The sequence below is a fragment of the Neobacillus sp. NPDC093182 genome (assembly GCF_044754045.1).
Map to the genome: position 1 here is coordinate 115,344 of NZ_JBIVOI010000003.1, position 57,671 is coordinate 173,014.

General features: G+C 41.1%; 41 protein-coding genes (2 of these 41 cut by a window edge). 3 read left to right on the forward strand and 38 right to left on the reverse strand.

The window, feature by feature from the left end; genetic code table 11:
* The 12 genes from ACIQAA_RS07975 to ACIQAA_RS08030 all read right to left on the reverse strand — a co-directional run.
* Positions 1-138, reverse strand: the 5' portion of a protein-coding gene (locus tag ACIQAA_RS07975; protein WP_402617399.1) for a hypothetical protein. 66 nt of this gene lie to the left of the window's left edge; 138 of the gene's 204 nt are visible here — the first part of the coding sequence; it begins with the start codon at positions 136-138; its stop codon lies beyond the left edge, outside the window.
* A 229-nt stretch (positions 139-367) separates the two neighbouring features.
* Positions 368-1,297, reverse strand: coding sequence for a glycosylasparaginase (locus tag ACIQAA_RS07980; RefSeq protein WP_402617402.1), 930 nt, complete (start codon positions 1,295-1,297; stop codon positions 368-370).
* 151 nt (positions 1,298-1,448) lie between these two features.
* Complete coding sequence (locus ACIQAA_RS07985; protein WP_402617405.1) at positions 1,449-2,336, reverse strand: sugar phosphate isomerase/epimerase family protein; 888 nt, start codon at positions 2,334-2,336, stop codon at positions 1,449-1,451.
* Positions 2,336-3,214 (reverse strand): sugar phosphate isomerase/epimerase family protein, encoded by an 879-nt coding sequence (locus ACIQAA_RS07990; protein WP_402617408.1) that lies wholly within the window; start codon positions 3,212-3,214, stop codon positions 2,336-2,338. Before ACIQAA_RS07990 ends, ACIQAA_RS07985 begins: the two co-directional genes overlap by 1 nt.
* Before the next feature lie 69 nt (positions 3,215-3,283).
* Complete coding sequence (locus ACIQAA_RS07995; protein ID WP_402617411.1) at positions 3,284-4,561, reverse strand: alpha-L-fucosidase; 1,278 nt, start codon at positions 4,559-4,561, stop codon at positions 3,284-3,286.
* The gene (locus tag ACIQAA_RS08000) at positions 4,558-7,644 is read right to left on the reverse strand and encodes a beta-galactosidase (protein ID WP_402617414.1); all 3,087 of its coding nucleotides are present in this window, start codon (positions 7,642-7,644) and stop codon (positions 4,558-4,560) included. The genes ACIQAA_RS07995 and ACIQAA_RS08000 overlap by 4 nt, the downstream gene beginning before the upstream one ends.
* A 91-nt stretch (positions 7,645-7,735) precedes the next feature.
* Entirely contained in the window at positions 7,736-8,635 is a 900-nt protein-coding gene (locus ACIQAA_RS08005) for a fumarylacetoacetate hydrolase family protein (protein ID WP_402617418.1), read from the reverse strand.
* A 27-nt stretch (positions 8,636-8,662) separates the two neighbouring features.
* Positions 8,663-9,436 carry an SDR family NAD(P)-dependent oxidoreductase gene (locus ACIQAA_RS08010; protein ID WP_402617421.1) on the reverse strand — a complete coding sequence of 258 codons (774 nt, stop codon included), beginning with the start codon at positions 9,434-9,436 and terminating at the stop codon, positions 8,663-8,665.
* A 45-nt stretch (positions 9,437-9,481) separates the two neighbouring features.
* Positions 9,482-10,642, reverse strand: a complete 1,161-nt coding sequence (locus ACIQAA_RS08015; protein WP_402617423.1) for a UxaA family hydrolase — start codon at positions 10,640-10,642, stop codon at positions 9,482-9,484.
* Positions 10,639-10,974: a UxaA family hydrolase gene (locus tag ACIQAA_RS08020; protein WP_402617426.1), complete on the reverse strand. Its 336-nt coding sequence runs from the start codon at positions 10,972-10,974 to the stop codon at positions 10,639-10,641. Before ACIQAA_RS08020 ends, ACIQAA_RS08015 begins: the two co-directional genes overlap by 4 nt.
* 26 nt (positions 10,975-11,000) lie before the next feature.
* The gene (locus ACIQAA_RS08025) at positions 11,001-11,801 is read right to left on the reverse strand and encodes an SDR family NAD(P)-dependent oxidoreductase (RefSeq protein ID WP_402617429.1); all 801 of its coding nucleotides are present in this window, start codon (positions 11,799-11,801) and stop codon (positions 11,001-11,003) included.
* A gap of 17 nt (positions 11,802-11,818) precedes the next feature.
* Positions 11,819-12,652: an amidohydrolase family protein gene (locus ACIQAA_RS08030; RefSeq protein ID WP_402617431.1), complete on the reverse strand. Its 834-nt coding sequence runs from the start codon at positions 12,650-12,652 to the stop codon at positions 11,819-11,821.
* Between the two features lie 224 nt (positions 12,653-12,876).
* Between ACIQAA_RS08030 and ACIQAA_RS08035 the strand changes: the two genes are divergently transcribed.
* Positions 12,877-13,887 (forward strand): LacI family DNA-binding transcriptional regulator, encoded by a 1,011-nt coding sequence (locus ACIQAA_RS08035; protein ID WP_045517110.1) that lies wholly within the window; start codon positions 12,877-12,879, stop codon positions 13,885-13,887.
* Between the two features lie 39 nt (positions 13,888-13,926).
* Here ACIQAA_RS08035 and ACIQAA_RS08040 read toward each other — a convergent pair whose 3' ends face one another.
* The 23 genes from ACIQAA_RS08040 to ACIQAA_RS08150 all read right to left on the reverse strand — a co-directional run bounded on the left by ACIQAA_RS08040 (position 13,927) and on the right by ACIQAA_RS08150 (position 53,874).
* Positions 13,927-15,300 (reverse strand): alpha-L-fucosidase, encoded by a 1,374-nt coding sequence (locus tag ACIQAA_RS08040; protein ID WP_402617434.1) that lies wholly within the window; start codon positions 15,298-15,300, stop codon positions 13,927-13,929.
* An 89-nt stretch (positions 15,301-15,389) separates the two neighbouring features.
* A complete protein-coding gene (locus ACIQAA_RS08045) occupies positions 15,390-17,024 on the reverse strand; it encodes an extracellular solute-binding protein (RefSeq protein WP_402617437.1) in 1,635 nt (544 codons plus the stop codon).
* Between the two features lie 146 nt (positions 17,025-17,170).
* Positions 17,171-18,064, reverse strand: coding sequence for a carbohydrate ABC transporter permease (locus ACIQAA_RS08050; protein ID WP_307305013.1), 894 nt, complete (start codon positions 18,062-18,064; stop codon positions 17,171-17,173).
* A 24-nt stretch (positions 18,065-18,088) separates the two neighbouring features.
* Positions 18,089-19,060, reverse strand: a complete 972-nt coding sequence (locus ACIQAA_RS08055; protein ID WP_402617440.1) for an ABC transporter permease — start codon at positions 19,058-19,060, stop codon at positions 18,089-18,091.
* 74 nt (positions 19,061-19,134) lie between these two features.
* Entirely contained in the window at positions 19,135-19,794 is a 660-nt protein-coding gene (locus tag ACIQAA_RS08060; RefSeq protein ID WP_402617442.1) for a YesL family protein, read from the reverse strand.
* Between the two features lie 256 nt (positions 19,795-20,050).
* Positions 20,051-20,974 (reverse strand): ROK family protein, encoded by a 924-nt coding sequence (locus ACIQAA_RS08065; RefSeq protein WP_402617444.1) that lies wholly within the window; start codon positions 20,972-20,974, stop codon positions 20,051-20,053.
* Positions 20,975-20,989: 15 nt separating this feature from the next.
* Positions 20,990-21,895 (reverse strand): ROK family protein, encoded by a 906-nt coding sequence (locus ACIQAA_RS08070; protein ID WP_402617447.1) that lies wholly within the window; start codon positions 21,893-21,895, stop codon positions 20,990-20,992.
* Between the two features lie 265 nt (positions 21,896-22,160).
* The gene (locus tag ACIQAA_RS08075; RefSeq protein WP_402617450.1) at positions 22,161-24,443 is read right to left on the reverse strand and encodes a glycoside hydrolase family 3 N-terminal domain-containing protein; all 2,283 of its coding nucleotides are present in this window, start codon (positions 24,441-24,443) and stop codon (positions 22,161-22,163) included.
* Between the two features lie 51 nt (positions 24,444-24,494).
* Entirely contained in the window at positions 24,495-27,614 is a 3,120-nt protein-coding gene (locus ACIQAA_RS08080; protein ID WP_402617881.1) for an alpha-mannosidase, read from the reverse strand.
* A gap of 115 nt (positions 27,615-27,729) precedes the next feature.
* Positions 27,730-30,726, reverse strand: a complete 2,997-nt coding sequence (locus ACIQAA_RS08085) for an endo-beta-N-acetylglucosaminidase (protein ID WP_402617453.1) — start codon at positions 30,724-30,726, stop codon at positions 27,730-27,732.
* 409 nt (positions 30,727-31,135) lie between these two features.
* Positions 31,136-32,548: a glycoside hydrolase family 1 protein gene (locus ACIQAA_RS08090; protein ID WP_402617456.1), complete on the reverse strand. Its 1,413-nt coding sequence runs from the start codon at positions 32,546-32,548 to the stop codon at positions 31,136-31,138.
* A gap of 47 nt (positions 32,549-32,595) precedes the next feature.
* A complete protein-coding gene (locus tag ACIQAA_RS08095) occupies positions 32,596-34,101 on the reverse strand; it encodes a response regulator transcription factor (RefSeq protein ID WP_402617459.1) in 1,506 nt (501 codons plus the stop codon).
* A complete protein-coding gene (locus ACIQAA_RS08100; RefSeq protein ID WP_402617462.1) occupies positions 34,094-35,887 on the reverse strand; it encodes a sensor histidine kinase in 1,794 nt (597 codons plus the stop codon). The genes ACIQAA_RS08095 and ACIQAA_RS08100 overlap by 8 nt, the downstream gene beginning before the upstream one ends.
* Before the next feature lie 149 nt (positions 35,888-36,036).
* Positions 36,037-37,494 carry an ABC transporter substrate-binding protein gene (locus ACIQAA_RS08105; protein WP_402617464.1) on the reverse strand — a complete coding sequence of 486 codons (1,458 nt, stop codon included), beginning with the start codon at positions 37,492-37,494 and terminating at the stop codon, positions 36,037-36,039.
* Between the two features lie 24 nt (positions 37,495-37,518).
* The gene (locus ACIQAA_RS08110) at positions 37,519-38,397 is read right to left on the reverse strand and encodes a carbohydrate ABC transporter permease (protein ID WP_402617884.1); all 879 of its coding nucleotides are present in this window, start codon (positions 38,395-38,397) and stop codon (positions 37,519-37,521) included.
* A 161-nt stretch (positions 38,398-38,558) separates the two neighbouring features.
* Positions 38,559-39,488 (reverse strand): ABC transporter permease, encoded by a 930-nt coding sequence (locus ACIQAA_RS08115; RefSeq protein ID WP_402617467.1) that lies wholly within the window; start codon positions 39,486-39,488, stop codon positions 38,559-38,561.
* 180 nt (positions 39,489-39,668) lie between these two features.
* On the reverse strand, positions 39,669-42,779 hold the full coding sequence (locus tag ACIQAA_RS08120) for an alpha-mannosidase (protein WP_402617470.1): 3,111 nt from the start codon (positions 42,777-42,779) through the stop codon (positions 39,669-39,671).
* Between the two features lie 36 nt (positions 42,780-42,815).
* Positions 42,816-44,696: a beta-N-acetylhexosaminidase gene (locus ACIQAA_RS08125; protein ID WP_402617472.1), complete on the reverse strand. Its 1,881-nt coding sequence runs from the start codon at positions 44,694-44,696 to the stop codon at positions 42,816-42,818.
* A gap of 50 nt (positions 44,697-44,746) precedes the next feature.
* Positions 44,747-45,367: a YesL family protein gene (locus tag ACIQAA_RS08130; protein ID WP_402617474.1), complete on the reverse strand. Its 621-nt coding sequence runs from the start codon at positions 45,365-45,367 to the stop codon at positions 44,747-44,749.
* 36 nt (positions 45,368-45,403) lie between these two features.
* On the reverse strand, positions 45,404-46,732 hold the full coding sequence (locus ACIQAA_RS08135) for a glycoside hydrolase family 125 protein (RefSeq protein ID WP_402617477.1): 1,329 nt from the start codon (positions 46,730-46,732) through the stop codon (positions 45,404-45,406).
* 10 nt (positions 46,733-46,742) lie between these two features.
* Positions 46,743-49,439 carry an alpha-mannosidase gene (locus ACIQAA_RS08140; protein WP_402617479.1) on the reverse strand — a complete coding sequence of 899 codons (2,697 nt, stop codon included), beginning with the start codon at positions 49,437-49,439 and terminating at the stop codon, positions 46,743-46,745.
* Between the two features lie 269 nt (positions 49,440-49,708).
* Entirely contained in the window at positions 49,709-52,717 is a 3,009-nt protein-coding gene (locus ACIQAA_RS08145) for an endo-beta-N-acetylglucosaminidase (RefSeq protein ID WP_402617481.1), read from the reverse strand.
* 653 nt (positions 52,718-53,370) lie between these two features.
* Positions 53,371-53,874 carry a DoxX family membrane protein gene (locus tag ACIQAA_RS08150; RefSeq protein WP_402617484.1) on the reverse strand — a complete coding sequence of 168 codons (504 nt, stop codon included), beginning with the start codon at positions 53,872-53,874 and terminating at the stop codon, positions 53,371-53,373.
* 236 nt (positions 53,875-54,110) lie between these two features.
* On the opposite strand from ACIQAA_RS08150, the gene ACIQAA_RS08155 reads away from it, so the two are divergent.
* Both ACIQAA_RS08155 and ACIQAA_RS08160 read left to right on the forward strand, forming a co-directional pair.
* Positions 54,111-55,040 (forward strand): ABC transporter ATP-binding protein, encoded by a 930-nt coding sequence (locus ACIQAA_RS08155; RefSeq protein WP_402617486.1) that lies wholly within the window; start codon positions 54,111-54,113, stop codon positions 55,038-55,040.
* Between the two features lies 1 nt (position 55,041).
* Positions 55,042-56,163 carry an ABC transporter permease gene (locus ACIQAA_RS08160; RefSeq protein ID WP_402617489.1) on the forward strand — a complete coding sequence of 374 codons (1,122 nt, stop codon included), beginning with the start codon at positions 55,042-55,044 and terminating at the stop codon, positions 56,161-56,163.
* 30 nt (positions 56,164-56,193) lie between these two features.
* Here ACIQAA_RS08160 and ACIQAA_RS08165 read toward each other — a convergent pair whose 3' ends face one another.
* The 3 genes from ACIQAA_RS08165 to ACIQAA_RS08175 all read right to left on the reverse strand — a co-directional run.
* Positions 56,194-56,454 (reverse strand): hypothetical protein, encoded by a 261-nt coding sequence (locus ACIQAA_RS08165; protein ID WP_402617492.1) that lies wholly within the window; start codon positions 56,452-56,454, stop codon positions 56,194-56,196.
* 135 nt (positions 56,455-56,589) lie between these two features.
* Positions 56,590-57,486, reverse strand: coding sequence for an ROK family protein (locus ACIQAA_RS08170; protein WP_402617495.1), 897 nt, complete (start codon positions 57,484-57,486; stop codon positions 56,590-56,592).
* Between the two features lie 28 nt (positions 57,487-57,514).
* A protein-coding gene (locus ACIQAA_RS08175) for a glycoside hydrolase family 1 protein (RefSeq protein WP_402617498.1) crosses the window boundary here: on the reverse strand, positions 57,515-57,671 show its 3' end. It continues 1,280 nt past the right edge of the window; the window shows 157 of its 1,437 coding nt (coding positions 1,281-1,437); the start codon falls outside the window, past its right edge — the gene reads right to left on this strand; its stop codon occupies positions 57,515-57,517.

The window sequence follows — 57,671 nt, forward strand, 5'->3', positions numbered from 1 at the left end:
CACAAAACTTCGTACAGGTCGTTTTAAATAAAATGTTAAGCCAGAGATGTGCTGGATAACTGTAACAAGCTCCCATCCTTCCTCACCTAGCTTTGAGATATTCTTATCTTCATTTGTAAATAAATACTCCCACTTCATCTAAATAGTGCACACTCCTCTCAATCGAAATTTTATGATATTATTAGGTTACCGATAACACAACATTAACACAACCGTTATTTACTGTCAATTCCAAATATTTTATTAAATCCACACCCTTGTTCTATCCCTCCAGGCTATCAAACTCTCAAACTAAAAAAAAAGAGTATGGAGATAGTCCAACATCTTCCATACTTCTACAATTTTAACAGAATCGTAACAGGAGCTTTTACTCCCACTTCTCAATCTGTTCCCTGGTTGCTTTTTCAAAATTCGTGGAATAGCCTTCACCTTTATTAGCGATATATACGGTCGGCTCCTCCTCTTCAGTCGCAACAACAAACGTAAATTCTACATTTGTTGCCACGCCCCATCGGCCTTCGTTATTCATGCAAATCATCGACATGGCGCCAGCCTTGCCTTTTCTTCTTACTAATTTCTCCTCGAAATCATAAAGTGCCTTATTTGCAGCCTCTTGAGGCAAAAGACCCTCACCCATTAACCGGACGATTTCGTAACTTAGACACCCTTTCATCAAATCCTCACCAAGCCCAGTGGCGGTAGCCCCGCCAATTTCACTATCAACATAAAAACCCGAACCGGACAATGGCGAATCGCCAACCCGGCCTTCCTTTTTCATAAACAGCCCTGAACTTGAGGTACCTGCAGCCATCGATTTCCCGTGATCCAAACTAACAGCTCCGACGGTATCATGACCATCATAAGGGCTTAAATCCTTCGTTTTAATCTCCTCTACCCGTTTTTTCCAAATAGTCCGGGATTCATCTGTCAGCATATTGATTCGTTCAAATCCATTTTTTTGCGCAAAAGCAGCAGCACCCTGCCCGACGAGGAAACGGTTAAACTGATTGTCACTAAGCTTGCGGGCAACAGAGATTGGATTCTTCACATCTTGAATTCCGGCAACCGCGCCAATATTGAACTGATCCCCGTCCATAAAGGCGGCATCCAGTTCGACAATTCCTTGCTCATTTGGCAGGCCGCCGTAGCCTACCGAGCGATAAAGAGGGTTGTCCTCAACGATTTTTATGGCGTGCTCCAATGCATCTCCCGCATTCGAATCTTCCGCTAATTCCTTGGCTGCCTTGCATATTCCTTCATAAGCCATACTCCAGGTTGCAATAATTCCCCATTTCATTCATTATCCCGCCCTTTAAACAATTTACTCGCTGTGTAAAGATTTGCTAATTCCCCATTTCAAAAAATTTTAATGGGTGCCTAAACACCTAAGCTAGCACTTCGACAGCATTGGTGCCTGGTATCAGCGAATTCTTTTAGTGCTTGATGCTTTATTTAAATGTGCGAATAAATTTGATTGCTTCCCTAATGTCATGAACAGGGTCGGTACCGACTTCTCTTTCGATGGTTAAGTATCCCTTATAACCAATTTCTTGAAGGGCTGCGAAGTAGCTCGGGAAGTTTACTTTCCCTTGTCCAAGTGGGAGTTCTCTAAAGAAATCGCCCTCTGACACCATTTTTGCAATTTTCTCATGATCGACGCCGCCACCAAAGCCAATGGCACCATATACATCTCGAGGGTCAACCGGCTTATATCTGACACCGTCCTTCACGTGGGTATGGACGATATAATCCTTCAGGAGTTTGACGCCCTCCACAGGATCATCCCCAGTGACCATCACCATGTTAGCCGGATCGAAGTTAACAGAAACGCCATTTGAACTTAATGAATCCAAAAATGTTTTCAATGTGGCCGCAGTCTCCGGGCCTGTTTCAATCGCAAAAAAGGCATTTAAGCTTTTTGCGTATACACCAAGTTCCTCGCAAGCTTTTTGCATATCCTCATACACACGAGTTAAAGGATCTTCAGGAACGATTCCAATATGCGTCGTGACAATGGTAGTTCCTAATTCCACGGCTAGGTCAAGAATCCTCTTAGACTTCTCCACTTTTTCACGGTTTGCTTTGCCATCCTGAAATCCATGGCCTCCGAGGTCACCGCATAGTGCGGAAATTTCTAATCCTAAAGAAGAAATATAATCTTTTAATTCCCGCCGGGCTGCAACGGTTAAATTTTCCGGACTCATCTCGCCTGAAACCGCATAAATTTGTACGCCGTCTGCACCAAGATCCTTAGCAGCCTTAAGACCTTCGTGAATTGGTAAGCGAAGACTATCAACAATAATCCCAACTTTATTGTTTAGTTTTTCAAAATCCACTATATATTCACCTCATCCCAGAATCTTTTTATATTGTCCATACCAATTTTTGTCCCAACCTGACAATCTTCCATTCCCTCGAATTCAATCGTAAGGTATCCATTGTAGCCGGAGCTTTTTACAAGTTTAACAATTTCGCGAATATTAATATCGCCATGGCCAACAATTGCTCCACGCAAATAGTTTCCGTTTACGGTTCTAAACCATTCGCCGCCACCCGGATTCTCATAATAAGGGCGGATATAAAAATCTTTAAAGTGAACAGTTGCGGCATATGGAATATTTTTCTTAACGCCGACAAGCGGCGACTCATCCGCACAGAGAAAATTCCCCACATCCACAGTGCTTTTAAAATTAGGGCGGTTCACCTTATTAATAACACGCTGAACGCGGTCACTCGATTGCACATTAAAACCGTGATTTTCAATGGTGGTGGTGATGCCGAATTGGGCAGCATAATCGGCGAGTAATTGACTGCCGCGCACCATTTCATTAAAATGTTCTTCAAAATAGTGAATTGTCATTTGCTCTGGCGGCAGCGTGAAAGCGGTAACGTCATGCCGCATGATTTTGATGCCCATTCGGTTGACGATATCAACATGTTTTTTCAAGCGCTCGACCTCTGCTTCGAAGGCTTCCTCATTTGGTTGAATGAAATTAGCTGGTAAAGAGTAGGCAGAAAGCTCAATTCCCACAGACTGGGCCTTCTCACGGATTTGGTCGGCTAACTCCGGCTGGTCGACAACGGTAAAACCATATGGCACAAGTTCAAGATGCTCACCGCCATTGTCGGCAACCCATTGGACGACATCTAGAATAGTCAGCTTCCCTGTTTTGATAACTTTTAAAAGACTATAAGAACTAATTCCTAGTTTCATTTTTCAACACTCCTTTTTTTCTCATATTTTTTAAGATTTCACACTTCGATTAGTAAACCAGCCCAATTGTTAATCAATTAGTTCCAATTCAATCACCGTGTCCATTTCATCCGGCAGCGCTGCTCCTGCTAAATAGATAAATGCGCCGCTCTCAATATCAGAATACTGCTCAGCCATCCACGGAACTTCTACCTTCAATTCGCTGCCGTCTGCAAGCAGACGTGCTTTTTTTATTTGGCCTTTTAAGCCTTGGAAGTAAATTGGCCCAATGCCGCGGTCAAACACATGCGCATATAAAAAGCGTCCTTTTTGCGTATAACGTCCCCACTCGGGCTTCGCCAAGGATGCCGCCGTACAACCATAGATGCTGTCACCGTTTTTCTCAAGCCACTCCCCGACTTCGTCCAAAATAGCCAAGGACTGCTCCGGAATGACTCCCTTCGCATTTGGACCCACATTGAGCAGCAAATTCCCCCCCTTGCTGACACATTCCACTAGCGTTCGAATGACCTGTTTCGGAGATTTATAGTTTAAATCCTTCGAATGATAGCCCCAATGATCATTTAAAGTAATACACGCCTCCCATGGAATCGGCTCCCCGTTTCCATTCATTATGCCTCCGACCGGAATAATCTGTTCAGGTGAGTAAAAATCACCGGCATAAACTTCCGGCTCTGCGAGCTTAATATTGCCGCCAAGGCGATTATCAATCAGGACATCAGGCTGGATGGAACGAATCATTTCAACCAGTTTCGTTGCTTCCCATTTCTCCCCGGTCATGTCGTCATAGGAAAAATCAAACCAGAGAATATCAATCTTTCCGTAATTTGTTAAGAGCTCCTTAACTTGCCCGTGAAAATAATTCACATAACGTGAAAAATCGGTCACTTCATCCTTATATTCCTCATTGTCCCGCATTGGATGTTGGCGATCCCCGTATTTAGGAAAATCCGGATGATACCAATCAATGATGGAATAGTAGAGTCCGACCTTTAATCCTTCCTCGCGAAAAGCCTCAACGTATTCCTTAATGAGGTCTCGCCCCGCCGGTGTATTGGTTGCTTTGTAGCCGGTCAGCTTACTATCAAACAAGCAGAAACCGTCATGGTGTTTCGCTGTAAGGACAACGTATTTCTGTCCTGCAGCCTTAGCTGCTTTCGCCCATTCCCGCGGGTTATAACTGGTTGGATTGAATTCCTCAAAAAACGGCTGATAGTCTTCAATACTTAAACGTTCGAAACTTCGTACCCATTCTCCTCTAGCAGGGATGGAATAAAGTCCCCAATGGATAAATAAGCCGAAGCGGTCCTCCATAAACCACTGCACACGCTCTTCTCTTGTCTTCATTTCTTCACTCCCTCTTTTAGGTCAATATTCACTTCATTCTCACGGTATATCCCCAGGATTTCTCCCGTCTTATCTGTGGCAAATAGCACACTGCGTTCTGATTCCAATCGAAATTCATATGTTTGCCCTGTCGCAGGGTCGGAAACCTTAATATTTGCATCAGCTCCAAATTCGGAAACAAAGATTAAGAGTTTACCATGGTCAAACTCTACTTTACGTCCATAGATACCCGGGAAGTCGCCTTCATGCCAAATTAAATGATTGGAAACTTCGGCACGGCCGAGTGCATACTTGTATAACTCATAAATAGATGCATTCTGTTCATTCAACTCAATCGGAAGCGGCGACCATATGATTCTTCCCTTTCCGTAATCGAATTCCTTCACTGAAACAATTCCTTTTTCTTCTGCAGCGATTTCCTTCACTAACTCAGCAATCCTTGTACCGCCGAAGGAAACAGGAACCGCAGCCCCGGCAATCTGTAGCATTTCCTCCCGCAAAACATTTACACACTTCGAAGAACCTGCAATCTCTTCCACCCGGTTTGTTTCATTCCAGTACTCATCGATGCTAAGTGGTCCAGTAAACAACAAGGTAACCTCGTTATGTTTTACAAAAGAGAGTAATTCCTCCAAGGCTCCCGAGCTAAAATTATGCGGACTTGGGACCATGACAAGCTTTGGCGGCTCAACTGCTAATCCGGAGAGATCGTACTCGCTAAATCCACGGAATGGCTGATTCAGCTCATAAGCTAGGACTCTAGTTAACTTAGCAGTCGAATCAAACGCAAATCTTCTATTTGAAAAATCATTCGAATACGGGAAAACGACGGCAATCTCCTCAAGTTTTCTCCCTTGGAACAAATGCCCAATTGCCTTCATGAAGCGGCCAAAGTCATAAGAAACATTGGTCTCCGGCTTCTCGGTACCGTCTGCCCGTAATGCTCCAATATTGGATTCATTAATGTTGTTCATGAAATAATTTGTATTCCAAATCCACTGAACCGCACCAGCATTACCTGCTGCAAACGCATAGGCATACTTGCGTTCGAGAATATTGCGGAGCTCTTCCTCGGAACGTTTCGCATGATTGTTGGGCTTTTCGACATACATGATTCCGGTCTCTTGAATCAAATTTGGTTTATCAAACGTTTTGGCAAATATCCCGTCCCAAAGCAGCTGATCCATCATCCACCACGAGTGATTTGTCGTATAATCAACCGCCTTGCCGTAAAATAACGGCGATGGACGCTGTCCTGCTAATGCTTCATCCTGCCCAACCGTTACCAGCTGGTCACCCGCCAGTTTTTTAATGGTCGATTTAAGCTCTTGCACCCACTGATTATGCTTTTCCATCGTATATAAAGTGTAATCTAGCCATTTCAAGCCTTTATTCCCAAATGGAGTATTTTGGCTCACTAGCGGAGGCCTTACACTTGAAAACGACGGCAATTCAGACGGTGTCATATTCCAGCGTTCCTGGACATGTGCGATATCAACATGCCGGTTTTGCAGCCACTCCTGGTACTCACGAACATCAAATGTGTCTTGGATTGTTCTCGGCCCGGCAAACGTTTGTTGAGGATGAAACAAGGACGGTTCATTGATCAGGTCCCAATGAATATTCTTCGTTGTCTTATGGCGCGAAACAACCGAGGAAATGAATCTCTTTTGTGCCGAGACGCTTCGGGGGTCAAGATACGGATTTTTCCCATCCCATTCCTCAGGTGTAAAAGAGAAAAAGTTAAACGTTAACTCGATATCATGCTGCTTCGCTGTTAAGATAAAGGCATCAATCGCCCTTAAAACGCTTTCACTCATATGCCCGTCGACAAACATCATCTGCCGCCAGGCGGTCCATATTCCTGTCCGAACATAATTAATGCCCGCAGCTGCCATCGAGGAAAAATCCTTATTCCATACACTTGGATTTGGCAGGAACAGAAAATACCGGGCTACATCGGAAGTCATATAGGTCATGCCGACAATCGGAAACGGCTGATTGTTTTTTAAAAAATAGTCTCTGCCGCACTTAAGCGGTTCGCCACTTTCAAGCAATTCCCGGTCCATAAACCAGAAACCCTGACGCAGGATTCTTTCTTCCCCCGTTTGGCTAAATAACCGGCACATCAGTTCATATAGTCCCGGCTGATAATCACTAGTATGTAAGGTGAAATGGTGAATGACGAGTTCATCTGTTACAGATACGTTCGAGCTTTGTACCTCTAGGATGGTTCCATTCTTTTTTAAAATAAGCTCTATGCCCCATTCCGAGTTTTCCTTTAATAAGGACTGTGCCTGCAAGGAAATCATTGGCACCTCATGGTCGTAATACGAAGCATAATTTGTCTTCAACCAAAACTCAGTTACCCCGGAAGAGGTAAAATCTGCGAGCTTATTTAAAAATAGGCTCCCTTTTTCGCTCCAAAAACCTTCTGTTAAAAGTTGATTAATAAACACCCATCTGCCACCGGTAAATGAACCTCCATAGTTTTCAATTAAAACTGCAGGGGCCGCCACTTCGCGCCCGCTTTTGGAAATCCCCCTTAATAACGGGAAAATCCTCGCATCCATCGGTCCACTTGAACCCATTTCCGCCACAATCGAGGACGTTTTGGTCGGATGCATAATAAAATTGGCTGTATCCTGGACGGAAAACAGCTCCTCATATCCTTCAAAAACAGGAATATCCAGATATGTAGTTAATTTTTCAATCGGCTTTTGATCCACCTTTAGTACCTCATGGATATTGAGCTCCATATGGTAGGCGGTTTGCTCGCGTTCAGGGGTCCAAGACCCATTTACCCGATTACAGGGCTTACGGAACGGTGCAGCTCCGACACAGACAAACCCCTTCCCTTTTTGTAAAAATGAGATAATCGCACCCCAGGCTTTTTTTGGAAAAAAGGAACCATGCAAATGAATGAAACATTCCACATCTAAATGATTCTGTAAAACATGCTCTAAATCTCCCGCTTTTACAACAGTGGCCTGCTCTTTAAGTTTTTGAATCATTTCGATAGGAGGCCTTTGTCCCTCAAACGGAAATGTTTCATCATAAAAAATGACTGTTTTAGTTACCAAGATTCGTTCTCCTTTCAGGAAAGCTTTCTCGTAATGATATCAAGTGTCCGATACTATCAGTCTCATTTTTCGAAAAAATGAACCTATTTAATTAAACCTGTTCTTTTACAAAGGAATTGGTTAAGGCTCCTAATTTTTCAATTTCTACGGTTACAACGTCACCCGCCTGAAGATAAACCTGCTCAGACTCAGGCCTTCCTAAAACAACACCTTCTGGGGTCCCTGTTAAAATAAGGTCGCCGGGAACCAATGTCATATGCTGGGAGATATAGCTGACAATTTCCGCAACGGAAAAAATCATATCCTCTGTATTTGAATTTTGCCGTACTTCGCCATTGACAATGGTCTTTAAATTTAATTTTTGCGGATCCCCTACCTCATCTGCCGTTACAAGATAGGGGCCGACAGGACTGAAATCATCACATGTTTTCCCTAACAGCCATTGAGGTGTTTTTAACTGAAGATCCCGTGCCGATAAATCATTTACCGTACAATAGCCAAACACATAATCGAGGGCTTCCGCTTTTGAAACATATTTTGCCTTTTTGCCAATCACAACCCCTAATTCTACTTCATAATCAAGTTTCTCGGTCACGATCGGAACCGCAATATCTTGCTTATGGCCCGTTAAGGTATTATTAAATTTATTAAAGAGAATCGGTACTTGTGGATACGGTGCATTCGTTTCATCTGCATGCTTGCGGTAATTTAAGCCGACACAGATGATTTTATTCGGCTGAACGACACAAGGCCCATATGTACAATTTTTCTCATCCACTAAATAAGGAGGATTGTCCGTTGTATCCAGCTGGTTAATAAAACCCCTAACTTTTTCAACTGCTTCCTCCCCATACTCAATAACCTCTGTAATGGTTGTGGGAATGTTTTCATCATTCCCGCCGTTCAAAGCCGCTTCAACATCAATAATACCCGCTTCGGTTTTGACCCCTAATGTTTTTCGTCCTTCTTTTTCAAGAGTTAAGAATTTCAATGTACTTCCCCCATTTCAATAATAAAATCAAGCATTTTTCCCAAATACGACCCCGCCGTCAATATAAAGAGGCGAACCCATCATAAATTTCGACTCATCGGATGCTAAGAACAAGGCTGCCTGTGCCACATCTTCCGGCCGGCCAAGATCACCGCTTAATTGTCTGGTTTTAATGGTCTTGATAGCTTCCTCCGGATCATCATAGGAGGTTTTTAAATAGTTTTCTACAAATGGTGTCAAAATCGTTCCTGGAAGCAAGGCATTTACACGGATATTGTACGGCGCATAATCAACCTGCATCGATTTTGTCAGGGAAAGTACAGCACCTTTCGTGGCCGCATAGGATGCCCTGTTTAAAAGCCCGATTTCGGCAATACAGGATGACATATTAATAATCGAACCGCTTCTTTGCTCCATCATGTGCGGAATCGTATACTTGCTTGGCAGATAAACCCCTTTAATGTTCACATTGATAACCTTATCCCACATCTCGGGTTCAATTTCATGCAAACGGCCTACCCCGCTGATCCCTGCATTATTAAAGAGAACGTCAATTCGTGAAAATTTCTCAATGATTTGTTCAATCATGCTGTGGACAGATTCCGGGTCTGTTACATCAGCCTGAATAAAAATCGCATCTCCACCTGATTGAACGATTTCCTGAACAGTCTCATTTCCCTTTTCCGAATTTAAATCATTAATAACAACCATTGCTCCTTCTTTGGCAAATTGAATGGCCGTGCACTTTCCGATTCCTGACCCTGCACCAGTAATTAACGCTACTTTATCCTTTAATCTCATTCACTTTATTCCTTTCATAAAAAAGAATCTGCAACCTGTATTTTCTTATAAACTTATTCCGATTCTATTGATGCTAAATTCTTGATGACCTAAAACTTCTGCCTTCGTTAGGTTGCCAGAAGCAACACTGACAATTTCATCAAAAATCTTCTTTCCTGCTTGTTCGAGCGTTTCTTTCCCTTGCAAGACCGCACTAGTATCAATATCAATATTGTCCTCCATGCGTTTCGCTGTTCGTTCGTTTCCAGTAATCTTGATAACAGGAATAATTGGATTTCCAGTTGGAGTTCCAACTCCTGTCGTAAAACATACGAGATGTACTCCTGCAGCAGCCATGCCAGAAACACATTCAATATCATTTCCGGGAGAGTCCATGAAATAAAAGCCTTTTCCTGTTATCGGTTCTGCATACTCGACAACACCTTTTAGTGATGAAGAGCCTGCTTTACTAATACAACCTAAGGATTTCTCTTCAATGGTCGACAATCCACCTTCAATATTGCCTGGACTTGGATTCCCGCCGCGCATGTCTACTCCCATACGGTCAATTTCCATTTCAAAATTTCTAATACAGTCGTAAAGTTTATTATGCACTTCGGCCGATACCGCTTTTTCCGCTAAAATATGTTCTGCACCGATGATTTCTGTAGTTTCTCCCATCACAATCGTGCCATTTTCTGCAACAAGTAAGTCAGACGCCTTTCCCAATGCCGGGTTACTGCATAAGCCCGATGTTGCATCCGACCCGCCGCATTTCACCCCGACAATCAATTCAGACAGGTCAATATCGACTCTTGGTACATCCTGGACTTGTTTAACCAATTCCTTGGCCGCTTCGATTCCTTTTTGGATCGTCTTAATCGTCCCGCCTTCATCTTGGATATCAAGCCAGATCACCGGTTTGCCTGTTTCCATGATTTCATCGCGGATTTGTTCGGCATTCATTACCTCGCAGCCAAGACTGATGATTAATACGGCACCGACATTGGGGTTTTTCCCCATGCCAACTAATACTTGATGTGTTCTTTCCTTGTCTTTTCCCACCTGGCTGCAGCCATGCTGGTGGGGAATCGCAACGGTACCAGCCACCTGCTGTTGAATTCGGTTCACTACTTGATTAGAACAAATAACAGTTGGCATTAGCAGCACATGATTTCGAATCCCTACACTAGAGTCTGGTCTTTTATACCCCTTTATGATGGTCATGAATTGTTCACCTCTTTTTGTATATGCGCATCCCCTCGGCCGCGAATGCCTTCGATATTATGAACATGCACATGTTCACCACGATCAATAAACTCCGTGGCAGCGCCAATTGATTCCCCGTACTTTAGGATTCGCTCCCCTTTTGGAATCGGGTATAATGCCACTTTATGTCCAAAGTGAATATCACTTTTTACCACTAATGTCTGTGGTTTCCCCTCAAATGTGTAGGAAATATTTTCGCCTGCTTTCACATCACGGAGCAGTGTTGCTACATTGTCTTTTCTATTCAAAACAATACTCGACATTTCAGAATTGAAGTCATAAGCCGCCATGATTTACCCCTCTTCCTATCATTCTATTAAACTACCACGCGATCCCATTCTGGCTTAGGTCCAGCAGCATACCCAATGGTGGCGCCGCCATCCACGACAATATTTTCACCGGTTACAAAGGAGGAATCGCTACTTGCCAGAAACAACGCAACATTGGCAATTTCATTTGAGGTTGCTGTTCTCCCTAATAAATGGGAACGATCCTGGGCCAGACTTGCCTGCTCCGGATTTTCCTGCTTTTGCAGCCAATCCGAAAGCAAAGGTGTTTTGACACCCGCAGGACTAATCGAATTAACTCTAATTCCAAGCGGCGCAAGGTCAATCGCCAGTGCTTTCGTTAAGGCAATAACAGCACCCTTGGTTGCGGAATAGGCCGGATTATATTGCTGACCGACAACCCCTGTCATGGAACCCATATTTACGATGCTGCCTTTGCTCGCCTTTAAATGTTCTAATCCATATTTAATGGTAAGAAACATACTTTTTACATTCACGTCAAAAAGCCTATTCCATTCATGCTCCTGAATTTCTTCAATCTTCTTCGGTAATATGGTCCCGGCATTGTTGAATAAAATATCAATTCCACCAAATCTTTGAATCACAGAAGTGATCAAATCTTTTACTTGGTCTTCATTAGAAAGATCACAGCATATCCCGATTGCTTCACAGCCCTGTTGCTGTAATTCTTGAACAGTCTCATTAAGTTTTTCCTTATTAATATCAACCACCGCAATTTTTGCTCCTTCAGATGCAAAAACCTCAGCAGCAGCTTTTCCAATTCCACTTCCGCTCCCGGTAATGATGGCTGTTTTATTATGTAATCGCATGTCACTCCTCCTCCAATTTATAAATTTAGTTTATAAAACCCACTGGCATTTTCTCCAAAAATTGCTGCCTTATCGCTTTCCGTTAAATGGTCCGGCAAGGTGGAAAGCAATAGTTCAACTACATCCTGATAGCTTGCTTTTAAGAGACATACAGGCCAATCACTCCCAAACATCACGGAATGGGGCCCGAAGACATTGATGACATGATGGACATAAGGCTCAATTTCCGCTGTCTGGACTTCTTGACCCGCTTCTGTCACCATTCCCGACAGCTTGCACATGACATTTTTGCAACTGGCAATTTCTGTGATTTGCTCCTTCCACGGCTTGATGATTTGCTCGGCTATCCTTGGCTTTCCCAAATGATTAATAACAGCCCGTAAGCTTGGAAAAATTTCTAATAGCTGAATGATGGTAGGAAGATGGTGCGGATAAATTAATAAATCGATGGGAAAGTCATCTTCAACAAGCAGTTCGATATTCTTTAAGACACTTTTTCTAAGGATCCATTTGTCATCCTCTAAATCCTGTAACATCGGCCTGATCCCAACGAATCCCTTATGACTTCTAAGCCTCCTGTATTCGCTTGCAAAACTTGGAGATTCCATGTCCAGCCAGCCAACCACACCGGCTATAAACTCATTCTGTTCATACAATTCCAGTAAAAAATCCGTTTCTGCTATGGTAGGGGCCGCCTGAACAAGAATGGTCTTATCAATGCGAAATGGCTGTAAATGTTGGGACAAATCCTCTGGTAAATAATCCTGATATAATATCGAAAAATCAGGAGTCAACCAATCATAATCATCTTGTGCTAACTTCCAAAAATGTTGGTGGGAATCAATTCTCATAGCTATAATCCCTTTCAGCAGCCACGCCCAATTTTGCCTTGGGAGTGGGTAGTTGAGTGTAATCGGTAACGGATAATTTGGTCATTTCCCTTAGACTCTGTCATTTTGTTGTTAGAAAATTATAAATGTTACCCATAACATAAAAATATCACGGAAGGGGGTTGCTGTCAATCAAGGAATGCCATATATTTATAGTAGTGAATATTTTTAGAAGGAGAAATGATATGGCCACTATTTACGACATAGCAAAAAAAGCAAATGTCTCTCCTATGACCGTTTCAAGAGTAGTGAATAATTCAGGGAAAATTAGTGAAAAAACAAGAGAGAAAGTTGAAAAGATTATTGAGGAGCTAAATTATATCCCTAATAATGCTGCCAGGAGCTTAACGCTTAAACAATCAAAAATATTGTCATTGGTAATAACGGATATAACCAACCCTTTTTATACAAAAGTTGCCCGCGGCGCTGAGGATAAAGCAAAGCAAATGGGGTATCGTTTACTTTTAAGCAATAGTGATGAAAGCTTCGAAAAGGAATCTGAATATGTTGATATGCTTATTTCGTCAGGCGTTGACGGCGTACTCATGGCACCATCCGGGGATGAATCACAAAAAAATCTTAAAACCCTGATTAAAAATAGAATCCCGTTCGTATTAATCGACCGGCATGTAAAGGGAATTGACTGTGACTTAGTCATGGGTGACAGTTACCAGGGGACGCGGCAGCTGTTAGAACATTTAATTGGGCAAGGCCATTCAAAAATTGCGCTCATCAATGGTCCAACGAATGTTTCAACAGCACGTGAAAGGGAAAAAGCGTATTTTGAAATATTGCGTTTAGCCGGCATCGAAGCAGACAAAAAGCTTGCCGCCAATATTTCCTATATGCAGAATGATTCCTATAAATTTGTTAAAAATCTTATCTCCCTGCCTGAGTCCAAAAGGCCGACAGCAATTTTTGCAGCGAACAACTTTATTGCGATTAACACGATTAAAAGCCTTCGTCAATTAAATGTCCGGGTACCTGAAGACATAGCGGTTGTTTGTTTCGATGATCCGGACCCGATTCCGGATTTCAATCCGTTTCTAACGATTGCTGCACAGCCGGCATACAATTTCGGGTATATGGGAATTCAGTTATTAATTGAACGAATTGAAGGCAATGGCCCGGCGGAAAAGCAAAAGGTCATCCTGCCACCAGAAATCATCATTCGAAGTTCTTCTTTGAAAAAATAAAAAAAGAAAAGGTCTGACATGGGGTCAGACCCTTTTTAGTTAAGTCAATTTAAAGACATAGGCAATTGGAGCCTTTTCTTCCTCTCCCAATCTTGGAACCTTAACTGTTAATCCGGCATCCGTCTGTTCAAATTCGACGAAACCTTTTCCACCGAGCATTTCCACTTGATTAACCTTTTGGGTATATGGGATCGTCAAAGATTCTTCAAATGAATAATCAGCTTCATTTTTAAATAGACGGAAACAATAGGTAGTGTCTCCTTTGCATGTAAAAGCAAAATCTTCTGTAAAGTAAGGGGCACAAATACGTGTACCGTAAATGGCTTCACCATAAACCTTTAACCACTCACCCAGTTCCTTCATTCTCTCGATGGCCCTTCTAGGCAAGCGACCATCAGGCTGTGGCGCCACATTAAGAGCAAGATTTCCGCCTTTTGATACAACTTCAACCAAAATATTTACAAGTTCACGTGTAGACTTATAGTCATCTTCATATCTAAATGAAAAAGCAGTTCCCATCGTGATACAGCTTTCCCAAGGTACATGCAGTGCCCGTTTAGGGATGGTCTGTTCAGGTGTAACATAATTTTCAAACGGTCCGCCAATTGTTCTGTCTGCTGTCAGCAGCCACGGCTGTAATTTGCGAGCTTTTTCCACTACTTCCCCAAGGCGGATGTCCTGTTTTCCTTTCCCGACCCAACCGGCATCCAACCACAAAATATCAATCTTTCCGTAATTGGACATCAGCTCCATAATTTGATTATGGGTAAAGTTTACAAACTGATCCCATAGCCATGGATATTCTGCAGGATCATAGGATGGACCGCGCCACATATCCCTGCCCCTTTCCATTCCTTTTGCCCAATAATATTCCGTATTCCAGTCGGCTTTAGAGAAGTAGGAAGCAATCCCTAACCCTTTATTGCGAAAGGCATCGAAAACATGCTTGCATATATCCGCATATTTATGGGTATGGAAAGGACAATCCGGTCCTGTAATTCGATAGTCCGTCTCTTTTGTATCCCACATACTAAAGCCATCATGGTGTTTCGTCGTAAAAATTAAATATTTGAAGCCATTTTCTGAAGCCAAATCTGCCCATTCTTCAGGCTGAAATCGAAGCGGATTAAAGGTTTTGTTTAGATTGAAGTATTGCCGTTTGAATTCCTCACCATCGGAGATCCAGTCAATATCGGTCCGTGACCATTCTGCATCCTTATCACTTAATGCCCATGATTCTACTAGCCCCAGCTGAGAATAAGGTCCCCAATGCATCATTAGCGCAAGCTTCTGGTCCTTAAACCACTCTAACCTCTCCAATAGAAGCGGATCTTCCGGTTTAACCCATTCCTTTTCAGAGCTGTAGTTATGAACACCTTCCGTAATTTCCTTTTCTTTAACCTCATTAGCCATAAAATCATCTCCATTAATAGTAGAATGAGAAACGAAAAAGAGAAGAACTACTCTTCCCCTTTTCGCTAGAGAACAATTAAACTAGTAAATTATTTTTTGTATTTTTCATCGTAAGCTTTTTGATAGACTTGAATGTAATCTTTAAGACCGGCATTCTCTAAATTCTTGACATACTCTTTCCAAGATTTATCATCAAGTTTTGTTTTTCCAGTAATAAACGCAGCTGTCATTTCATCAACGTAATCCTCGATTGATTGTTCAAGTGTAGCTAATTTGTTTGAATCTTCCTCACTAAAGAATAATTTTGGAACCGGCTCGATGGTCGTTGAGATGTATGGTACATGTTCTTCTGTGGCCTTCCATAAAAGCTGTTCCTGATCCCCCGGAGGTACTGCTTGACCAGCACGGAATGCATTTGTTCTTAGAGATGGACCGGTTTGATTCCAACCTATATTATTGTTAACATTGTTTGGATCCAGCTCCTCTAATGTCCATACGGCTGGTTTTCCATCCAAACCAAGTTGACCCTCTTCCGCATCAAGGAACTGACCCATTCCAAAAACGGAATTAATCGTGACTTCGTTTTCATACATTGCTTCTGCCCATCTAAAGGCAACATCCGGATGTTTTGCTTTATTCGTAATGATAAACTCAGCAGGACGGGTAACCGGTGATGGTTCGTAAAGTGTTATTTGTTGACCATCTGGGCCTTTTAAAGGCGGAACGGCAACAAAATCCTTCGCTCTTCCCTTGTCTGAAACATCTGTAAAAAATGAAGGAACCGAGGATGCTGCAGCACCTAAAATTGGGATGTCTGGGTTTTCACCCAATTTTTTAAATTGTTCAGGATCTTGTGTAAATGAGCCTGAATAAATTAAACCATCATTGTACATCTTATTTAAAAATGTTAAGCCTTCTCTCCATTCAGGCTTATCCCATGGTACAACAAATTTTCCATCTTCAATATATTTATCACTATAACTAAACGGGTTCATAAGAAAGCCGTCAACCTCTTCATGCCAATAATTCTTCATACCTGAAAACGGGATCTCATCCGCTTTTCCATTGCCATTTGGATCCTGTGTTTTGAATGCCATCATGACATCGTAAAATTCCTCTGTGGTAGTTGGTACATCAAGTCCAAGCTTGTCCAACCATGGCTTATATATCCACATTTTTTGAGACGTCGTACAGTGAAAACATTCATTTACCTGCGGCAGGGCAAAAATATCGCCCTCCGGGGTTGTTACTGCATCTTCAACTAAAGGCATTTCTTGGAACATTTTCTTCGTTTGAACACCATACTTGTCAATCAAATCATTTAACCTAAGAAAGACACCTTTTTCCCCATACACGCGTAATTGCGCTGGTGTAAGAGTCATATCCATAATGACATCTGGATATTCACCGCTAGCCAGCATAAGATTTAACTTTTCCGCAGCACCCTCCTCAGGAAGAACTTCCCACTTGATATGTACTCCAGTTTTCTCTTCGTACCATTTCGTAAACTCATTGGTGGCAAAATCCTTTACCCCAGTGTTAGATTTGGTCAGGACAGTTAAGGTCTGTTTTTCCTTTACAATTGGAAATGTTCCTGCTTCCGTGACAATATCTTTGTATTCTTTGTCTTTCTTTTGGGTTGTGGAGGCATTATTGGAACAGCCAACCAATAGCAGTAACATGGCTATTACTAAAGACAGAAGCGTATTAAACTTTCTTTTCATGGTTCATCCCCCTTAATAAGTTTCATTGAAAAAACATAATAGCTTTTTAAAGCAATTTAATTCCATACCGTTAAAAGAAGAAATTTACAGGGTCAATAAGTGCTATCACCCCCTCCCAGTGGAAATGAAAAAGATTACTTACCTGGTTATCCTTTTAAAGATCCAATCATAACACCCTTTACAAAGAACCTTTGGACAAAAGGATAGGCAATTAAAACCGGAAGGGAAGAGACAACAATAAGTGAATATTTTAGCAGCTGTTGAAGCCCAATTTTATTTGCCAATTGTGTTGCATCACCCATCATCGAAGGGTCTACGCTGTTTTGAACAAGAATGTCCCTTAATATGAGCTGCAGCGGGAATAAACTGGCATCGCGCAAATAAATTAATGCACCGAAATAGGAATTCCAATGCCCAACGGCATAAAAGAGAGAAATAACCGCAATGATAGGAGCTGAAAGCGGTAACACAATTTTAAATAGAAATTTAAAATCATTGCACCCATCAAGTTGAGCCGATTCAAGCAATTCATTTGGAATGGTTGATTTAAAGAAACTCATCGTAATAATGACATTAAACACCGATAAAGCATTTGGAATAATAAGAGCCCAGCGGGAATTTAATAAACCCAAATCTTGTACTAGAAGATAGTTTGGAATCAATCCACCATTAAACATCATAGTGAACACAAACAGGAACATGAAAATTCCGCGCCCATAAAAGTCTCTCCGTGAAAGCGGATATGCAGCTAAAATGGTTAAAATAACATTCACTGTTGTTCCCACAATCATATAAAACAATGAATTTCCATATCCGACCCAAATTTTGCTATATTCAAAGATTGTCTTATATCCTAACAAACTGAACTCTACAGGAAATAACCAGACCCGCCCGCTTGCAACAGCGTTTGTCGAACTTAAGGATGCACTAAGTACATAAATAAGCGGATACAAAACTGAAAGGACGAGGAGTGATAGGAAAATGTAATTGCAAACAGTGAAAATGCGGTCACCCCTTGACTCACCAATCTTTGTGTTCATAAGAATCCTCCTCTTTTAATTGGTTTACCATAGCCCATCCTGTCCAACCTTTTTCGCCAACTTGTTGGAGGCAATAATAAGAATAAATGCTACTAATGATTTAAAAATTCCTATAGCAGCTGCATACGAATACTGCGGAAGTGCAGAGACAAGACCGACATTATACACATAGGTGTCAATTACTTGAGATGATGAAAGATTTAATGGATTTTGCATTAATAAAACTTTTTCAAACCCGGTATCCAAGAAGCTTCCCATATTAAGAATGAGGACCAATACAGCGGTCTGCATGATACCCGGAATATCGACATGCCAGATTCTGCGGATCTTCGAAGCACCGTCTACTATGGCAGCTTCATGAAGTTCAGGGCTGACGCTTGTCAATGCGGCCAAATAAATAATGCAGCCGAAACCAACATTTTGCCAGATGCCACTAAAAACAAAAATCGATTTAAAATAATCCGCCTCACCCATAAAGTTAATTCCCTCTTTAACCCCAAAGAAGGTAAGAAGATTATTTATTGGACCGCGGGGGTCTAAAATCATAAAAATAATCCCAACCATAACGACAACCGATATAAAGTGAGGAGCATATGTGATTAACTGTGCTGCCTTCTTAAATCTTTTTGAGTATACATAGTTAAGACTTAAAGCTAATAAAATAGGAAGAGGAAAACCTGCTATTAAACTATAAAGACTTAGGCCTAGCGTATTTTTTAATACCCTTACAAAGTCGTATGATTCAAAGAACTTTTTAAAATGTTCAAAACCTACCCAAGGACTTCCTCCAATCCCTAATACAGGGTCAAAGTTTTTAAACGCGATAGAAGCGCCATACATAGGGTAGTAATGGAAAACTAAGATATACATCAGTGGCAGGATAAAAAGGACATATAGTTGCCAGCTTTTTTTAATTTTTGTCAAAGGCTTTTTCTTAGTTTTATGCTTTACTTCAGAAATGGTTGATTTATTCTCAACTGCCCCAGTAACATTCAATGACTAACACTCCCTTTTTATATTATTTTTTATATATTTTGTTACCGATAACAAACATAAATGCGAATATTCAATTAAATTTTAAAACCAACTATTTTTTTCATGTTCGTACTGGGTGTTAAGTATGCTGTTTGTTTTACTTGAATTTTATTAAACGACCGCATTCCAATCCACATCAATGGAAAGGAAACAATGGTTGTACCGGCAAAGACAAACACAACCGGGAGATAGAGGAAAAGATAATATGAAACTACTAAACTTACCAACATTAAAAACGTTTCAAGAGGACGGGCGAAAACGATTAAAAAGCTTTGTTTAAAATAGTTTAGTTTCGACAGGTTGAAATGAACATAAACGGGAAGTAAAAATAGCCCCATAAGTATGTAGAGAAAACCTGCGATCAATACGAAGATACGAATAATATCCATATGTAATTCGGTATTTACTATACGAAGGTCGAAATAAAGAAATAGACCTAGTAAGAAATAAACGAGACCTAATAGATTTGTTTCTATAAAATATGACTTATAGGAGTCTACAAATGTACGAAAAATCGGGACATCATTCTCCTTCATATGCCATTTTCGAATAACTGAAAACACAGATGTTGTTGCTGGCATCACACCGAATATTACCAACCCAGCAAGGGTAAATACGACCCATAAACAATGGAGATACATGGCTTTCGCAAGCAAATCGCCTACTCTATACAAAACCTTCCCTAAGCCATTCAATGGCTTCACCCCCCGAAAAATGAATAAAATAGCATGGACAAGTATCACCCGTTTAACAACCGTAATGGCGCCTTTTATTTGTATACATCATCTTATCAACATCATTAATAATGTTATCGGTAATTCAATTGTAACATTTTAAAAATGAGATAGTCAATAATTTTTTGATATTATCAAATTTTTAGAATTTATTAGTCGAATAAAGGCTGTTAGAAACCTTTATTTACATTTTTCAGCCTTTTTATTTAGTATTGAGCTATGATATTAGATTTCTATTAGAGAGAGGCACTCTCAAGAAATGAAATAATGCGCCAATTAAGTTAGCATCGTTATCAAATTGACAGGCTTCAACCGTAATATCGAGCGTAGAGATTTCATCCTTCAAATGCCGCAGCTCCTGATTGATCCCTTCAATCACTTCCGGCCGCTTGCTAATTCCCCCGCCGATCAGAATTTTTTTCGGATCTAGTGCATATTTCAAATTATAAATACCTACTGCCAGCTTTTTGTAAAAATAGGCAAGGGATTCTTTCGCAACGAGGTCTCCCCCTTCAGCCAAACGAAATACATCTTCCCCATTTAATGTTCCTTTAGCAAGTGATTTTCTCACTTCCACTTCTTCTACAAGCGCATGTGTAGAAGCAACCTTGCTCCAGGTCGATTGCAGTGGATTCATCTGCACTGGATTCCCCGTAATCATGTAGCCAAACTCCCCACCGTGAAGCGTTGCTCCACGCAAAATCGTTTGATTGATAACAATGCTTCCTCCAATTCCTGTCCCAATGACAATACAAATATAGTAATCCGTTTCTTTCGCCCGACCAATCCATCCTTCTGCCAATGCCGCACAGTTTGCATCATTTTCAATTGATACGAAAAGACCTGTTTTCTCCTTCAGCAAGTCAGTCAGGCATACGCCGTGGATATAGGGAATCGCACTTGCCCCGCCGATAAAACCTCGATAGACGTCTACTGCACCCGGAGAACTTAAGGCAATCCCTTTGATATCAAATAAACTTCTATAGTGCATTACAATGTCGGTAATATTCTGCAGAAATACTTCTAGTCCCGCCCTAGGAGTAGGAATCTTCCCGCTTTCAAGTTTCATTGCTTCATCATTCATAACCGCATATTTAATATATGTGCCGCCAATATCAAATACCATATAAGCCTTCATCATCCACCTCACCCCTTATTAAAACGATACTTGTTGTGTCAACAATGCGGCTCCGATTATGCCTGCTTTTGTCCCCAACGAGGCACATTCAATTTGCACCTTATTCCGCAGCTGCGGATATAGATAATCATTTACTTTTTCAAGCAGGGGAGTCATGATATATTCCTTTGATTGCATAACTCCGCCGCCCAAAACAATAATGTGCGGGTCAATAGTATGAACAATATTCGAAATCCCTTTTGCTAATGAAGTAAGCATTTGGTCAACAATCTCTATCGCCTCAGGGTTCCCTTCATTTGCAAGTGCAAATACTTCTCCTGCATGCCCGTTGGTCCCTAATCGTTGATTTCCCTGCTGCTTCAAGGCAGTACCACTGGCCAAGGTTTCCAAGGAGCCGATATTTAGTGCATGATGCGGCGGTCCGTCGCGATCTATAATCATGTTCCCCACTTCACCGGCACAGAAATGCGCGCCTTGAATTAATTGATGGCGAAAGACATACCCACCGCCGACGCCGGTACTAACAGTCAGATAAAAAACAGACTCTTTCCCTTTTCCTGCACCCAATACCGCCTCAGCAAGTGCGGCTGCATTTGCATCATTATCAAGGACAACTTTTTTATGTAATGCCTTTTCTAGCATGTCCACTAATGGGATATTATCCCACCCAGGCAGATTGTTTGGACTTAAGATTAAGCCTTGCTTTACATCTAAAGGACCAGGGGAACCAATTCCTATGGCCTCAATGTTTCGTTCCCGCATGATTTTCTCACAAAGCTGAATCATTTGATCGATGACATAATAAGGACCTTTTTCACTCTCTGTTTCTACATTCATTTCTTCCACCAGCCGACCTTCGTATGTTACGACCGCGACCCTTAAATTTGTTCCTCCTAAATCAATTCCTAAAAGGTATTTTTCCATTTCATTCCATTTCCTTTCTGCTGTATGAATAGATTTACTAGTTTTAAGCCCTGCTCGATTACTTAATTAGAAGCCATTATTTTCAGGCAGCAGTTTATACCATCTTCCTGATTTCTTAATCATCCGCTATAAATTGTTCTTTAGTTCTACTTCTGTTAATCCCTATCGATTTTATTAAAGGACCAACCCGCAACAAGTTAGTCCTTTTACTTTTAATGTCTAGCAATTCAGTAATTGATTTTTTCCCGATTATCCCAGCACTAAATCAATGTATTTTCAGGGTGTCTGATAAAAAGTCGACAGGATTTCCAACTTCAATTTCAAAACTTCCAGGCTCTAACCGATATTTATTTTGACTGTTAAAAACCTGTAGTTCTTCCATCCCCATCTCAAAAACTACTATCTTTGTTTCACCAACGGAAAGCCATACCTTCTTAAAACCTTTTAATTCCTTTACCCTTCTTGTTATACTCGAGCCCTTTCCTTTCAGATAGAGCTGAATCACATCGTAGCCATCATACTTCCCGTTATTGGTCACTTCTACGGAGATCGTGAACTTTTCCCCTGCCAGCAGTTGGTCAGAAGAAATTGTCTTTCGCGCAGCCCGAAGATTTTCATAGGTAAATTCGGTATAAGAAAGTCCATAACCAAACGGATATAATGATTGTCCAGTCATATCGAAATAGTCCTTTTTGTATCCCCCCTCCTTGTAATTATAGAAAACAGGAAGCTGCATAGAGGACCTTGGAATTGAAACAGGCAGGCGTCCACTTGGGTTGATTTCTCCAAATAAAACCTCTGCTATAGCTTGACCGCCCATTTGTCCTGGATACCAAGCACTTAATACAGCCGGGACATGTTCTGCAATCCATGGTATCGCATGTGGTCTCCCTTGTATCAGCACCACGACTGTCGGGGTTCCCGTTTCCATCACCTTTTGCAGCAGTTGGAGCTGTTCGCCGCCTAATTCCAAATCGGCTACATCTACATTTTCGCCGCAATCCATTTCTTCCTCGCCTGTTGTATTGACTACGGCCCCGTTTAGGTCAAATTGAGCATCAAAATTCCTTGCACTTGAACCTCCTAAAACAACGATGGCAACATCTGAACTCCTAGCAAGTCGAACGGCCTTTTCCATTTCCTCCGAGTTGGCAGAACGAATGCCACAGCCTCTTTCGTATGTCACTTCTGCCTCTTTTGCTAATGAAGAAATCCCTTTCAGGACAGTGATGACACTGCCTTCCCGTTGGAATGGCGTATAATCGCCAAGCTGATTATAAATAGCATCTGCATTAGGGCCAATGACCGCGATTTTTTCAACATTCTTTTTGAGCGGCAGAATCCCTTCATTTTTTAACAAAACAATCGACTGGCGGGCTGATTCAAGATTGATGTTTTCTTTTTGTTTCATATTTTGCGGTTCTATTTCTTCCACATAAGGTTGTTCAAACAATCCCATTTTGAATTTGAGCGTCAAAACTCTTCTTACGGCGTCATTAAGCCTTTCTTCACTGACAAGGCCGGTTTCGATAGCTTTTTCTAATTTCGTAAACACATCATCCCACAGGCTTATATCCACCCCGTTTTCAAGGGCTAATGCAGCCGCTTTTTCATGGCTTTGGGTTAATTGGACCAAATTGTCAAGTGCACAGCCATCAGCCATAACCGCTCCCTTAAACCCGAATTCCTCCCGTAATATATGATTGAGAAGATAGCCGTTAGAATGGCAGGGAATTCCGTCAATTTCATTGTAGGCTGCCATACAGGCAAGAGCACCTGATTGGATGGCTGCGACCATCGGTGGCAGGTGAATTTCCCTCAATTCCCTTTCGCCTATGGAAGCCGGTGCAGCATTCTTTCCTCCTAAGCCGTTTCCCTGAGCCGCAAAATGTTTTAAAACAGCAATCATTTTCCCCGCAGGAATACTGTCGCTTTCTTCCCCCTGTATCCCTTTTATTACAGCCTCCGTTAATCTGGAGGTGAGATAAGGATCTTCACTGAAGCATTCCTCTGATCTTCCCCATCTTGGATCACGCAGGATATCGAGTGTCGAAACGAGTGCCAAATGGGCACCTTTTGCCCTGATTTCTTCGGCAACAGCTGCCATCAGTTCTTCGTGCAATTCAGGATTCCATGTCGCACCGACACCCAAATTGACTGGCGTAATCATGCTGTCTAAACCTTGATGACCGTGAGAGCTTTCTTCTGAAAGAAGGACAGGAATTCCTAATCTAGTGTGCTCCTTTACATATTGTTGAATCATATTGGCCACTTCAGCGCTCTGATTTTCTGTTATGCCATTTTCATAATTGACGGCTGACCAGGGATCAGAACGGAACAGTCCGTACAAGACTCCAATCCCCTCCCCAAATTGAACATGTTCTTTAAATTTTTTAGTCAGTTCATACCCAGTGTCTGTTTTCCTGTAAACTTCCCAGCCATACAGCTTCTGGTTCACCTGGCCCACTTTTTCCTTTAAGGTCATGCTTGCCAGTAATGTGTCTACTCTTTCAGAGATTGTTTCGTTTGCAGTATTGGAATGTACCATTTTTTCACCTAACTTTTACTTTGATTGGCTGTTATTCTTACTTGCTTCTATCTATAACGTTACTAAAATCGTTTTTACTTCAAATGGCTTTAGCGATGAGGATAGGTTATTTCCTTGAACTGTAACGCACGCTTGTTTCTCTTCCAAAAGGTTGGCTTCATGTGCAGAAGTTACCGGCCTAGTCAAAGACAAATGAACCTTCTCTCTGCCGCCGCTAGATTCATACATTCTTAACACAAGACCCGTGCGATCCTCTGACTGCTTCACTGTATCAAGAATCACCTGTTTGGATTCAGTCTCAATAAAGGAATGGGAATTTGCCAGACTTCCCTGATGAGCAGAAGCCACAAAAACATTCACAGGGTGATTCAATTCATAGCCCTGATTTACAACTTCTGCTTTTCTCCAATCACCTTCATGAGGGAAAAGAGAATAGGTAAATTCATGTGGTCCTATGTCTGCTCCCTGGTCAGGCCATTTAGGTGCACGCAACAAGGATAAACGCAAAACATTCTGTTTCACATCATAGCCATACTTGCAATCATTCAATAGACTGACGCCATAATTGGCTTCAGAAAGGTCGGCAAATCGGTGACCGCATACTTCAAATTGTGCTTTTTCCCAGCTAGTATTCGAATGTGTCGCTCTTTCCACTGAACCAAATGGAATTTCAAATGTAGCCTTGTAGCTGACCACATCAACAGGGAAAGCAACTTTTAATAATTTGTGCTTCTCCTGCCAATCGACTTTGGTTTGGAAATCGATCCTTTTGCTGTGGTGGTAAAGAATCATATCCTGTTCGATTGTAGATTGAGACAGCTGCCACTTAAATCGAATGACGTCCTTCGTGGTCCCTCTTTGAATACCTTGTTCAACCAGCACAACACTTTCGGCCGGCTGATTTTCGAATTCCGGATCGATATCCCATGCATCCCAAAGAAGCGGACGGTCATGGAAAAGCTGGAACTGATTGGCGGCAGCTCCTTCCTGCAACACTTCGCGCTTTGCACCTTTATCATAAAGGCGGGAAATTTCACCCTTTTCATTCCATTCAACCACGTAATGTTCAGTATCCCATTCGTGCGGCATATCCTGTTGAGCGTGAATGACTTGTTTCCCACTATCCTTTAACCAAATAGTTTTGTAGCCCATCTCCGGAATATCCGAAACATGAACGGATAATTCTATTTGTCCGTCCTCCCTTAGAATCAAATCTGTTGGGAGTTCCTCTCCATCCTTATTTACCGCACATTTTCCGTCCAATTCAGATCCGCCGACAATCTTAACACTTTCAGATCTCATCCAGGATAAACTGTTAAAAAGGATTATCGGAACCCCGTTGCCCTCAGTGTTAATTTCTGCTTCCAAAGCATGTAAGGCGTCCTGTCTTACCTTCTCTCCGTATTCAAAAATCTCCTTGTAATCAGATTCTGAATCTACGTATACCTCCGGAACAGACGATCCCGGAATAATATCATGAAATTGGTTAAGGAGAAGTAGTTTCCAGCCCTCTTCCAATGATGAAGGCTGGCCTGTTGCTTTAGCGAAGTTTGCAGCAAAACTGCTCCAAATTTCAGCATCCCGGTACAGGACTTCCGCCTGCCGATTCCACTTCTTGTTTCTGGCATGTGTCGTGTACGTTCCCCGGTGAAGCTCTAAATACATATCTCCGACCCATGAAGGCAGCTGCGGGTTGGCTTCATTTATACCATCGAAGAATTCATGTACTGTACTGTTCACTACAGCCGGAAGGCCAGGAAGAGAAGATGAACGATCAATATAATCAATCATTTCTTGCGTAACACCGCCGCCGCCATCTCCATGTCCATAGAGAAGCATTTGTTTTGGATAGACATTCTTCTGCTTAAAACTCTCCCAATGGTCTTTGACTTCCTTTGGATGAGTATATTCATTTACTCCATGATTTAGATAAGAAAGAATCCGGGTTCCATCGATCCCTTCCCAGTAAAATAAATCATATGGAAATGGATTTGTATCATTCCAATTCATTTTGGTAGTCATAAAGTAGTCAATTCCTGCACCCTTTAACAATTGAGGCAAGGAGGCACAATATCCAAAGGTATCAGGAAGCCATTCAATTCTTGGCCGTACACCAAATTCCTCTTTGTAAAATTTCATTCCATACAACAGCTGACGGACTAATGATTCACCGGATGGCATATTTAAATCAGGCTCTACCCACATGCCTCCCACTACTTCCCAGCGCCCTTCTGCGATATGCCTCTTCACCCTTTTATAGATGTCTGGGTAATGCTCTTTCACAAATTCATAGGCCTGCGGCTGGCTTTGTGCATATGTAAAGTTCGGATTTTCTTCAAGTAAAGTACTCATCGTCGAAAATGTTCGGCTGCATTTGCGAACAGCTTCCTTCACCGGCCACAACCATGCCAAATCAATATGAGACTGACCTACCATTAAAATTTGGCCCTGATGGCTGGCCAAAGTGGATAGTGTTTTCTTTAAATCTTCCTCGACTTCTGTCACCCATGATTCTTTCGATAAGGCTTCAAACTTTTCAAACAGAATTTTATGTTCAACCTCAGTCAAAGCCTCTATGATTTTGTAACGTCCCATGTCACCTTCCGGCAGCAATTTCGCAGCCTCAAAGTAAGCTTTTACAGTTGCCAATAGACTTTGGACAGCAGTATTCGGCAACTCGAGGCTCCCTTTCAAGAGGGTAAGGGGAGGCGGGGCATATTCGGCTGGTTCATTCTGATAATTTAATTCATCAAGCGTTTGGCCTGCATAATTAAATAACTCTATTTTAATGTTGATTGTTTCTTTTCCCCGTACATACTCCGGAAACGGTACATAGCTTCGATTCCGGTCAATCCCATGATAGGGCATACCATCTATTGAAACCAATGCCTCATGGAGAGTCCTGCCCCCTTTTAAGCCTGGAAGAAAAGTGAGACCAAATGGCCGATTCCGCCACTGTAGTGGTATCGATACTTCTTTTTCCAAAAACATTGTCGTGCCTAAATCGATTAACCAATCCCCTTCATTAATAAGGAAAGTTTCCTCTGAATCAAATTCATATTTTCCCGGTTCACTATAAAAGCCTCGCTGTGCACGCCAATCCTTGATCTGGACGGTCCCCAATATCTGGTAATTCGATAATTGCTGAATAAATCGATGTATTCTCTCCAAAGTCAAAGCTGTTTCCTCCTAAGCTATTAATCTTACAAAAATACAAAGAGTATGGCAGATCGTAGTGTATCCGCCATACATCCATATAGGTAATTATTTCAATAACGCCAGCCTATTACTCTGACCATACTCTTACAAAATAGTCCGCACTAGCTTTTAACCTATTCTTTGTGTCTACCGATACATCCTTAAATAGATTTTGATCTACGGTAACTCTTAATTTTTCCAAGTGAGTTACCGCCTGCTCCAAGCGGCCGCCGTCATAATGTTGTTTTGCCGTGTTTAATGTATCTACTAATTTTTCACTAGCTTCCAAGCTTATTTCTTCTTTCTCAACCAATCCGTTGATAACACCATAAAGGTCATCCAAGGACATTCTGACAATTGTACTGGCTTTATTGCCTGAATAGTCTTGAATCACAAATTCAAGGATACTGTCTGTTGATTGAGTTTGGAATGTGAGTTGATTTAAATGTGTGCGTCCGCGAATAATATAAGGTTTACGTCCTTGACTGTATGTGGTATTAAACGTTTTGGCGACACCATTTTCGTAGACATACAGGTAGTGCCAATCTCTCGATTCTGGCAATTCCCACGTCACAGCATTTCCATTTATCGTTACTTTTTCAGCCGGATACGCTTCGATTGATTTATCAATAAATGTGCCGTTGTAGCTCACCCAATCATGATTGCCAATTTTGATTCTAAGATGATACTTATCCCCATTAATCGGCATATTGACAAGTTTCGCTTCGGTCTTGCCATTGTTAACGGTGATCGTTTTATTGACTGCTTTGGCATAGTCGTACTCGGTGGAAATTTCGACGGTGGTCTTTCCAGTTACATCCTCTGGATTCTCCCAAGAAATCACCATATCTCCGTTATCCGTTTGTGTTGCTTTAATAGAATGAACACCTTTTGTTAAATCGTATTCGACGACTGCTGGTTCACTTTCCTGACCATCGTGACTTACCGCTGTAAGAGAAATCTCACCAGTGAGCCCTTTTAGATTTTTAATATAAAATACTTCATCATAAATTCCGCCAACATAAGCTCCATTGTTATAGATATTGTATTGCTTGACTTCATCATATTCTTTTAGATCCCATGAAATATACATTTCATTAGAATCACGGAGTGCTTTTGTTATTTGCAGATCTGTTGGTGCTTTTGGTTCCTCAATTGATCCATCGCTAATCTTTACTTGCCCAATATTCATCTGGTAATCTTCAATAGCTGCATCACCATTATCAAAAACGAGCCCAAATGCAGCAATCTCTTTTCCGACGTATGGAGACAAGTCAAGGTCTGCTGTTACCCAGCCATCAGTCTGTTTACCGGAGTTTGGTACTGCTACTTTAACAACCTCTTCAGGAGAGTCCTTAAAGAGTAAACCGATACTCATAACGGATGCGTCATCTTGAGATGCTTTTTGATACGTAACCGAAAATTTGGAACTGTCTTTTACCTGTAAATCAGTCTTATAGAGGCGTAAAAAGTTTTCAGCATCTAATGTGCCGTTAACCACTAATGAGTTACCGCCATTATAAGCGCCAATCTTTTCATAATCGAATCGTTCACCAGCATTGTAATCAGGGCCAAAATCAAAATCTACCTGCAGAGGGGTGCCTGTCGTTTCAAGCCACCACTGCCACGAAACAGGAATATCCTGAATATTGATATTGGACCATTCGTCTGAATTGCTGACTTCGCCATCAACATAATAGTCTAATCCGCGGCCCATATTAAAATTGGAAACAAAGTTAGCACCATTAATGACGCTGCGTTCCGCAATATACGCGGCAACGCCATCCCAATTGTCCCCTTTTGCTGCTACATCGGACAGGTTAGTGGCAGCATTTCTGCCAGTGTTGGCTGGATCCAGATTCGGGCCAGTCCACCATGCACGATCACGGATGAACGACATCCATTGATAATCGCTGTTATTTCGACGCATGGTATCTTCCCCGCCAAGATCCTCATCTAATCCATGATGGGTAAAGTCTGCTCCCAGCAATGCAATACTATTCATTGGTTTTCCGTTATCGTCCAAATTATTTCGGAGATCGTTCCGATGTTTATTAAACCGGTCGCCGCCAGCTTCAACACCTGCAAACACCGATTCTAGAGGATCTAAACCTAGACTCTCTGCATGTGCCTTTGAGTTTGTCATTTTGTTTTTATTCCAAAGGTAATTCAAGAAAATCGAATGAGCAAGATCGCCATATTTCGGATCCCTTAGAAATGGACTATTAACCGCTGTGAATTCATTTTCATACCTGGTTCTGCCAGTTTCATTATGGACAGAATCATACCATTGGACATATACACCGCTATCTCTTAAAACCTTTAAAAACTCTTTATACGTAGGAATATCTTTCACTGCTACCCCTGAAGACTCTTCCTGATTAAAGAAATACCCGTCAAAACCATAATAATCGGCCATTTCAATCAATTTTTCAGCAACAGGGAAGTTTCCATCCTTGTCCTTAACAAGCATTTGTGTATAGGTTTGCGGTCCCCTGTCATTACTTGAGAAGAAAATGACGGCAAGAGATTTTACCCCGTTTTTATGAGCAGCATTCGTATAAGCTGGATTGGGGATATTTAATACACCAAATTCAAACCATCTTTCATACCAAGGAAGACTAGGATTATATAAATCTTTCGGAACATCGGCTGTTGCCATACCATGCCAGTAGGAATAATAGTCTGTATACTGCCAGTATGGAAACGTGTATTCACCAAATTTATTCGTATAGGCTGTACTATCCATAAATGAATTCCCATAATCCCCGGCTAGGTTAAACATTTGTGTTTCAGGGCTCAATTCAGGGTTTGCCTGTGTGGCGGTGAAAGCTTCATTCCGTTCTTGTAATGGCACTTTTGCTCTGAGCATTTCTGCAAATTTATCTGTTTTTGGATTCCATTCGATAATGTCATTTGCTGTATACCCATGCTGGGTAGGCTGACTTACTCCGGCTGAACTGTCTCCCGTATACGGCAGTGTGTCACCGGCCAAAGCCGTCGTTGAAAAGCTAGTCTGTAAGGCCAAAAGCATAGAAGCACTGACGATTAATGATTTTTTAGTTTTTCCCAATCGAGAATACATCCATTTTCCTCCCCTTTTTGTTAAGTGCTAACAATTTGTTCGTACTGACTTACTCATGGAAGTTAATTATGCTCTCGCTGTTACTTAAAACATCTGTATAATGACTACTATATAAAGCTTAAAAGACAGATTACTTGGTAAGCTTCTTCTCCTCCTTCGAATGACATATTTTCATATAAAGACCATCCCGTGTAAGCCTTTACATTATTTTAGCAAGTTTTACCTTACCAACCTATTGGGGAAAACATAGATTCATTGGACAAAATAAAGAACACTTTCCTTCATGAACAGGAAGGGAAAAAAATGTAGGTTGTTAAGTATTTTTTAATATCAATAGCGGCAAAAAAAACGCACCACTTAAATGAGTGGTACGTTTTTAAAAAAGTTATAAAAATTTATCCTGCTAGACTTAAAATCCATTGTTTTCGGCCAACCTCTTATACCATCTGCCCGATTTCTTAATGGTACGGTTTAAATCGTTTTTTAAATCTACCTCTACCAATCCATAGCGGTTCTTATAGGAATTAGTCCAGGACCAATTATCCATGAATGTCCAAATATGGTATCCAAGACAATTCGCCCCTTCCTGAATACCTTTATGAACCCATTTTAAGTGCTCACGAACAAAATCAATCCGGTAATCATCCTCAATGAATCCTTCTTGATTGTGAAATTTCTCCTCGCCTTCGACACCCATGCCATTTTCGGAGATAAAGAAGGGGATATTATCATAATGGTCACGAAGATCGATCATAATATCATAAATGACCTCTTCACAAATCTCCCAACCGCGGTGTGGGTTGATTTTCCGTCCGGGCATGATATAGGGGTCAAAGAGATGTTCTGGCATAAACGCAGCATCCTCCGGCACTGGCTCCGACTTTGCTTTAACGCGGCGGGGCTGATAATAGTTTACTCCTAATAGATCGATGAGATTATCTTTTATTACTTCCAAATCGCCCGCCTCTACGGTTGGAAGCAGATCTCTTTCCTTTAAAATTTTTACCAAGTCAGCAGGATACTCCCCTTTTGTGACTGGATCTAAGAAACTACGGTTAAAGAATAAATCGGAAATCTGGGCCGCTTTCACATCTTCGCTATTCTCGCTTTTTGGATAGGATGGTGTTAAGTTCAGGATAATGCCGATCTTGCCCTCTAGATTTAACTTTTTAAACGCCCCTACTGCCCTCGCATGTGCAACGATCGTATTGTGAGCAACTTGTGCCCCCCGTCTAAAATCGACTATATTAGGATAATGCCAATTATATAAATAGCCTGCCTCAACAGGAACAATGGGCTCATTAAAGGTAAACCAATATTTCACACGATCGCCAAATAAGCGAAAGCAGTTTTGCGCATAATTCACATAGGCGTCTACGACTTCCCTGCTTTCCCATCCTCCTTTTTCTTGCATGCACATCGGCATGTCGAAATGATATAAGTTTATAAATGGCTCGATATCATTTGCCAATAATTCATCGATGACTTGATTGTAAAAGGCAACCGCTTTCACATTTATTTCACCTGTTCCATCCGGAATTAATCGTGACCATTGAATCGAGGTCCGGAATGAGTTATGGCCCGTTTCTTTCATCAGCTGTATATCCTGTTTAAAGCGATGATAGAAACCGGATGTGTTCTCCGGACCTACACCATTATGGAAACACCCAGGTTCGATGCTATACCAATAATCCCAGATGCTTGGTTTTCTTCCATCTATCAGCGCAGCCCCTTCTGTTTGCGGACCGGACGCTGCACTTCCCCACCAAAAGTTATCCGGAAACTGGTGCTGGATGTTCTGTTCAAATCTAGCTTTTCCCATTGTGATCACCCTCTTTTTTAAAGTAAATGGCACACGCTTAGGAGACGTTAAATTTTCCTCCACTCACTCGGTGTAGTGCCAACAATTTTCTTAAATTGTTTATAAAAATAAGTAGTATCAGAATAGCCTACCTTCTTACCGATTTCTCCTGCCTTATAATGGGTTGTTTTCAGCAGCTCCTTCGCCTTTTCCAATCGGTAGCGATTGAGGTATTCAGAAAAGACGACCCCTGCCTCTTTTTGAAACAATTGCCCCAGATAAATGGCATTAACATGAAACTGCTGCCCCAGTGTTTTTAATGACAGCCCTTCATGATAGTGAGTATGGATATACTGAAGAACATTTTGCACAATCGGGCTTCGCAAATAAACATGATTATGAATCGTCAGGATCAATTCATAACAATATTCAGTCAAAATTGTCTTCATCTGCCCGATATCCGAGCTATACACGAGTCGTTCAACAGCAGCAGTATAAAGCGATAGATCTTCCGGCTGTAAGGAGTAATGAATATAAGAAATTAAATCAAATGTATATTTCTTCGCCACTTGTGGGGAAATGATCTTTGCTTTTTGTGTTAAATCCTTAAAATATAAATCTATCAATTCCAACGATTCTTCATCTGCATTCATAAGCCGTTTAACGATCATATCTTTAAATTCTTGCTGCCGTTTTACTTCCTCCTGACGATCGATTGGTTGTTTATCTGAAATAAGCACATTAGGTTCTAAATATAACTGCAGGGAGCTATGTTCCCTTGCGTGGGTAAAACTATTTTCCCATCCATCAATCACACAAACAGGCTTTCCCATCGCCAAATAGAATAAGCCTGTTCCTTGTCGTTCCTCGCGGAGGTTTTCAACAAGGCTTTGGTTTTGCTTGACCAACTCCTCTTTACTTCCACCACCAAAGACAATCACAAGCTCTTGGTTTGGACTATACAGACATAAGGCCGAGTACTGCTCCTCAATAAAGCTTCGAAGTTCCTTAACAATCTTGGCATTTTGATAATTTTCAATACTTAAGATGGACACATTGTAAAACGGCTGGTTAACTTCTATCTTGTAAAATGCTAATCTCTCAAGAAAATCACGCCGGTCCATTTCACCCATTAAAAAGCTCCATAACGTATTATCCAACAGTATAGACGTTTCCTGGGACTTACTCCCAGCTGCTTCATTCTTTAATTTTCGTCCCACCGTTTGGAGTGTTGTCAATAATTCCTCTTCATCTACAGGCTTCGCCAAATAATTTTCAATACCTAATAACAGACCTTTTTTAATAAAGTCAAATTCTTGATAACCTGTTAAGACAATACTTTTAATCTCGGGCCGGATGTTCTTTACCTCTTGAATTAAATCAAGGCCGGACATTTCCCCCATTAAGATATCAGTGATGAGAATGTCGACGGGATACTGTTTGATATAGGCAAGAGCCTCCTCCCCGCTTTCGGCTGTATAGACAATTTCAAACCCGTAATCTTCCCAATCCAGGATTGCCGCCAGTCCTTTTGTGATAATAGGTTCATCGTCAGCCAACAGCACCTTAAACATGGTGAATCCCCTGAACTGGAATGGACAAAGTGACCATCGTTCCTTTATCTTTGCTGCTTTTTATCGAGATCCCAAACTGATTCCCATATCTTAGTTTCAAGCGTTGATGAATATTTCTTAACCCAATTGATTTCATTTCATCGCCCTCTTCACGATTAATATGTTGAACAATGTTAGCAAGGTCTTCCTCAGACATTCCCTTACCATTATCTTCTACACATATTTCAAATTCTTTGCCAAGATTGACCGCACGAATGGTTAATTCATTATCGTTCCGGTCCTTTCTAAACCCATGAATAAAATAATTTTCGATAATGGGCTGGAGGATGAATTTTTGAATAAGTGTTTGATCCAAATCATCGGGAACATCAAAATGAATCTGCAGTTTATCCGGGTGTTTAAACTGCATCAAGGTTAAATATTGTTTGACATATTCAATTTCGGTATAGAACGGTACAATCTCTTTTGATTCCAGCGAGTAGCGAAACAATCTGGATAAATGGAAAATCATTTTGCCCGAGGTTTTCGAGCCCTCCAAGACAGAAACCATTCTAATCGCTTCTAGTGTGTTATATAAGAAATGTGGATTAATTTGTGCTTGCAGTGCCTTTAAGTCCGCCTGTTGCTGTTTCATGTTGAGCAGGTAAAATTGTTCAATATAATTATTCAATTCATTTAACATGGAGTTGATATTAAACGCAATCTTTGATAGTTCATCTTCATGTTTGGATTCGGGAATCCTAGCATCCAAGTCTCCCTTTTCAACTTGGCGGATGGTCGAAACAATTCTATTAATTCGCCGCGAGTAATTTTGCATAAACGAATAAGAGATTAATATGGCCGCCAAAATGAGAACAATGATTACGACCCACATCGTTCCCCTTACAATTGATAATTTCCCCCACCCTTTATCGGGAATGATACCGACAAACGTATAATTACCTTTGTTGGCAATCGTGTTGATATAATACTTTTCAGCTTTATATTCAATTCTTGTTTCATTGGTTTCAAGCTTGACCTGGTCAACAAGAGCAAGCGGAACTCCTTCATTATATGAATAAACGATTTGGCCGTCGGAATCGATTAGAAAGAAAGAAGCCGGTGCCCCTTCATACCTTCTGACCATCTTATCCAAATGATCAGTAGAGTAAAATACGGAGATCTCCCCTATTTTTTCAAGACTAACCGGGTTATTAATGACAACCTTTTTAGTGATGGTATCTTTTAATTTCCGCCCTTTTGGCAGGACATCACCGCTTAAGCCTGAGTATCCCCTCGGGAACACATCGGCTGGTCGTTCCGGGTCAACAATGCTTTTGTTCCAGCGAAGATAATTATTGATAAGCAAATATTCAATCTCGGGACTATCCAGCGAGCGTAAGCTAATGGCGTTAATATCACTGTCTTGGCTAAAATAGCCATTAAAATAGGTATCCAGATTACTAGGAAAATAAGTGTCATCCTCCGAGAATCTATCAAGGCGGTATTCTAAATATTTCCCATACCCATTGTGAAGGGCGAAGGAAATATCATCGATTAGTTCACCTTGAACATAAATGTCTCTGATCGCTCTATTCATATCAGAATCTTTGGTAGAAAAGTAATCCTCTATCCGTTCCATGGTTCTCGTATTGAGGTTGACTTCCTTCTGAATAATTATTTCTGAGTAATAGTTTGTGATCGTCACAATTAAAATAATGACCGTCATGATAATGGTGATGGAAGAAGTTAAAAAGAGTCTGTTAAATATTTTTTGATGAAAACGGCTATTATGTTTCAACTTCATTTCGATTCCCTCTATTATGTTTAATTTTCTGTTTAATTTTAACACAATGGAAAGGATTGAAAACGCTAAACCTTCCACGCCGTTTACATTCATGGGATGTAATAAAATCAAGCTGGAATGATGTTCCACCCAGCTTGATACTTTCTTAATTATTCTTGTGAGCTTTTCCACTCATCATGTTGCTTTTGAATTTCTTTTAATACTTTGTCAACTCCAGCCTCTTTTAGCTTTTCGTTGAATTTTGGCAGGTATTCTTCCGGATCGACAGAACCGGTAGCTAATGCTGGATAGAACTCTTTCGAAATATTGGTAATTGATGCAAGTTCTGAACGAACTGGATCACTGTTAAATTTGAAACCAAGTGACGGTGCTTGTACAGCAGAGGCGTTAAACTCCTTGAATTTTTCCCATTTATCTTTTGGATCTTCTTTGTATAGATTTAAGATAAAGTGGTTACCTAAAGAATAGGATGGCATGTTATAGCTTTCGATACGAGCAGGCAAATCTTCAATGGTACCGTCATCATTCTTTTTGTAGTGTACACCTTCAATTCCTTTATCCACCAGGTTACGAAGATATGGGTCTGTGTTAAGCAAAGTTAAAAACTCCATTGCTTTTTCCGGATTTTTAGATGTAGCTGAAATAGCTTGAATGGAACCGGATACAGAATCATTTACAATCGTTGGTTGTTCAGATGGAACAGAGACTACTTCATACTTGGCAGAACGAGACCATAGTAAATCAGCATATGGCTGGGAACCGCCCATACGGACAAACCAGTTTTCTACATCCATTGGCCAGCTGTCTTTGCTTGTTGCCGCATCTTCTTTGAGATAGCCAGCCTTATAATATTTATTCATGGTTTTAAATTGTGTCATTGCAGCATCGGTATCAAATGGATTAATGACTGTGTCTGTGTCACCTTCAAATGGGAAGGCAAATGGCATTTCCGCATTGAAGACATAGTCAAAGCGTAAAGGTGCTTTAAATGTTGCCATTGGTGTAACACCAGATTCATTTTCTTTAATCGTTTTTAGCATCGGCTCAAGGTCTTGTAACGTTTTTACACTTGAAAGATCAAACTTATATTTGTCAACAAGTCGTTTGTTAAATGTATAAACATCTTGTCTGGCAACCTCTTTATTAGCAGGTATTCCGTAAAGTTTTCCATCAACCTTATTTCCTTCTAAGAAGTCCGGATTGATAACTTCTTTAAGGGCTTTACCTTCATTTTCTAATAGATCATCTATTGCCAAGAATGCACCTTTTTGGGCATTTTGAACATAGTCGGTACCATTTGTAAAAATAATATCAAATGGCTCCCCTGAATTTATCATGACTTGAGATTTTTGAGCCCAATCACCCCAGTCAATTTGTGTCATTTTTACTGTGGCATTAATTTTTTCCTTCGTATACTTGTTAACTTCAGCAAATACTTTCTCAGTATCTTTTTGTGGGGTTCCAATGGTGTACCATTTAATTTCATAAGGCTCACCATTTTTACCACTCTTTTCGCCTGTGGAGCTGTCTTTACTGCTGCAGGCAGATAAAAGGGTTCCAGCTGCAAGAACAGATGCGAGAATAATGCCTAATTTCTTTTTCTTCATGTTTTTTCTCCTCTTTCCTTTTGATTATTCTTTAACGCCGCCAATAGTTAGTCCGCTAATAAAATACTTTTGAAAGAACGGATAGGAGACTGCGATTGGTAATGTGGCGATAACAACCATTGCCATTTTGGCTGATTCCTGTGGAATCGTATCAAATAAACTTTGCTGCATTAAAGAAACATCGATATTTTGCCTCATAAATTCTAGGTTTGCCTCTATTTTCATCAGTAACGATTGGAGCGGCACCAGACTTGGGTCATCAATATAAAGTAATGCCGTAAACCAATCATTCCAGTAACCAAGCGTACTAAAAAGGGCAATCGTTGCAAGCCCTGGCAGGGACAGAGGAAAAACAATTTGGAAAAAGATCCTCCATTCACTTGCCCCGTCAATTCTTGCTGATTCCAAAATCGATTCGGAAACGGATTTTAAAAAGAATGTTCTCATGATAATGATATAAAAAGCATTCATAGCAAGGGGCAAAATCAATGCCCAAATCGTATTTTTCAACCCCAAAAATTGAGTCATAACAATGTAGGTTGGAACTAAACCGCCGCTGAAAAGCATCGTGAAAAAGGCAAGGAATGTAAAAAACCTTCTATATTTAAATTGCGGTCTTGAAATAGCATAAGAATAAAAACTAATCATCAATAAGCTTATTATTGTCCCAACGATGGTGATAAATATGGTTACACCATAAGAACGGAATAATTGTTCCTTCATACTCCATAAGTAATGATAGGCATCGATACTCCAATCTTTCGGAATGAGTTCAAACCCATTTCGAACAATACTTTCTTCACTGGTAAAGGAAATAATAATGACATAGATGAAAGGAAAGACACATAACAGTGTAAAAATCCCTAACAGCACACTTATAATAGCATTGACGGCTGGGTGCATGTCATGAGGATTTCTCCTCTTCTTCCTTTTAATCCCTGTCTCGATCTTCCCACCTTTGATTCGTTCCACTGGACGAGATATGGTGACAGATGTTTGTTCTAGTTCATTTGGCATATTGTTAGCCGCAGGGCGACTTTTCCTCCCTTCGTGAAAAACTTTTATTAAAACAATGCACTTTCCTCATCGACTTTTCTTACAATATAGTTTGTAATAATAACGAGCATGAAACCTACAGCTGACTGATAAAGCCCGGCTGCCGTACTCATCCCGATATCACCCAAGTTCATGAGACCCCGGTAGACGAATGTATCAATAACATTTGTTACCGAATAAAGGGCCCCTGAATCTCTTGGTACTTGATAAAACAAACCGAAATCCGAGTTGAAGATTCGTCCGATATTCATGATTGTTAAAATGATCATCAACGGCTTAAGCATCGGTAAGGTAACGTGCTTAATCTGCTTCCATTTGGAAGCGCCATCAATCATCGCCGCTTCATAATACGCTTTATCAATCCCGACGATTGCTGCTAAATAAACAATACTGCCGTAACCAATCCCTTTCCAAAGACTCATAAAGACAATGATAAAGGGCCAATATTTGGACTCGCTGTACCATGAAATCGGTTCTTTTCCGAACCAGCCAAGGACGTCGTTGACCAAGCCATAATCGGTACTTAAGAAGGTGAATACAAAATAGCTGCCGATAACCCACGAAATAAAATGCGGGAACAACATTCCAGTTTGGTAAAACTTGGACAGCCTCTTATTAACGAGCTCGCTTAGTAAAATAGCTGTTACAACTGCTGCCACTAGTCCCAGTACAATAAAGACAAGATTATACAAAATGGTGTTTCTTGTAATAACGAAGGCATCATTCGTACTAAACAAATATTTAAAGTTATCCCAGCCTACCCACTCACTAGTCATGACGCTGGCAAAAAAACCATCTGGATGAATGCGGAATTTTTTAAAGGCCAGAACCTGTCCGAACATTGGCAAATAAGAGAATAATAGCAGCCAGATCGTTCCAGGTAAAACCATAAGCAGCCAAATTCGATTTTTATATAGATCATCCCATAATCTTTTCATCCTTTTCCTCCTCTCACTTGATGTAAGCACTTCCATAATCTTATTTTATAGTTAATTGAGCCCTATTTATAGTTGACTAATTTAGGATTAACTGCAAAAATCTTAGATATCTGAAATTTATGCCAATTCTTTAAAAAAAGATGACCAACTAGATCTACTAGTTGGTCATCCATATAGTTATCACAAGATTCTAATTGTCTTAATTTCATAGGGTTTAATCTCAAAGTCTATCGGCAATTGGCAAACTTCAGCCACTGCTTCTTCCATTAAATTAGTTTCAACCCATGAAGTGATGTTTTTTCCAACGTCAAGGTTAACCCTTCCTCTTCGTCCCTCATACTCATGCAAACGAACGATAATCCCGTTCCCATCATAAGCCGGCTTCACAGCATCAAACCAGACATGGTCTGAATTTGTATCTAAGAATGATGCTTCTTTTGTCCATTTTCCTTCTACAGCAACAATCGGATCATTGAGATCCCATGCTTTTTCAACACTCTTGCCCTGACGCCAATCCCCGATATGAGGATAGAGTGAATAAACAAAAGAATGTGCCCCTTGATCCGCTTGAGGATCTGGGTGAACAGCTGATTTTAATAAGGTTAAACGGATTGTATTTTCTTTTATGTCATAGCCATATTTGGAATCATTCAGTAAACTTACGCCGTAATCAGGTTCAGACAGATCAGCCCATTGATGTCCCACTGATTCAAATTTCGCCATTTCCCAACTTGTATTCCAATGCGTAGGACGCTTTACATTTCCAAACTGGATATCATAGGTGGCCTCTGTTGTTCGAACATCCACAGGGAAAGCCGTCTTCAGTAGTTTACTCTTTTCGTGCCAATCAACACTTGTGTCAAAATCAATCCGGCGATCATTTTGATAAAACACAATCGACTGTGAAATTTCAGAATGATGATACTTCCACTTCACATGAATGGTAAAAGTTAGTTCCCCATCTTCTATAACTTCGAAAGACTCTATGTCACGGATTTCTTCCATTTTTTCTTGATAGAAGATATCAATATCCCACGCATCATGTGCAAGAGGTTTATCTTCAAAAATTTGCAGAACGTTTCCTCTTTCATTCTCGGCTAGAACATGACGTTCTGCCACTTTATCATATAACGTTGTTATCTGACCGAATTCATTCCATTCAACGAGGTAAAACGGTGTTTCTAATTTCCGGTCATGATAAAGAAAGCTTGATTTTATCTCGCGGGCTGCAGCCTGCGGTTCAAAATACAATGTTTTGGCACCAAAGGATGGAAGTGTATCCACTTCGACTAGCCAGCCATCCGTACGTTTTTGATGTGGTAATACAGTTCCGCTATCGTCTTTCCATACCCCTGCATGGTAATCCGCAAATTGAGGGATCACTACATTTCTCATTCCCTTATGATGCGCAGCGTTAAATAGGACAACAGAATTGTCAGCTTGATCAATCCCGCTTTTAATCACTCGTGAACTTACAGTTTCGGCCACTTCCAGTGCTTCCTTGTATTCTTCCTTCGCATCCTCATAAACCTCATGAATAGAGGAACCTGGAATAATATCGTGAAATTGATTCCGTAAAATAATTTTCCAGCCGTCTTTTATCTCCTTGTCCCCAATCCACTCTTCTTTTTCAGAAATCCAGGAAGATAGGAATTCAACTCTTCTATATAAAAGTTCCAATTTACGATTCGTTTTTTTCATAAACGCCTGGCTTGTATACGTACCTCGATGGTATTCCAGATACAATTCGCCATCCCATTTATGGATATAGCCGTTAGACTCCTCCACATTTTGATGAAGCTTTTCAAAAAACTCTCCAGCCGTTGATGTCTTTACATTCGGCATACCAGGCATTTTGTCCAGTCTGCTTCGCATTTCAAGCATGTGGCGATTGACTCCGCCGCCGCCGTCGCCATACCCGTATGAAAGCAGCAGATCTTTTGACAAGTCCTTATCACGATAGCCCGTCCATGCTCCTTTAACCGTTTTGGCCGTAATAAAGCCATTATACGTATAAAACCATGAATCCGCAGAATTCCAAGGTTCAGGCGTTGTAATAAAGTGCGTTAAAATTTCTGACCCGTCTATTCCCTTCCAGTAAAAGGTATCATGTGGCATGCGGTTGTATTGATTCCAGCTGATTTTCGTTGTCATCATCGTTTTGATGCCTGACTTTTTTAGGATTTGTGGCAATGCCCAGCTGTACCCAAACACATCGGGTAGCCATAAATATTCACAATCAACTCCAAATTCTTCCTTAAAGAAGGCTTTTCCATGCAGAATTTGGCGGACAAGCGACTCACCACTAGGAATATTACAGTCAGCTTCCAGCCACATTGCGCCCCCTGCTTCCCATTTGCCTTCCGCAATTCTAGCTTTCATTTGTTCGTAGATGTCAGGATAATCAGTTTTGATATAATCATAAAGCTGTGGTTGTGTTTGTAAAAATAAATATTCTGGAAATTGCTTCATTAAATGCAAGACAGTCGAGAAGGAACGTGCTGACTTTTCTCTAGTATTTCTTAATCTCCAAAGCCAGGCAACATCAATATGTGTATGGCCAACGGTGTACACCGTTATATCTGATGATTTGTTAATAGATTGAAGTGCCTTGGTTAGATTCTCCTCCGCTGCATAACAGGATTCATAAAACTCATGACTTCCAGGTTCCGTCCAACTAATAAGCTGCAATGCATCGGAAATAACCTGCTTCAAAATCGTATAGGCTGATTCTGCCTCACTTGTTTCCATCAATACTTCATAAGCTGCCAAAAGGGTGTAGTATAAGTTATCAACCCGCTTATCAAGCCAGCCTATTTTCGCCATCTCCAGTTTAAATTCATTGTCAACCGGAACTCCTCCGCCCTCAAGCCCCGACCAAAGTCTAAAATCTAAACGCATCGGCCCATTAGCGGTTTGTTCATCAAAGAGAACCTCTTCATGATTGGAATCAACACCTTGATAGGGTTTTCCATTTACAAATAATAACGATTCAAACCCTGAATTATTCCCGCCGCCTGTCTTTCCGAAGGAGAACAGACCGACAACCTGCCTGCTGTTGTTTGGTATGTGACAATCAACGTCCGCATGCAGCCAGATATATCGATCCCGTCCTTTCCAATAATCGCCTAGCTTCATGACACTTTTTTCATCGTAAGATACGGGCGGGTAAGCCCCCACCTTGCCGTCATCTTCCTGTGTGGTAAATTGATTGATTGAAATACAATCGCGATAACGGTACCCTTCTAACTCCCGAATACGCGCTTCAAACTTTCTTTCCGTTAAGAACAAGCCGAACACCTCATTTAGTTATTTGGATTCTTTCCTTTACAATGAAAAGTTTCCTGCAGTAACGATACGATGATAGACATTTCCTCCAACTAAGCCTTCAACTATTTCCCAAGGTCCGTCATGTCGTAAGCGTTCTTCTTCCAGTTCCTCAATAGCAGAAATCCTGCCCTCCAGCCATTCTTGGATTCGATATTTGACCGAGTCAATTCGGATAATGACGCCGCCGTATCGAATATCGAGCACCTCCCAGCCAAACGGCTTATACGATTCAAACCAAACTCTTCGGTGCTTTTGACGTAATTGGTCCACATTGGTTTGAATCCAATCCAGCTTTGAGAGGATTGATCTCATTTGCTCATAATCCTTTTTCTCGTATACTTCTTTTATCTTAATTCCGATTTCCGCCTTCACACTTAGAACCCTTGCCAATTGCTCATAAAAGTCAAATAGACTTTCCCATTTTGGATTGTTGTGTTTCGCCTTTTCAATCTCAGAAACTAGTTTTTCATAATGCTCCCCTAAGGACAAACCTTTACTATTTTCATCGTATAAACCGATTAGTATATCCTGGTATAGCAGCACTTTTGAGGTCATCGATGAATTCATATTGTCCTTCATGACGCCAGGGGTTTCATCCAGCCTTTTCAAGACCATAAAATCATCAAAGTTTCCTTCTCCGCAGAAAGCATAACGCTCAGCTGTATGTTCTAAGGTAACTTCCTTTTGATAGGTGTGCTCCGCAAATAATTGCAGGATTGGCAAGGATGTTGAGAATGGCGTTTCCGCTCCATTGTCACCCCACAACGTTACAAACACTTCTTTTATGCCCTCTTTTTTACTCGCAGCCATAGCGGCTTCTGTCGTCACAATGGCTTTCCCATAGTTAGGAACAATCCCATTCCATGTCCACGCACCGCCAGCAAAAATGGCATTTCGCCCCAGCTGCTTATGGTGTTGAAAATCTTTTTCATAGACTTCCTGCTCTTTCCGATAATAATTCCAATAGACAAGTTCTACATCAGGAATGGTAGCCAGTATGTCTTCACGAATTTTTCCGTTTTCATCTCGATATTTGCTGTCTTCCGAAAACAACGGGAAGTACATATCGCTCCAAATCATCGGTTTTAGACCATACTTTTCCGTAATAGAAACAACCTTTTGCAAATGCCTGTTCATGATATCAATATGATTCTCATAGCCATGTTTTTCTAAATACTTTCCTAAGCCGAGTTGGAACGTCTCATCCATACCGATATGTATTCGTTTTGTCCTGAAGGGTTCCGAGGCTGCCCTAATACAGTTTTCCAAGAATTGATACGTCCCTGGTTCATCAACCAATAAAATATCGTCTGTGTCTTTAAAAGTGGAAGCATAATTCCATTTAAGCGCTTCCCGTAAATGACCCAGGGATTGAATACAAGGAATCATTTCAATCCCTAATTTACTTGCATAGTCATCACATGCCTTTAACTCCTCAGTCGAATATCTTCCCCGCATATACCCAAAATAAGGATGTTCCTTTACCTCGTACGTATCCTCTGTATATAGCATCAATGTATCTAATCCCATTACAGCCATTCTTTGCAGCAGCTTTTCTACATCTGAAACGGTTGGCACTGCATTTCTAGATGCATCCAGCATAACACCGCTCATTTCAAACCGTGGTTCCTCTGACAAGTCAAACTCATTCTCTTTCCTATAATGTTCAAGGAATAATCCTAAACCGCGAAAAAAGTGAATAGGCTTTTCAAAGCAAATTTCTCCCTGCCCATTGTGATTCATGACATGCAAGTGACCATCTTGCTTTACCACATGAATCGGATAGCCATCATCTGAAAGTTGAATAGATAAATTTTCCTCTATAAGTTTAAGCCCTTCCAGTATAGAGGTCACGTCTCCTGTGAAGTGTAGTTCCATCTTTCTCCCTCATTTCATTTCGTTTGTAAATAAATAGGAGCTAAAGATTCTTAAGAATGAGATAATCTCTGCTCCAGCCGGTTAAACCGATTCAAGCTTACCCTCATCATCCAGTAGGCCGGAGCAACTCCAGTAATTAACGGAAGCAAGCCCGGAAACCTCATTAACAGCATGCCAATAACCACTAGACCTGCTCCAATCCATATTGCGGATGGCAGTCCTGTCAGGGTAAATAGAAACGATTGTTTTACATATTCTTTCGGTGAAAGTTCATAGTGGACATAAATGGAAAAAAAGTACCCAACAGCCAATAGCAGAACAAATACTAAAATATATAAGATGATTAAAAGAAAACTAGCAAAAATGCCTGTCATTAATTGCTCTACAATCCGAATATCGATAAAGAGAAAAAGGCCTATCCCGTAAAATATTAGGCCTATCCCATTGCTTCTCTTCCATTCTTGAAAGTACACCTGCTTAAACGTCTTCCATACAGGCAGATCACTTTCTTTCCTCAGCCATTTCCGGACAATGGTAAACAGGGCAACGGACGCTGGAAAAAAGCCAAAGACCCCTAACCCAAGAATGGTAAAGGCAATCCAATACAGATTGGCCAAGATCGCCCTCCAAATCCATTCACATACAACAATCATCCATGGAACTTTTTTCATTATCCATCACCCTTTCAAAGACTTCCTTTACAGGATTTAAGCTAAATTGATTTGGTTCTTCATTAATTGGTTATAAAGCGGACTCCCTTTGACTGCTTTACCCGTTAAACTTAAAACGAATTCACTAAACATCGTGTTTGCCCAGGCAAACCAGTCTCTTGTAAATTCTTCAGGGCAATCGGCATTAAAGCCTTCGTGCATAAAATTTGTGCCGCCGTCCGTTTGTTTAAAATAAGCTAGAATTTCTTGTTTTTCTGCTTCACTGGTTGTGGTCATCCCTTGAATCGCGAGTGCTATATGCCAAATATAGTGATCGGGAGTGTGCGGACTTCCAATTCCATTTGCACATTTTCCTTCGTAATAATATGGATTATCCCTGCTTAAAAGGAAGGAACGTGTGTTTAAATAGGCCGTGTCGTCAAATGGAAGATAACCTAAGTACGGTGCTGCAAGAAGGCTCGGAACATTCGCATCATCCATTAAATTTACGCGCCCTTCTCCGTCCGTTTCGTAGACATACATATCTCCGTGAACAGGGTGATCCAACTTTGCAAATTGTTCAATCCCATTTTGAATTTCTTTTTGGAGCTTCAGGCATTCCGCTTTTAATGCTTCCGCTTTAAGAGCATCACACATTTCCGCTGCGTAGCCTAAGACGACTACTGCAAACATATTAGCCGGGACAAGATAGCCATATGTACAGGCATCATCACTAGGACGAAACGCACTCCAAGTCATCCCTGTCGGAACAACCCGCCCACCTTTACCATCCCGTATTAACGTATCGGATTGACGGCAATCACTCCGTAGAAAGCGATAAGAAGATTCATTTTCATGATCCTGCTCTGTCCGCCATACTTGAATAATCGTTTCCATTACTTGTTGGAACGTGTCATTTATATGAGAGGTACGTCCTGTCGATTTCCAAAACAGGTAGGCAAGCTGAATCGGATAGCATAAAGAGTCTATTTCGTACTTCCGCTCCCAGATATGCGGGGTCATCTCTGTCAGGTCCGTTTGATGTCCCTTGCCATTTGCACTTTCGTTGAAAGCATTGGCATAAGGGTCGTGCAGGATAAATGCGAAATGCTGGCGGATAACTCCTTCCAGGAAATCAGCCATTTCTTCATCCTCTTCAGCCGCCAGTAAATAAGGTCTTACCTGTGCGGCAGAATCCCTTAACCACATTGCAGGAATATCTCCGGTAATCACAAAGGTTTTGCCGTCTTCTTGTTTCTTCATCGTCGTGGTATACGTATTCACAAAACATTGCTCAAACATAAGCTGTAACTTTTTATCATGTGGAAAAAATTCCTTTACATGATCGATAAGTTTTTGCATGGATTTAGGAATTACTGTAGTCATTTTATCGCTCCTATCTTTTTTTATTAAAACCTAGTGTTAGAATTTCGTATTTTTCAGCGTCATAGGAATCTTGGATTTGATCAGTATTTTCTTCAAGAATAGTACTTTTATAGGAACCATAATTATGATCGATAAAGGCTTGAAGACTTACCTTTTCCCCCGTCGGATTAAACCAGCGGATCATAACATCATCACGCTCTTCAGCCACTTTCATCGACGTCCAAACGAGTCCGTTGGATTCTGTTTTTACAAATTGATGTGTTTCGGGTAATGCACCTTCATGGACGTTTGTCTGAACAACCACGAGCGGGACTTTATATTGATAGGCATCGACAAATGCCTGTGATTGGATGACATCCTTTTCATGCGTCAGCACTTGCCATTCGGCCGTTTGCATTCCCAGGCATTGTGCTTCAGGTGTCGGGAAATAGCCCCAATCCCCTAGCTCCGCTGACGAACGAAGCACGGTTACCGCAATGGTTCCATCCTCCTGAAGAATTTCATATTCTTGTAAACCATCTGTTGCTACCGTTAATCCCCTTGTATCATCCGCCAGGCTGGCAAAACGCTGCTGATGATGACAAAAGCTCGGATTTTCCCATTCCTTCTCCGGTGTATTAGGGCGGGTAACAATCTCAAAAATACTGTCAGCTTTATGTGTTTCAGTCCGTAAACCTGTAGGGAAAAGAACACGCAGACGGTGGTCAGTTGCTTGGTTGTTAATCGTCAGCTTAAATGCCGGACCCTTCATTCCCTTATCAAGGGTGACAACACTTCGCAAGGTGATTGCAGTCATATCGCTCGATCTGCCTGCTTCCCTTTCCTTATGCCAAATAAGCCTATTCCGTTCTAGTTCTAAGCGACCGTCCGCAGAAACCGGTATGGATAACGTGTGTGTAAACTCTAGGACTGTCCGCAATGTGCTTCTTTCTAGGAAGTTAAATTGTGCTGGTAAATCTTTAGTTGTGATCGCGGCATGCCCTTTTGCTTCTTTGTACATATATTCGTTCCCAATATCCCCTGTATCCTCGTAAATTCCAAGACGATAAAAGGTCTCACCGGTATCCTTATCCGTTAAATCATAACTTCCATCTTCATGGAACTGTAAATGAACATATTCATTTTCCATTTCAAGCCGGGTTCGTAAAGATTGTCCATTCTCCTCTGCCGCTTGTTCACCTGGTACAAGGTAGAATGTTTTATAACCAAACGAAGGGATATCCTCCGCGAAAAATGAAAGCTTGGCACGTTTTGCAAAAAACGGCTGACGGAACTTATCATCCGGCAGGTCGTAGCCAAATTCGACTACAGAATCTTCTAGCTGATATTCTATCGCTCTGCCCTCACCATCAACCAGTTTGTATTCTTTCAATGGTTTATCCTGCAAATAAACGGGAATTTCTTCAAAGTGCATTTGTGAAAAATACACTTTTTCTAAATCGACTACTTTCGAAACGACTTCATTTTTCTCCCATCCGGTTGTATTCATGACAACCAGCGGAATGCCTCCTTCAGGTGTCTGTGAAGTATCAACTTTTTGTGCAAGTTCAGCTGCTTTTTCCTCGACAAATACTTCTCCCATTTGTGATACACTTTCAAAACGAGTAACCATTTCACGGTGAACTTCATCGACACTACAGCCGCAAATACTGTCATGCGGGTGGTTCTTCATCAGTGATTTCCACATAAAGCGGATGTATTCCCGCGGATAGGCGCCACCTGCTAAAGCTAACATGGCAGCCAGCGGCTCAGCGTTCTTTTCCAAAAGGGTCTGACAGTGATGATTCATTTGCTTCAAATAAATTCGGCTTGAGGCAGTATTGACAAGGGTGGACCAGCCATCTGTCCGCTGATTGCGCAATTCTCCTTCGATTACTTGGAGCTGCTCAGGCAGTGCTTGTTTTAACGCTTCCGTATATTCATCAAAACTAGAATGTTTAAACTGATAATCTGGATATAGGGCAGTTGCCGTTTCAATCGCCTCTGGAATCGACTTTTGCAGCGGCTGATGATCGCAGCCATTCATAAACAACAACTGATTCGTTGAGGCATATTTCTCAGCATCTTGGAGCTTCTTATCCCAGAACGCTTTCGCTTCAGCTTCATCCACCGGGATTTCATTCCCATTGGAATACCAATTGGCAAAAAGAATACCTAAAACACTTGAACCATCAGGTGATTTCCAAATCATTTCAGAATAAGGTGATTCATAGTCAGGAACGTCTGATACCGTGTTATTAAAGCCGGTCGGCTTCACTCCTCTGCCAAAGGCAGCCGTATCAATTCCCGCTTGCTTTAAAAGCTGAGGGGCCTGGCCGTAAATACCGAAAGTGTCCGGAAAATAACCTATTTTTGAAACATGTCCATAGGCTTTCGTATCATTCATACCAATCAGCAGGTTTCGAACATTTGCTTCAGAGCTTGTTAAAAACGCATCCTGCAGGACATACCAAGGACCGATATGAAGCTTTTTCTCCTCTATTAGTTGCTTAACAATTTCCCGATTCTCCGGGTGAACGGCGAAATAATCCTCCAACAGAACCGTTTGGCCATCTAGATGAAACGATTGAAAGCCGTTTCCTTCCTTTTTGAACTGGTCAATAAGATTATTCATAAGCTGTATGAAATAATAGCGGTGTTTCTCAAAAGGTAAGTACCATTCTCTGTCCCAATGGGAATGAGATATAATATGGGCTGTCTTGTTCACGAGACTTCCACTCCTTTAACGATTTCTAAAGTGCGAAAACGCTGTCATTATTAAAAAATAAAATACTTCTAGTACTTACAATAAGAAAACCAGACCCAAACAGCAATAGAATAGCGGCAAGTCATAAAGTTATTACAGTCGATATAAAATTAATCCATAAAATGAATGGTCTATTAAAAAGGGTCCGTTTCCCACTGCATTGTTACAGTGAAAAACTGGACCCTTTCGTGTCAGAAGAATGTGAGAATCAGAGCTCCCCGCTATTCCCCCTATTTGCTTCCATTATTAAAATCTCTTTTCAATTCCTGTATACGATCCATAGCTTGAACCAAGGTATCATAGTTCGTGACCTGGTCTCTTAATGTTGGGTGAAGCTTATTGTAGGCAACTTTACAATCATTGACGATATCCTTATCCTCTAACGTCATATCAGCAACAGCAGGAAGATCACTAATTTGATGAATCACTTCCGTTACCTTTTCATGTAAGTAAGCTGTACTGAACCTTAGACTTTCTCTTTCACCTTCGTTTTGAACAGTATAATAGATTCTGCCGCCTTCTTGGCCAAGGTCCAACTGTTCAAAGGAAACCGTTCCGTCTCTTTCAGCAGCCTTTTCTGCTAGAACATCCTTTGCGTCCAGGGATCTATATAATCTAACTGTTTGGCCCTGTTGAACTCTATCAATTGTCACTTTATCTTGGGCACCCGTATTATTTTCAGCACCTGCAAAATGCATCATAATATTTTCCGTTCTTGGCAGCGCGTCACTTTCAAACATCTGCCATTCATAGATTCTAATCGCGCCCCAAGGAGAAGTACCACTATTGTAGACCTGCAGCTTGAATTCTCGTGCCGTGATAGGCTGATCTAAAATAATATCGGTCACAGCCTTCGTATTATCTGTAATCCTTTTAGCACTGACCCATTCACCAGTTTCATTCTTATAAAGCAGCTCGAAATCAACGGTGTTCATGTTACTTGCTTCCCCGCCATACTCAGCATGTTCCACACGCCAGCGTTGGATTGTTTTCTCCTCGCCAATGTCAATGGTCATATAACCAGTTTTTGCATTCGTTGCGCACCACTTACTATTACCGATTGCTGTTCCATCTAATGCTTTCAATGCAGGCTCAGCGTCATTTTCTGCTGACACACCTGTTACTTGTGCACCAAGAACAACATTTTCAGAGGTTGGATTTAGCTCAATCTCTGTGGCATCCGTGCCCATGCCCCAGTCAAAGTCAACAACAGCAGCTTCACCCCGTACATAATCTTGATTGACTGGTACGACTTTTAATGAAGTACTATTATCACTTGAAGCGTTTTTATTCGTTCGCGTAATAGTTGGTGTATAAAAATAGTTATTCGGTGTAACGCCTAAAAGTGTTTCCACCCCATCGGCATTCTCTTGGTAAATCTCATAATGCAGTACGTTCTTCTGCTCGGTCCAGCCTAAACGAGCTTCCGCCTCAAATGCTGTTCTCGGCATTTCTTCTAAAATTTCTACATCTGCAGGTTTCGATAAAACCACTTCAGCTGTATCATAAATGGATAGCTGACCTAAATGAAAAGCATAGTTTTCGTATTTTTCAGAGTTACTAACCTTAAGACTTACAGCATACGCCGTCTTTCCTGCATCTTCTCCCAAATCAACGATGGCTGTTTGCCAGCCCTTTTCAGTCGCGGGAAGTGAATAATATTTCATGTTATCCTGTGAATAATCTTCACTGTATGCTACACCAAGCTTAACATCTGCACCTGATTGATTTTCATAGACCACGCGGACCTTTGTACTGTCGGTAATCGGAAGTTTAGTGCTGTAAAGCATAGTGTCATTTTCAGAGTTGGCATCGAGTGTACCGCTAAATTTCAGTGAATTACCACCGTTATAGGCTTTTTCAAAATCATAGGATACATTGATTCGGCTGCCTTCACCGCGAATCCACCAACGCCAGGTTGGCATAATATCTTGGATTGAGCGATTGTTCCACTCAAGATCACTAGCAATTTTTCCATTAACAAAGTATTGTTTTCCATGGCCGCTATTAAAGTTTGTCGTAAAAGGCATGTCCTGAATAACAGACGAATCGGTCACAAACCGAGCCATTCCTTTCCAATCGGAAGAATCATCTGCAAGGGTTGGGTCGCCCTGCGGTCCCGTCCAGAGATTTTTTTCTTTTTCGTGGAAGTCGGCAGGATTTTCCGCCAGCCCCATTGTCGAGTTTGGGGTATAAAGTGCGATGGACACCTTTGGCTGTTTCTTTTCATCCAATAGTGATTCCGTATTAATTTTTGTATTGTAGGAATTCTGTTGAATTTCGAAACCTGCATAGGCGTCAAAAGGGTTCCGGTTATGACTATTCATCGTTTCAACGGTTGTGTTAATCTTACTGGTGTTCCAGTTATAGTTTAAAAAGAACTCATCAACGGCATATTCCCCGTCCTCTGCCGGCTTCACGTACATGTCATTTTTACTGTTGATAGAATCCTGATAGTTGACATTTCCCGTATTGTCCTGAGCGTCGTACCAGCTGACATTAAGGTTTGAATTCCGTTTGATATAGCGCATCATTTCATTCATGCGTTCAGCTGTTTGCTGATTTACACCATACGTTTCTTGGTTAAAGAAATAGCCATCAAACCCAAAATACTCTGCTACCTCAATCATTTTGTCTGCCACAGGGAAACTTCCGTCTGCATCCTGCTTTGTAAACTTTTCTATTTCAGCAAGTCCTTCAGCTGATCTGCCCCATGGGAATCCAAGAGTTGCATAAACAGGCACCCCATTTCGATGAGCGGCATCAACAATATCTGGTGTTGGGATGGCAAAAATCCCCTCATTGGTTCCCGCCCAGTAAATATAAGAGTCAAGCAGCTGCCAGTTGTCGAAAGCGTATACATTAAAGTCGTTGCTTCCAACAGAACTCGCCTCATCATGATTCCACGTCGTGATTGCTGCAGAGGTGATACCAGCATTTGGATTGGCTAGTGGATTAATCTGAGCACCTTTGAATCGTTCTTCGTTTAAAGGGACGCTGGCGCGGTTCAATTCAGCATCAGGGTCCTTTTCAGGAGACCACTCCATAAGTGAATCAACATTGAAAGCGGGTGCCAGCGGCTTTAGACTGAGCATGTCCGCATAGTTCTCATTGACGACAGCGGTTCCGTCCCCGTTAACCCCGGCTTCAGCCCCAGGGGCACCCATTGAACCAAGTAACATGATTGCCGCCGATGCAGATAAGATGCGGCTGTACAACTTACATTCTTTTCTTCTCATTTTGCTCCTCCTCTTACATTTATTCACTCCCGAAATTGGAAGCGCCTCCAATCATTATAAAATTCTGACCACTTTAATAGTAGTGGAGTAATAATAGATTCACTGTCCAAATTAAAGTAGCAAACCTGCACTGCTCCTCTCCTGCTTTTCGGCTAAAAATACTTACTAGAATGCCGTCTGCTACTTTTAACCCACGTACATTATTCCACTTGGTACTTTATTACCGAAATTTGGAAATGCATTGACCTCCGTCATGTAAGCGTTTTAGAATCGGGGTATATATTTGGTTTCATGTGACTGGATCATACTAGGCATGGAAAACAGAACGAGATCATTTCTCGTGAGTTTTCTATGCCTTTTTATGTTCTAGCAATCAACCAAAATATAGAAAAAGAAGACACGGTTTTAAAAAAAATGGCTACTCCTCCCCAGCCATTGGGACCGAACCAACTGATGATAAAATCAATATTTTAGTAGGAACAAAGGGCTCAAATGGCCAGGTAGATTCCGATGCAGCGGCAAATGCAAATAGCGAAGGCAGCGATTTTTCAAAAATTGATGCCTACCAATGACATAAAAGTTGATAAAACTAAGTTATTTAAGTAAAAAAAGACGATTCGAGGGGGACCGAATCGTCTTTTTGCTGCCTATAATTAAACTGTTACTTTTGCTTTATTTTTTCTAACAGATTTGTTGATGAATGGTACTACCCAGTAGTCTAAACCGTATTTACCTGCGTTGAAGCCTGCTGTTAAGATGATGAAGCCTAAGAAAATATCTGTTGGGTTATGAGAAACTGTACCTGCTAAGAAGAAAGAGAAGTTCATTACTAGACCAAAGAACATTGCTGCGGTTGTTAAACAGCCAAGCATAAGTCCTAAACCGATTAACGTTTCTCCCCAAGGAACGATAAAGTTAAAGATATCAATGTTTGGCAGCGCAAAGCTTTCTAAGAAGTTTACATACCAGCCGTAAACCATGTTGCCATCTGGACCTTTTACTGGATTGGCTACTGCATTTTTTAAGAAACCTGTAGCGTCAAAACCGCCTGTAATTTTATGAAAACCAGCTGTGAACCAAGCATAGCCAAGGTATAAACGAATAATCGTTAAAATAGCTGCAGAGATTTTATTTTCTCTTAAAAAGTTGTTAAACATAAGTCATTCCGCCTTTCAAATTTTGTTTGCTCTTTATACTTACACTATATTGGATTTTGATAGTTAATAACATGGGTATAGTGTTAAGTTCACAGTTTGTTTGAAAAGATATGACGGAAGTTTGAACAGCCATGAACTACAGTGATTTAGCATAAAGTTCGAATGATTTCCTTAATAAGAACATATACAAAAACAGGGCAATAGTCCGCAGGTTTAAGGAAAGGCAGGGGAACGAAATGAACGTTTTAGAAGTGAAGAACTTACAAAAATCATTCGGATCCATTAGGGCTGTACGGGATATTAGCTTTTCGGTAGAGGCAGGAGAAGTGTTCACCATCATTGGGCCAAATGGTGCAGGAAAAACGACCACACTTGAAATGATTGAAGGACTGGTAACACCTGACCATGGCGAAATACATTTTGGAGATATGAATTGGCGCCAACATGGTGTTGCCATTAAGATGAAGATTGGTGTTCAGCCTCAATCTAGTGCCATGTTTGATTTATTAACCCCAGAAGAAAACTTAGATCTATTTGCTACTTTTTACGAAAAGGCAAGGCCTACTGAAGAGATTCTTGAACTCATCAACCTAACCGAACATCGTAAAAACCAAGTAAAAAAACTCTCTGGCGGCCAGCGCCAGCGGCTTGCGATTGGACTGGCGATGATTAGTGACCCCGACATTATTTTCCTTGATGAACCAACAACCGGTCTTGACCCACAGGCACGCCGTCATATATGGGACATTATCCTCGAATTAAAGAAGTTAGGTAAAACGACGATTTTAACCACTCATTATATGGAAGAAGCAGAAAAACTGAGCGATCGTGTATGTATTGTGGACCAGGGCAGCATTGTAACAATCGATACTCCCTCCGCACTCATTGAAAAACTAACGGAAGAAAGAGAAGTTCGCTTATCCTTCTTAGATGGAGAAAAAGCGTCTGAAGAGGCTGCTATTTTCGCGGATAATCTTAACTCTGTAGCTCGCACTGAGCGTGATGGTGAGGTATTGAAGCTTTGGACGATTAAGCCGGAGGATACTCTTTTAGAGTTGTTTAAGTTTACAAAGGAAAAGGACTATCAAGTGGAACAGGTCTCCATCCGTGAAATGAGTCTAGAAGATGTCTTTATTGCTTTTACAGGTAAGGAATGGAGGGATTAACTTGAACCATTTTAACCAGTTCAAAAAAATGTTCTCGGCACAATTAAAATTGACCCTTCGTGAAAAACAAGCATGGTTTTGGGGGATTTTCTTCCCTGTTATCTTAATGGTTATCTTTATGGTGATTTTTAGCGGAAGTTCCGATGACGAATTTAAATCGGAAATAGCGATTGTCGCTGATAACCCTAGTCCGACCTCTGAAATGCTGTTAACACAAATCACACAACTGTCCATCCTTGATGTGAAAACTGGTGAGCCGGTTAACCGAGAAACCGCTGAGCAATGGGTGAAGGATCAGGAAGTGGATGCGGCGATTGTCTTGCCTGAATCCGCAGACGACACTTCCTTTGTGCTTTTGGTAAACAAAGAGGATGAGCAAGGGGTAACCACTCAGGCGTTATCTGCCATTCTCGATAAAATGGTTCAGCAGGCAAACCTTTCAGCAGTTGGTGCAACGCCTACCTTTGATATTCAATTTGAATCACTTACATCTGGAAGCAATGAATTGAATTATACAGACTTCCTTTTAACCGGAATGATTGCCTTATCGATTGCTCAGGGCGGTATGTTTGGAATGGTCGATTTAGTAGAAATGCGCCGTAAAGGCTTAATTAAAAGACTGCGGATGACACCTGCAAAAATGGGGATCTTTGGTCTTAGCGATATGGTTATGAGGCTGTTATTCAGCGTTATTCAAATCCTGCTATTATCGCTAATCGGAGTTTTTATCTTTGGGGCAAATCTCTTTATCAATTTTCCAAGCCTTATCGTTATCTTTTTAATAGGGGCGCTTTCCTTCAATGCTTTAGGCTACCTCTTTTCTTCCTTCAGCACGACACAAAATGCGTATATGGGTGTAGCAAACATTGTCAGCTTCCTCATGATGTTTTTGAGCGGGGTCTTCTTTCCTGTTGAAACGATGCCGGATTGGCTCCAGCCGATATCCAATCTCCTGCCTCTCACCTATTTTGCCGAAGGCTTGAGAGATAGTATGGTTTATGAAACAGCACTGTTCTCCAGTACCCTTTGGTTTGGGATTGGAGTATTAGTCATTTGGGGTGCACTATCCTTTATGCTGGGAGCATTGTTGTATAAAAGAAAATCGATTGTCGCCGCTAGATAAGAAAAAGGAAGGGAATATCCTTCCTTTTTCTTATGAAAAACCTGCAACTGTAAATAGGATGGCCAAGCCAACTAATAGGATGAAAGCTATATATCCTAATATACTTAGAATGGTAATAATCCAGCCGACTACCTTTCTGTCTGTTCGAATTAAATAAATCCCTAAAGCGATCGCACCAAAAACGAAACCTAGAATTCCCCATAGAACGGGGCTCTTACCATGCTTTTTAGAATCGATTACTAAATAAATGGACAGGATGATATTTAAAGCCAAGCCAAAAAAGCCTTCCAAAATGACCTCTCCCTACTATGTTCAAAAGTATAATCTTAATACAATATTATACCAGAAAATACCTTGCTATAACTCATAATTTTCAGAAAGAATAAGCAAAAACCGCTTGGATGACTAGAAACCAAGCGGTTTTATCTAAAAATCTATTTCCGATTCAGTGTGCATGGCACCGTATACTGCTCCTAGTAAGTTGGCATTTTGACGATACTTACATGCCACGATTTCTGGTTTAATCTTCGCAAGGTCAACTCTAGATAATATGTTATCCAGCTTCTCATTGATTCCATCAATCAGTTCGTCTCTAGCACTGATTCCACCCCCAATGACGATGACTTCAGGATCATAAATGTACTGCAAATTATATATCCCAAGGGCCAATAAATGATAGAAATGATTGATAGCTTCGAGACAATCTGTATCTCCTGATTCAGCAAGCTGAAAAATTTGTTCACCCGAAATAGACTCCACATCAATTTGCTTTCTTTTTGCAACATTTCTCACCAGTGCAGCAGTTGAAGCTACCCTGCTCCAAACATCATTGCTATTTTGGGCATCACTAGTTAAAAGCATATAACCGAATTCGCCGCCATGGAGATGGGCTCCTTTATGCAATTGACCGTTTTTAAACACCGATCCGCCAATTCCGGTTCCAATCACCATAACCAGCACATCTTTTTTTCCCTTAGCTGCGCCGTTCCATATCTCAGCATATCCCGCACAATTGGCGTCATTTTCTAAGTAAACCGGAAGGGAAGTTAGCTCTTTAACCAAATTTTTGATATTGGGTCCATGTAAGTAACGAATGGCACTGGAACCATAAATCACACCTTCATCTGAAACAGCACCAGGTGAACTGATGGCAATCCCTTTTATATCTGAATACGTCTCTGCAAGATTTTTAATAATACATAGCAGTTCGTCTAATGTACCCGGTGTTTTCACTTTATTGTTCGTAAGGATTTCAGCCTTTTCGGTGACTAATCCGTATTTAATAAATGTTCCGCCAATATCAAAAGCTAAATATTTACTCATCTTCAAACGCCCCTATACAGCAACTCTTTTATTTATAAATGTTGTCATCTTGTGCTTCGAATTGTTTTGTTTCGATTACATCTTTTAGCCAATAAGCAGATTTCTTAAGTGCACGGTTTCGATTTTCTTCAAGGTTAATTTCAACCAACCCATAACGATTCTTAAAGGCATTCATAGGAGACACA

What these genes read in the sequence shown, in the direction of transcription:
- ACIQAA_RS07980 (WP_402617402.1), bottom strand. Translation starts at nt 1,297, where the DNA reads ATGAAATGGGGAATTATTGCAACCTGGAGTATGGCTTATGAAGGAATA.
- ACIQAA_RS07990 (WP_402617408.1), bottom strand. Translation starts at nt 3,214, where the DNA reads ATGAAACTAGGAATTAGTTCTTATAGTCTTTTAAAAGTTATCAAAACA.
- ACIQAA_RS07995 (WP_402617411.1), bottom strand. Translation starts at nt 4,561, where the DNA reads ATGAAGACAAGAGAAGAGCGTGTGCAGTGGTTTATGGAGGACCGCTTC.
- ACIQAA_RS08010 (WP_402617421.1), bottom strand. Translation starts at nt 9,436, where the DNA reads ATGAGATTAAAGGATAAAGTAGCGTTAATTACTGGTGCAGGGTCAGGA.
- ACIQAA_RS08015 (WP_402617423.1), bottom strand. Translation starts at nt 10,642, where the DNA reads ATGACCATCATAAAGGGGTATAAAAGACCAGACTCTAGTGTAGGGATT.
- ACIQAA_RS08020 (WP_402617426.1), bottom strand. Translation starts at nt 10,974, where the DNA reads ATGGCGGCTTATGACTTCAATTCTGAAATGTCGAGTATTGTTTTGAAT.
- ACIQAA_RS08025 (WP_402617429.1), bottom strand. Translation starts at nt 11,801, where the DNA reads ATGCGATTACATAATAAAACAGCCATCATTACCGGGAGCGGAAGTGGA.
- ACIQAA_RS08030 (WP_402617431.1), bottom strand. Translation starts at nt 12,652, where the DNA reads ATGAGAATTGATTCCCACCAACATTTTTGGAAGTTAGCACAAGATGAT.
- ACIQAA_RS08035 (WP_045517110.1), top strand. Translation starts at nt 12,877, where the DNA reads ATGGCCACTATTTACGACATAGCAAAAAAAGCAAATGTCTCTCCTATG.
- ACIQAA_RS08040 (WP_402617434.1), bottom strand. Translation starts at nt 15,300, where the DNA reads ATGGCTAATGAGGTTAAAGAAAAGGAAATTACGGAAGGTGTTCATAAC.
- ACIQAA_RS08045 (WP_402617437.1), bottom strand. Translation starts at nt 17,024, where the DNA reads ATGAAAAGAAAGTTTAATACGCTTCTGTCTTTAGTAATAGCCATGTTA.
- ACIQAA_RS08050 (WP_307305013.1), bottom strand. Translation starts at nt 18,064, where the DNA reads ATGAACACAAAGATTGGTGAGTCAAGGGGTGACCGCATTTTCACTGTT.
- ACIQAA_RS08065 (WP_402617444.1), bottom strand. Translation starts at nt 20,974, where the DNA reads ATGATGAAGGCTTATATGGTATTTGATATTGGCGGCACATATATTAAA.
- ACIQAA_RS08070 (WP_402617447.1), bottom strand. Translation starts at nt 21,895, where the DNA reads ATGGAAAAATACCTTTTAGGAATTGATTTAGGAGGAACAAATTTAAGG.
- ACIQAA_RS08075 (WP_402617450.1), bottom strand. Translation starts at nt 24,443, where the DNA reads ATGGTACATTCCAATACTGCAAACGAAACAATCTCTGAAAGAGTAGAC.
- ACIQAA_RS08085 (WP_402617453.1), bottom strand. Translation starts at nt 30,726, where the DNA reads ATGTATTCTCGATTGGGAAAAACTAAAAAATCATTAATCGTCAGTGCT.
- ACIQAA_RS08090 (WP_402617456.1), bottom strand. Translation starts at nt 32,548, where the DNA reads ATGGGAAAAGCTAGATTTGAACAGAACATCCAGCACCAGTTTCCGGAT.
- ACIQAA_RS08095 (WP_402617459.1), bottom strand. Translation starts at nt 34,101, where the DNA reads ATGTTTAAGGTGCTGTTGGCTGACGATGAACCTATTATCACAAAAGGA.
- ACIQAA_RS08100 (WP_402617462.1), bottom strand. Translation starts at nt 35,887, where the DNA reads ATGAAGTTGAAACATAATAGCCGTTTTCATCAAAAAATATTTAACAGA.
- ACIQAA_RS08105 (WP_402617464.1), bottom strand. Translation starts at nt 37,494, where the DNA reads ATGAAGAAAAAGAAATTAGGCATTATTCTCGCATCTGTTCTTGCAGCT.
- ACIQAA_RS08110 (WP_402617884.1), bottom strand. Translation starts at nt 38,397, where the DNA reads ATGCACCCAGCCGTCAATGCTATTATAAGTGTGCTGTTAGGGATTTTT.
- ACIQAA_RS08115 (WP_402617467.1), bottom strand. Translation starts at nt 39,488, where the DNA reads ATGAAAAGATTATGGGATGATCTATATAAAAATCGAATTTGGCTGCTT.
- ACIQAA_RS08125 (WP_402617472.1), bottom strand. Translation starts at nt 44,696, where the DNA reads ATGGAACTACACTTCACAGGAGACGTGACCTCTATACTGGAAGGGCTT.
- ACIQAA_RS08130 (WP_402617474.1), bottom strand. Translation starts at nt 45,367, where the DNA reads ATGAAAAAAGTTCCATGGATGATTGTTGTATGTGAATGGATTTGGAGG.
- ACIQAA_RS08135 (WP_402617477.1), bottom strand. Translation starts at nt 46,732, where the DNA reads ATGACTACAGTAATTCCTAAATCCATGCAAAAACTTATCGATCATGTA.
- ACIQAA_RS08145 (WP_402617481.1), bottom strand. Translation starts at nt 52,717, where the DNA reads ATGAGAAGAAAAGAATGTAAGTTGTACAGCCGCATCTTATCTGCATCG.
- ACIQAA_RS08150 (WP_402617484.1), bottom strand. Translation starts at nt 53,874, where the DNA reads ATGTTTAACAACTTTTTAAGAGAAAATAAAATCTCTGCAGCTATTTTA.
- ACIQAA_RS08155 (WP_402617486.1), top strand. Translation starts at nt 54,111, where the DNA reads ATGAACGTTTTAGAAGTGAAGAACTTACAAAAATCATTCGGATCCATT.
- ACIQAA_RS08170 (WP_402617495.1), bottom strand. Translation starts at nt 57,486, where the DNA reads ATGAGTAAATATTTAGCTTTTGATATTGGCGGAACATTTATTAAATAC.